This window comes from Aquabacterium sp. A3 (assembly GCF_038069945.1).
In the GTDB taxonomy this organism is placed as follows: Bacteria; Pseudomonadota; Gammaproteobacteria; order Burkholderiales; family Burkholderiaceae_C; genus Aquabacterium.
Genome location: NZ_JBBPEV010000002.1, coordinates 448,503 through 503,190, shown reverse-complemented (window position 1 = coordinate 503,190; position 54,688 = coordinate 448,503). Strand labels below are relative to the sequence as shown.

55 protein-coding genes, 1 tRNA gene and 1 riboswitch (2 of these 57 only partly in view) are annotated in these 54,688 nt (G+C 64.5%); of the genes, 24 read left to right on the top strand and 32 right to left on the bottom strand.

Annotation, left to right across the window (positions count from 1 at the left end):
* The 3 genes in view from WNB94_RS11520 to WNB94_RS11510 are tightly spaced (at most 43 nt apart) and all read left to right on the top strand, a layout consistent with a single transcriptional unit that may run on beyond the window.
* On the top strand, positions 1 to 99 hold the 3' end of the coding sequence (locus WNB94_RS11520) for a pilus assembly PilX family protein (RefSeq protein ID WP_341390533.1). Its footprint begins 408 nt before the window's first position; the window shows 99 of its 507 coding nt (coding positions 409–507); its start codon lies beyond the left edge, outside the window; its stop codon occupies positions 97 to 99.
* 43 nt (positions 100 to 142) lie between these two features.
* Complete coding sequence (locus WNB94_RS11515) at positions 143 to 3,889, top strand: pilus assembly protein (protein WP_341390532.1); 3,747 nt, start codon at positions 143 to 145, stop codon at positions 3,887 to 3,889.
* 28 nt (positions 3,890 to 3,917) lie between these two features.
* Entirely contained in the window at positions 3,918 to 4,361 is a 444-nt protein-coding gene (locus WNB94_RS11510; RefSeq protein ID WP_341390531.1) for a type IV pilin protein, read from the top strand.
* 18 nt (positions 4,362 to 4,379) lie between these two features.
* Here WNB94_RS11510 and nrdR read toward each other — a convergent pair whose 3' ends face one another.
* From nrdR to WNB94_RS11495, 3 genes are all read right to left on the bottom strand, one after another.
* Positions 4,380 to 4,847 (bottom strand): transcriptional regulator NrdR, encoded by a 468-nt coding sequence (gene nrdR, locus WNB94_RS11505; protein ID WP_341390530.1) that lies wholly within the window; start codon positions 4,845 to 4,847, stop codon positions 4,380 to 4,382.
* 7 nt (positions 4,848 to 4,854) lie between these two features.
* On the bottom strand, positions 4,855 to 6,117 hold the full coding sequence (gene glyA, locus WNB94_RS11500) for a serine hydroxymethyltransferase (protein ID WP_341390529.1): 1,263 nt from the start codon (positions 6,115 to 6,117) through the stop codon (positions 4,855 to 4,857).
* A 72-nt stretch (positions 6,118 to 6,189) separates the two neighbouring features.
* A riboswitch (ZMP/ZTP riboswitch) is annotated at positions 6,190 to 6,326 on the bottom strand.
* Positions 6,327 to 6,353: 27 nt separating this feature from the next.
* Complete coding sequence (locus WNB94_RS11495) at positions 6,354 to 7,319, bottom strand: transglycosylase SLT domain-containing protein (RefSeq protein ID WP_341390528.1); 966 nt, start codon at positions 7,317 to 7,319, stop codon at positions 6,354 to 6,356.
* A 251-nt stretch (positions 7,320 to 7,570) separates the two neighbouring features.
* Between WNB94_RS11495 and WNB94_RS11490 the strand changes: the two genes are divergently transcribed.
* A complete protein-coding gene (locus WNB94_RS11490) occupies positions 7,571 to 9,166 on the top strand; it encodes a UbiD family decarboxylase (RefSeq protein ID WP_341390527.1) in 1,596 nt (531 codons plus the stop codon).
* Positions 9,167 to 9,375: 209 nt separating this feature from the next.
* Positions 9,376 to 9,948: a peptide-methionine (S)-S-oxide reductase MsrA gene (gene msrA / locus WNB94_RS11485; protein WP_341390526.1), complete on the top strand. Its 573-nt coding sequence runs from the start codon at positions 9,376 to 9,378 to the stop codon at positions 9,946 to 9,948.
* On the opposite strand, the gene pdxH is transcribed toward msrA, so the two are convergent.
* Positions 9,929 to 10,579 (bottom strand): pyridoxamine 5'-phosphate oxidase, encoded by a 651-nt coding sequence (pdxH, locus tag WNB94_RS11480; protein ID WP_341390525.1) that lies wholly within the window; start codon positions 10,577 to 10,579, stop codon positions 9,929 to 9,931. The genes msrA and pdxH overlap by 20 nt on opposite strands.
* 135 nt (positions 10,580 to 10,714) lie before the next feature.
* Here pdxH and WNB94_RS11475 point away from each other — a divergent pair, with 135 nt between their 5' ends.
* On the top strand, positions 10,715 to 11,260 hold the full coding sequence (locus tag WNB94_RS11475; RefSeq protein WP_341390524.1) for an NTP transferase domain-containing protein: 546 nt from the start codon (positions 10,715 to 10,717) through the stop codon (positions 11,258 to 11,260).
* A 71-nt stretch (positions 11,261 to 11,331) separates the two neighbouring features.
* On the opposite strand, the gene WNB94_RS11470 is transcribed toward WNB94_RS11475, so the two are convergent.
* The 8 genes from WNB94_RS11470 to tyrS all read right to left on the bottom strand — a co-directional run bounded on the left by WNB94_RS11470 (position 11,332) and on the right by tyrS (position 19,673).
* Positions 11,332 to 12,003 carry a hypothetical protein gene (locus tag WNB94_RS11470; protein WP_341390523.1) on the bottom strand — a complete coding sequence of 224 codons (672 nt, stop codon included), beginning with the start codon at positions 12,001 to 12,003 and terminating at the stop codon, positions 11,332 to 11,334.
* Between the two features lie 269 nt (positions 12,004 to 12,272).
* Complete coding sequence (locus tag WNB94_RS11465) at positions 12,273 to 12,944, bottom strand: hypothetical protein (protein ID WP_341390522.1); 672 nt, start codon at positions 12,942 to 12,944, stop codon at positions 12,273 to 12,275.
* A gap of 271 nt (positions 12,945 to 13,215) precedes the next feature.
* Positions 13,216 to 13,845: an outer membrane beta-barrel protein gene (locus tag WNB94_RS11460; RefSeq protein ID WP_341390521.1), complete on the bottom strand. Its 630-nt coding sequence runs from the start codon at positions 13,843 to 13,845 to the stop codon at positions 13,216 to 13,218.
* Positions 13,846 to 13,871: 26 nt separating this feature from the next.
* The gene (locus WNB94_RS11455) at positions 13,872 to 15,086 is read right to left on the bottom strand and encodes an OmpW/AlkL family protein (protein WP_341390520.1); all 1,215 of its coding nucleotides are present in this window, start codon (positions 15,084 to 15,086) and stop codon (positions 13,872 to 13,874) included.
* Between the two features lie 182 nt (positions 15,087 to 15,268).
* A complete protein-coding gene (locus WNB94_RS11450; protein ID WP_341390519.1) occupies positions 15,269 to 16,021 on the bottom strand; it encodes a PEP-CTERM sorting domain-containing protein in 753 nt (250 codons plus the stop codon).
* Between the two features lie 420 nt (positions 16,022 to 16,441).
* Complete coding sequence (locus WNB94_RS11445) at positions 16,442 to 17,194, bottom strand: PEP-CTERM sorting domain-containing protein (protein ID WP_341390518.1); 753 nt, start codon at positions 17,192 to 17,194, stop codon at positions 16,442 to 16,444.
* Positions 17,195 to 17,539: 345 nt separating this feature from the next.
* On the bottom strand, positions 17,540 to 18,316 hold the full coding sequence (locus WNB94_RS11440; protein ID WP_341390517.1) for a PEP-CTERM sorting domain-containing protein: 777 nt from the start codon (positions 18,314 to 18,316) through the stop codon (positions 17,540 to 17,542).
* A gap of 85 nt (positions 18,317 to 18,401) precedes the next feature.
* The gene (gene tyrS, locus WNB94_RS11435; RefSeq protein ID WP_341390516.1) at positions 18,402 to 19,673 is read right to left on the bottom strand and encodes a tyrosine--tRNA ligase; all 1,272 of its coding nucleotides are present in this window, start codon (positions 19,671 to 19,673) and stop codon (positions 18,402 to 18,404) included.
* A gap of 155 nt (positions 19,674 to 19,828) precedes the next feature.
* Between tyrS and WNB94_RS11430 the strand changes: the two genes are divergently transcribed.
* Entirely contained in the window at positions 19,829 to 21,232 is a 1,404-nt protein-coding gene (locus tag WNB94_RS11430) for a M23 family metallopeptidase (RefSeq protein ID WP_445819059.1), read from the top strand.
* Positions 21,229 to 22,377 carry an anhydro-N-acetylmuramic acid kinase gene (locus WNB94_RS11425; RefSeq protein ID WP_341390514.1) on the top strand — a complete coding sequence of 383 codons (1,149 nt, stop codon included), beginning with the start codon at positions 21,229 to 21,231 and terminating at the stop codon, positions 22,375 to 22,377. The genes WNB94_RS11430 and WNB94_RS11425 overlap by 4 nt, the downstream gene beginning before the upstream one ends.
* A 42-nt stretch (positions 22,378 to 22,419) precedes the next feature.
* Here WNB94_RS11425 and erpA read toward each other — a convergent pair whose 3' ends face one another.
* The 6 genes from erpA to rplM all read right to left on the bottom strand — a co-directional run bounded on the left by erpA (position 22,420) and on the right by rplM (position 26,127).
* Positions 22,420 to 22,794, bottom strand: a complete 375-nt coding sequence (erpA, locus tag WNB94_RS11420; RefSeq protein WP_341390513.1) for an iron-sulfur cluster insertion protein ErpA — start codon at positions 22,792 to 22,794, stop codon at positions 22,420 to 22,422.
* Between the two features lie 34 nt (positions 22,795 to 22,828).
* The gene (locus WNB94_RS11415; protein WP_341390512.1) at positions 22,829 to 23,293 is read right to left on the bottom strand and encodes a bactofilin family protein; all 465 of its coding nucleotides are present in this window, start codon (positions 23,291 to 23,293) and stop codon (positions 22,829 to 22,831) included.
* Positions 23,294 to 23,401: 108 nt separating this feature from the next.
* A complete protein-coding gene (locus tag WNB94_RS11410) occupies positions 23,402 to 24,076 on the bottom strand; it encodes a DUF6776 family protein (protein ID WP_341390511.1) in 675 nt (224 codons plus the stop codon).
* Positions 24,077 to 24,123: 47 nt separating this feature from the next.
* Positions 24,124 to 25,161 (bottom strand): N-acetyl-gamma-glutamyl-phosphate reductase, encoded by a 1,038-nt coding sequence (gene argC, locus WNB94_RS11405; protein ID WP_341390510.1) that lies wholly within the window; start codon positions 25,159 to 25,161, stop codon positions 24,124 to 24,126.
* Between the two features lie 133 nt (positions 25,162 to 25,294).
* Entirely contained in the window at positions 25,295 to 25,687 is a 393-nt protein-coding gene (gene rpsI / locus WNB94_RS11400) for a 30S ribosomal protein S9 (RefSeq protein ID WP_341390509.1), read from the bottom strand.
* Between the two features lie 11 nt (positions 25,688 to 25,698).
* Positions 25,699 to 26,127 carry a 50S ribosomal protein L13 gene (gene rplM, locus WNB94_RS11395; RefSeq protein WP_341390508.1) on the bottom strand — a complete coding sequence of 143 codons (429 nt, stop codon included), beginning with the start codon at positions 26,125 to 26,127 and terminating at the stop codon, positions 25,699 to 25,701.
* 366 nt (positions 26,128 to 26,493) lie between these two features.
* On the opposite strand from rplM, the gene WNB94_RS11390 reads away from it, so the two are divergent.
* The gene (locus WNB94_RS11390; RefSeq protein ID WP_341390507.1) at positions 26,494 to 27,189 is read left to right on the top strand and encodes a GNAT family N-acetyltransferase; all 696 of its coding nucleotides are present in this window, start codon (positions 26,494 to 26,496) and stop codon (positions 27,187 to 27,189) included.
* 119 nt (positions 27,190 to 27,308) lie between these two features.
* On the top strand, positions 27,309 to 28,055 hold the full coding sequence (locus WNB94_RS11385) for a DUF2726 domain-containing protein (RefSeq protein WP_341390506.1): 747 nt from the start codon (positions 27,309 to 27,311) through the stop codon (positions 28,053 to 28,055).
* A gap of 35 nt (positions 28,056 to 28,090) precedes the next feature.
* Here the strand turns inward: WNB94_RS11385 and htpG are convergent, their stop codons facing one another.
* Positions 28,091 to 29,989: a molecular chaperone HtpG gene (htpG, locus tag WNB94_RS11380; protein ID WP_341390505.1), complete on the bottom strand. Its 1,899-nt coding sequence runs from the start codon at positions 29,987 to 29,989 to the stop codon at positions 28,091 to 28,093.
* A 149-nt stretch (positions 29,990 to 30,138) separates the two neighbouring features.
* Between htpG and WNB94_RS11375 the strand changes: the two genes are divergently transcribed.
* Positions 30,139 to 30,215, top strand: a tRNA-Met gene (locus WNB94_RS11375).
* Positions 30,216 to 30,674: 459 nt separating this feature from the next.
* Positions 30,675 to 31,268, top strand: coding sequence for a hypothetical protein (locus WNB94_RS11370; protein WP_341390504.1), 594 nt, complete (start codon positions 30,675 to 30,677; stop codon positions 31,266 to 31,268).
* A gap of 20 nt (positions 31,269 to 31,288) precedes the next feature.
* Here WNB94_RS11370 and WNB94_RS11365 read toward each other — a convergent pair whose 3' ends face one another.
* The 10 genes from WNB94_RS11365 to WNB94_RS11320 form a co-directional block, all read right to left on the bottom strand.
* Positions 31,289 to 32,266, bottom strand: a complete 978-nt coding sequence (locus tag WNB94_RS11365) for a tyrosine-type recombinase/integrase (protein ID WP_341390503.1) — start codon at positions 32,264 to 32,266, stop codon at positions 31,289 to 31,291.
* A 2-nt stretch (positions 32,267 to 32,268) separates the two neighbouring features.
* Positions 32,269 to 32,520 (bottom strand): DUF4224 domain-containing protein, encoded by a 252-nt coding sequence (locus tag WNB94_RS11360; protein ID WP_341390502.1) that lies wholly within the window; start codon positions 32,518 to 32,520, stop codon positions 32,269 to 32,271.
* Between the two features lie 126 nt (positions 32,521 to 32,646).
* Positions 32,647 to 32,883 carry a hypothetical protein gene (locus tag WNB94_RS11355; RefSeq protein WP_341390501.1) on the bottom strand — a complete coding sequence of 79 codons (237 nt, stop codon included), beginning with the start codon at positions 32,881 to 32,883 and terminating at the stop codon, positions 32,647 to 32,649.
* Entirely contained in the window at positions 32,880 to 33,416 is a 537-nt protein-coding gene (locus WNB94_RS11350; protein ID WP_341390500.1) for a hypothetical protein, read from the bottom strand. The genes WNB94_RS11355 and WNB94_RS11350 overlap by 4 nt, the downstream gene beginning before the upstream one ends.
* A complete protein-coding gene (locus tag WNB94_RS11345; protein ID WP_341390499.1) occupies positions 33,413 to 35,086 on the bottom strand; it encodes a replication endonuclease in 1,674 nt (557 codons plus the stop codon). The genes WNB94_RS11350 and WNB94_RS11345 overlap by 4 nt, the downstream gene beginning before the upstream one ends.
* Before the next feature lie 9 nt (positions 35,087 to 35,095).
* The gene (locus tag WNB94_RS11340; protein ID WP_341390498.1) at positions 35,096 to 35,389 is read right to left on the bottom strand and encodes a hypothetical protein; all 294 of its coding nucleotides are present in this window, start codon (positions 35,387 to 35,389) and stop codon (positions 35,096 to 35,098) included.
* Between the two features lie 110 nt (positions 35,390 to 35,499).
* Complete coding sequence (locus WNB94_RS11335; protein ID WP_341390497.1) at positions 35,500 to 36,315, bottom strand: helix-turn-helix domain-containing protein; 816 nt, start codon at positions 36,313 to 36,315, stop codon at positions 35,500 to 35,502.
* A gap of 16 nt (positions 36,316 to 36,331) precedes the next feature.
* Positions 36,332 to 36,892 carry a helix-turn-helix domain-containing protein gene (locus WNB94_RS11330; protein WP_341390496.1) on the bottom strand — a complete coding sequence of 187 codons (561 nt, stop codon included), beginning with the start codon at positions 36,890 to 36,892 and terminating at the stop codon, positions 36,332 to 36,334.
* Positions 36,893 to 37,274: 382 nt separating this feature from the next.
* Positions 37,275 to 38,663, bottom strand: coding sequence for a type II toxin-antitoxin system HipA family toxin (locus tag WNB94_RS11325; RefSeq protein ID WP_341390495.1), 1,389 nt, complete (start codon positions 38,661 to 38,663; stop codon positions 37,275 to 37,277).
* Complete coding sequence (locus WNB94_RS11320; RefSeq protein WP_341390494.1) at positions 38,663 to 39,004, bottom strand: helix-turn-helix domain-containing protein; 342 nt, start codon at positions 39,002 to 39,004, stop codon at positions 38,663 to 38,665. Before WNB94_RS11320 ends, WNB94_RS11325 begins: the two co-directional genes overlap by 1 nt.
* 235 nt (positions 39,005 to 39,239) lie before the next feature.
* On the opposite strand from WNB94_RS11320, the gene WNB94_RS11315 reads away from it, so the two are divergent.
* The 3 genes from WNB94_RS11315 to WNB94_RS11305 are packed head-to-tail and all read left to right on the top strand — an operon-like array spanning position 39,240 to position 41,353.
* Positions 39,240 to 40,130: an SDR family oxidoreductase gene (locus tag WNB94_RS11315; RefSeq protein WP_341390493.1), complete on the top strand. Its 891-nt coding sequence runs from the start codon at positions 39,240 to 39,242 to the stop codon at positions 40,128 to 40,130.
* Positions 40,131 to 40,190: 60 nt separating this feature from the next.
* The gene (locus tag WNB94_RS11310; protein ID WP_341390492.1) at positions 40,191 to 40,640 is read left to right on the top strand and encodes a CidA/LrgA family protein; all 450 of its coding nucleotides are present in this window, start codon (positions 40,191 to 40,193) and stop codon (positions 40,638 to 40,640) included.
* Entirely contained in the window at positions 40,637 to 41,353 is a 717-nt protein-coding gene (locus WNB94_RS11305) for an LrgB family protein (RefSeq protein ID WP_341390491.1), read from the top strand. Before WNB94_RS11310 ends, WNB94_RS11305 begins: the two co-directional genes overlap by 4 nt.
* On the opposite strand, the gene WNB94_RS11300 is transcribed toward WNB94_RS11305, so the two are convergent.
* Complete coding sequence (locus WNB94_RS11300; RefSeq protein WP_341390490.1) at positions 41,340 to 42,878, bottom strand: methyl-accepting chemotaxis protein; 1,539 nt, start codon at positions 42,876 to 42,878, stop codon at positions 41,340 to 41,342. The genes WNB94_RS11305 and WNB94_RS11300 overlap by 14 nt on opposite strands.
* Before the next feature lie 128 nt (positions 42,879 to 43,006).
* Between WNB94_RS11300 and WNB94_RS11295 the strand changes: the two genes are divergently transcribed.
* The 3 genes from WNB94_RS11295 (at position 43,007) to WNB94_RS11285 (ending at position 46,413) form a co-directional block, all read left to right on the top strand.
* Positions 43,007 to 44,065 carry an AraC family transcriptional regulator gene (locus WNB94_RS11295; protein ID WP_341390489.1) on the top strand — a complete coding sequence of 353 codons (1,059 nt, stop codon included), beginning with the start codon at positions 43,007 to 43,009 and terminating at the stop codon, positions 44,063 to 44,065.
* A gap of 92 nt (positions 44,066 to 44,157) precedes the next feature.
* Positions 44,158 to 45,261, top strand: a complete 1,104-nt coding sequence (locus WNB94_RS11290) for a fatty acid desaturase (protein WP_341390488.1) — start codon at positions 44,158 to 44,160, stop codon at positions 45,259 to 45,261.
* Between the two features lie 114 nt (positions 45,262 to 45,375).
* Positions 45,376 to 46,413, top strand: a complete 1,038-nt coding sequence (locus WNB94_RS11285) for a Fe(3+) ABC transporter substrate-binding protein (protein ID WP_341390487.1) — start codon at positions 45,376 to 45,378, stop codon at positions 46,411 to 46,413.
* A gap of 28 nt (positions 46,414 to 46,441) precedes the next feature.
* Here the strand turns inward: WNB94_RS11285 and WNB94_RS11280 are convergent, their stop codons facing one another.
* The gene (locus WNB94_RS11280; protein WP_341390578.1) at positions 46,442 to 48,076 is read right to left on the bottom strand and encodes an ABC transporter permease; all 1,635 of its coding nucleotides are present in this window, start codon (positions 48,074 to 48,076) and stop codon (positions 46,442 to 46,444) included.
* A 115-nt stretch (positions 48,077 to 48,191) separates the two neighbouring features.
* On the opposite strand from WNB94_RS11280, the gene WNB94_RS11275 reads away from it, so the two are divergent.
* Both WNB94_RS11275 and murU read left to right on the top strand, forming a co-directional pair.
* Positions 48,192 to 49,310 (top strand): ABC transporter ATP-binding protein, encoded by a 1,119-nt coding sequence (locus WNB94_RS11275; RefSeq protein ID WP_445819058.1) that lies wholly within the window; start codon positions 48,192 to 48,194, stop codon positions 49,308 to 49,310.
* A gap of 5 nt (positions 49,311 to 49,315) precedes the next feature.
* The gene (gene murU, locus WNB94_RS11270) at positions 49,316 to 50,092 is read left to right on the top strand and encodes an N-acetylmuramate alpha-1-phosphate uridylyltransferase MurU (RefSeq protein WP_341390486.1); all 777 of its coding nucleotides are present in this window, start codon (positions 49,316 to 49,318) and stop codon (positions 50,090 to 50,092) included.
* Position 50,093: 1 nt separating this feature from the next.
* Here murU and WNB94_RS11265 read toward each other — a convergent pair whose 3' ends face one another.
* Positions 50,094 to 51,044 (bottom strand): oxygenase MpaB family protein, encoded by a 951-nt coding sequence (locus tag WNB94_RS11265; RefSeq protein ID WP_341390485.1) that lies wholly within the window; start codon positions 51,042 to 51,044, stop codon positions 50,094 to 50,096.
* 88 nt (positions 51,045 to 51,132) lie between these two features.
* Here WNB94_RS11265 and WNB94_RS11260 point away from each other — a divergent pair, with 88 nt between their 5' ends.
* The 4 genes from WNB94_RS11260 to WNB94_RS11245 form a co-directional block, all read left to right on the top strand.
* Positions 51,133 to 51,744: a TetR/AcrR family transcriptional regulator gene (locus tag WNB94_RS11260; RefSeq protein WP_341390484.1), complete on the top strand. Its 612-nt coding sequence runs from the start codon at positions 51,133 to 51,135 to the stop codon at positions 51,742 to 51,744.
* 61 nt (positions 51,745 to 51,805) lie between these two features.
* The gene (locus WNB94_RS11255; protein ID WP_341390483.1) at positions 51,806 to 52,258 is read left to right on the top strand and encodes a hypothetical protein; all 453 of its coding nucleotides are present in this window, start codon (positions 51,806 to 51,808) and stop codon (positions 52,256 to 52,258) included.
* Positions 52,255 to 53,634 (top strand): tRNA (N6-isopentenyl adenosine(37)-C2)-methylthiotransferase MiaB, encoded by a 1,380-nt coding sequence (gene miaB, locus WNB94_RS11250; RefSeq protein ID WP_341390482.1) that lies wholly within the window; start codon positions 52,255 to 52,257, stop codon positions 53,632 to 53,634. The genes WNB94_RS11255 and miaB overlap by 4 nt, the downstream gene beginning before the upstream one ends.
* Before the next feature lie 89 nt (positions 53,635 to 53,723).
* Positions 53,724 to 54,688, top strand: partial view of an HD-GYP domain-containing protein gene (locus WNB94_RS11245; protein ID WP_341390481.1) — the 5' portion only. The gene runs 151 nt beyond the window's last position; only the first 965 of its 1,116 coding nucleotides appear in the window; the start codon lies at positions 53,724 to 53,726; the stop codon falls past the right edge of the window.

Here is a 54,688-nt window from a genome sequence, read left to right as displayed (position 1 = left end):
TCGCGTGGCTTCAGCCCCGACTACGAGGTCGATGCCAGCACGGGCCACACCCTGCGTGGCGCCGTGGTCTGGCTTCAGTCCACCATCCGTCTGAAATGACGCTGCGCCGCCAGGCGCAGCACAGCCCACACAGGAGAGCCCCATGCCACACACCCTGGTCGTCATGGACCGCGCCAACCACACGAGTCCGTGGCTGCGGGTCATGGTCGCACTGCTGAGCGGCCTGCCGGGCTTGGCCGGGGCCACACTCGCGCTGGCCCAACAGCCCTTGTTGGGTGCGGCGGGCAGCATGCCCAAGCCCAACCTGATGCTGACGGTCGACACCTCGGCCTCGATGGCTTACCGCCACATGCCTGAATGGGTGGCGAACGTGAACGGCAAGACACTGACGGTGTACCCCGGTGGCGTGAACCACGTGCACCCGGGCGAAGGCAAGCCCGGCTCGCCCGCATCGGCCATGCCCGCCTACATCGGCAGCGAGTACCTGAACCCCGAGGTGCTGCGCGAGCAGGTCTATGCCCGCTCACCTTTCGTCAACACCATCTACTACGACCCCCGCGTTCGTTACCGGCCCTGGGCGGCTGGCGTGTCCGACACGGGACAAACGCTTCGGTACGCCAGTGCGGTGTTCACCAAAGCGTACATCGACCCTCTGAAACAAGGCGCAACCGACACGGCGGTCGATTTGTCGGCCGCGGTCAGCTACGAGATGAACCCGCTGTGCCCTTTTGACGCCCCATGCCACGATCAAAAAACAACCCGGCTTCAACACCCGGCGATCGTCTACATGCTGGAGCCCGCCTCGGCCGATCCGACTCAGATCGGCCACTTCAAGCGCTATGACATTTTTTCGGCGAGCGCCACCCAGAACGGCCCGCACTTTCCGGGGCGATCGACCTACCCGGAACGCACAGAGTGCGCCCTGGATCACTGCACCAGCGCGCAGGAGCAGCAAAACTACGCCAACTGGTTTGTGTATTACCGAACCCGGATGCTGACCACCCAAGCGGCTTTGTCCGAGGCCTTTCACAACATGGACGACCTTTTGCGGGTGGGGTGGACCACCCTGCGCCACGCCAAATACAACCGCTGGACCCAAAACAAAATACCCATCATTGAAGGCGTCAAGGACCTGACGCCCGAGCATCGCCGCCACCTCGTCGACACCATCCAGAACACCAACGATTCGGGGCACTTCGTCAGCGCCAACACCACCGAGTTGCGCGTGGCCATGGAGCAGGTCGGACAGTACTTCTCCAGCGCGCAGGCCTTCAGCCCCTGGGAGAACACCCCCGCGCCGCTGACCTCCACCGAGCCGGCCAGCGGCCAGGGATCGATCTGCCGCCGGTCGTACAACATGCTGACCACCGATGGCTACTACAACGACCTGATCGACGAATTCAAGGATGTGGCGTGGCCGGGCGACGTCGACAGCGACCAGCCGGCCTTCGAGAACTACACCCGCACCCACCCCTACCAGGACAGAGCCTCCGGCCCGGGCTACGCCAACACCCTGGCCGACTTTGCGCTGAAGTACTGGGCCACCGATCTCTCCACCCTCAGCGACGGCGTGCGGCCCAAGGGGCATGACCCGGCCACATGGCAGCACCTCAGCCAGTACACCGTGGGCCTGGGGGTGTCAGGCACCCTGCAGGCCGACAAGGACACGCTGGCCAGGCTCGCCAACGGCACCCTGGCGTGGCCCGACCCGGACAAGGGCAACGCCCAAAAAATCGACGACCTGTGGCATGCCGCCATCAACTCCAGGGGCGCCTACTACAACGTGCGCACCGCCGCCGATCTGGAGCGGGCGGTGAGGACCATGGTCAACGATGCCACAGGGCAGAGCCTGCGCGAGGCGGGCGTGACCACCGCCGCCACCGCCTTGCAGAGCGACAACCTCAAATTCGTGCCCGAGTACGACAGCGGCCTGTGGACGGGCAACCTGCACGCCTACCGGCTCAATGCCTCAGGGCAACTGGTGTCGCCAGACGATGACACCATGACCGACGAGGCCCGCGCGCTGTGGAGCGCAGCCGAGCTCCTGCCGGCCGCTGCACTCCGTCAGGTGCTGACCACAGCGGACGATGGCCACAGCCTGATCCCGTTTCGGTGGGACGCCCCCGACCCCAACAGTGGCACCGAGTCACCCTCGCCGTCTTTCGCCGCGGCCATGGGATCGATTCAACCGGCCTCGCCAGCGCTGGTGAACTACCTGCGGGGCGACCAAAGCCAGGAAGGCAGCGAAGACGGACAGTTTCGCAAACGCACCTCCGTGCTCGCCGACATCGTCAACAGCACCCCGGTGCTGGCCCACGACAAGCTGGACATGGGTTACGGCACCACCGATGGTTACGATCAGTTCCGGTCCGACAAAGCCGGGCGCGATGATCCGCTGCTGTTCGTGGGTGGCAACGGCGGCATGTTGCATGCCTTCAGCGCCGCGACCGGCGTTGAGCGCTTCGCCTTCGTGCCGCGCGGGGTCTTGCCGCACCTCTACCGCCTGGCCGAGCCGGGCTACGCCAAAAATGCCGCGGCACACCGCTACTTTGTGGACGGCCCGCTGACCGAGGCAGACGTACAGATCGACGACGCATGGCAGCACCTGCTGATCGGCAGCCTGGGCGCCGGCGGCAAGGGCCTGTTCGCCTTGCGGCTGCCACTGGAAGGGGCAGAGCCCAGCCTGCTGTGGGACCTCACCGGCGGCGACGGCGACACCGGCGCATCGCCAACGTCGGTATCGGCATCGGCATCGATACCGGCCTCGGCCTACATCGGCCACATCCTGTCGCGCGCCGAGGCTGGCCGGCTGCCCAACGGGCAATGGGTGGTCGTGGTGGGCAACGGCATCAACAGCAGCATCGATCGGGCGGCCTTGCTCGTGATCGACGTGGCCAGCGGCGCGGTCAGCGCCATCCCGGTCGGACCCAGCGCAGACAACGGGCTGACCGGGGTTGCCGTGGTGCGCAACGCCAACCGCGACATCGTGGCCCTGTATGGCGGTGACCTGCAGGGCCATCTGTGGCGCTTCGAGTACAGCGCCGACGATGAGTCGCTGAAGGTCGGTCACGGTGGACGCCCGCTGTTCAAGGCGGGCACCCTGGACCAGGTGCAGCCGATCACGGCCGCCCCGGTGGTCACGCGCCACGATGCGCATCAGATGGTGTTGTTCGGCACCGGCCGGCTGCTCACCGAGGCCGACCGACAAACCACCCAGGTACAAGCCTTTTACGGCGTGCTGGACACCGTGCCCGCAGAGCAGCCCAGCGCAGACCTGGTGCCGCCCGGCGACGCCGTGGTGCCCCGCAGCGCCTTGGTGACGCAAACCATCTCGTCGTTCACCAACAGCGCCACCTCCACGTCGCCCTACACCTTCTTGTCCGTCAGCAACCATCCGCAAACCGCCGACAGCCAGGGGTGGGCACTGGAGTTGATCATCCCCCCCGTGGCCGGCAACGACCAGGTCGACACCCCCAGGGTGATCTACGAGCCCGTCCTGACCGGTGATTTTGTGCTGATCACAGCCATCTCCCCCTCGCCGGATGCCCTGGAGTGCGAACTGGCCGAGGGCCGCGCCTACGACTTCCTGCTGCCCGCCCTGACCGGCGCGCAGTACGACAAACCCGTGTTCGACACCAGCGGCGACGGCGAGGTCACCGACGTCGGCGACAGGAATGCAGCGGGTGTGGTGACCAGGGCGCCAGGCCGGCGCGCCATCCTCACGGGTGAGCGCGACAGCGGCTCTGGCCGGCGCAAATTGTCCATCCAGCATGGCCAGGGCGGCCTGGGCGCGGCCGACTGGCGGCTGCGGGACGCCTCGGTCATCCTTGACCGGGTCTGGCAGCGCATCCAGCCCCCGCCCGACCGCACACCGCCCCCCACCGACTGACGCCCACGCCATGACATCCACACCCCCCATGAGATCCGCGTCTCACGCCCAGGGCTTCACCCTCGTCGAGCTGATGATCGTGGTGGTCATTGTGGCCATCCTGGCGGCGGTGGCCTACCCGTCTTACAGCCAGCACGTGCAGCGTTCACGCCGGGCCGAGGCGCACAGCGCACTGCTGCAGGCCGCGCAGTTCATGCAGCGCTTTTATGCGGCGCACAACCGCTATGACATCGAGCTGGACGGCAGCACCGCCGTGGCGCTGCCAGACGGCTTGCAACGGGTGCCTGCTTCAGGCACCACCAGCTACGACATCGCACTGGACGCCGACGCGCTGGCCGCCGGCGCCTACACCCTGGTGGCCACGCCAACCGGCCCGCAGACCGGGGATGCCTGCGGCAGCCTCACGCTCACCCACACGGGCGCTCAAGGCATCACGGGCACACAGGCCACGGCGGTTGAATGCTGGCGCTGATGGGTGCTTGCCCGGCGCTTACTCGCCGTCACGCGCCTTCTTGCCACTTTCCTTGATGGCGGCCACGAACTCGCTGACGTCATCGAAGCTGCGGTACACCGAGGCAAAGCGCACATAGGCCACCTTGTCGAGCTTGCGCAGCTCTTTCATGACCCACTCACCCAGTTGGGTGGATGGCACTTCCTTGTCACCTGACTGGCGCAGGCGCGCCTCGATGGCCTCGATGGCCTGCTCCAGCGACTCTGCCGGCACAGGGCGCTTACGCAAGGCCAGCATCAGCGACGATTTGAGCTTGCTGCGCTCGTAATCGGTGCGCCGGCCATCGCGCTTGACGATGGCCGGCAGTTCGATTTCCGCGCGCTCATAGGTGGTGAAGCGCTTGTCGCAGCTGCCGCATTTGCGCCGGCGACGGACACTGTCTCCCTCGTCCGAATCCCGGGTTTCAATGACCTGGGTATCGGGGTGGGCGCAAAACGGGCAGCGCATTGAGCGATCAGCCTGCCTTGCCGGAGTACACCGGGAACTGACGCGTCAGGGCCGACACCTGCTCGCGCACGCGGGCGATGGTGGCCTCGTCATGCGGGTTGTCCAGCACGTCGGCGATCAGGTTGCCCACGGCCACGGCCTGCTCTTCCTTGAAGCCTCGGGTGGTCATGGCGGGCGAGCCCAGGCGGATGCCGCTGGTCACCATCGGCTTTTGCGGGTCGTTGGGGATGCCGTTCTTGTTGCAGGTGATGTGCGCCGCGCCCAGGATGGCCTCGGCTTCCTTGCCGGTCAGGTTCTTGGGACGCAGGTCCACCAGCATCACGTGGCTCTCGGTGCGGCCGGACACGATGCGCAGGCCACGCTTGGTGAGCGTCTCGGCCAAGGCCGCGGCGTTCTTCACCACCTGTTGCTGGTAGGCCTTGAACTCGGGGCTCAGCGCTTCCTTGAAAGCCACGGCCTTGCCGGCGATCACGTGCATCAGCGGGCCACCCTGGATGCCCGGGAAGATGGCCGAGTTGATCTTCTTGGCGATGTCTTCGTTGTTGCTCAGCACGATGCCGCCACGGGGGCCACGCAGGCTCTTGTGGGTGGTGCTGGTGACCACATCAGCGTGCGGCACGGGGTTGGGGTAGACGCCTGCGGCGATCAGGCCCGCGTAGTGGGCCATGTCCACCATGAAGTAGGCGCCCACCTCTTTGGCGATCTTGGCAAAGCGCTCGAAGTCGATGCGCAGAGCAAACGCCGAGGCGCCGGCGATGATCAGCTTCGGCTTGTGCTCACGCGCCAGGGCTTCCATCTTGTCGTAGTCGATGTCTTCCTGCTCGTTCAAGCCGTAAGACACCACCTTGAACCACTTGCCCGACATGTTCAGTTGCATGCCGTGGGTCAGGTGGCCGCCTTCGGCCAGGCTCATGCCCATGATGGTGTCGCCGGGCTGCAGCAGCGCGAAGAACACCGACTGGTTGGCTTGCGAGCCCGAGTTGGCCTGCACGTTGGCGAAGTTGGCGCCGAACAGCTGCTTCAAGCGGTCAATGGCCAGTTGCTCGACCACGTCGACGTGTTCGCAACCACCGTAGTAGCGCTTGCCAGGATAGCCCTCGGCGTACTTGTTGGTCAGCTGGGAGCCCTGGGCTTCCATGACGGCCGGCGAGGTGTAGTTCTCGGAGGCGATCAGCTCGATGTGCTCTTCCTGGCGCTGGTTCTCGGCCTGAACGGCGGCGAACAGCTCGGGATCGACGTTGGCAAGGGTGTGCGTGGCGCGGTCAAACATGAGGTGGCAGTCCTCTTCAAGAGAAGTTGATACCCAACCTGCTGCCACACCTCGGGTGTGAACAACCGGCATGAGGGCTGCCCAGGCGAACGGCGGAACAGCCAACGACGGTACAACCGCCGTGGCTGGTCACGCTCCCCAGTGGTGCACCACCTGAGGGTCTGAGGCTTGCGCCCACAGACCCGGTATCGCCAGTCGCGTGACGGGGCGGATTGTAGCGGTTTGCGGCGCCCGTGTCAGGCGGCGGCCACGCGCTCGGGGCGGGCAGGAGACGCCGGCAGCGGCGAGGCTGGCGCGGCCTGGGGTGCCTCGGCAGGCATGGGGGCGGACGTGGCCGATGCGGGCACCAGCACATCCGGTCCCGCCACATCCGCTTCGGGGCTGGCCGTGGTGGTGGGCGCCGGGGTGTACATCAGCACGCCACGGGGCAAGGGGGCATTCAGCGCCACCTTGGTGCCAGAAGCCACCTGGCGCAGGTAGGCCTGCTCGGCCAGCACCTTGGCCACATAACCACGGTCATGGGGCAGGTTGGCGGCCCCCACGTAGTACTTCAGCCCACCCTCCACGCTGCCGGCGCGGCGGATGCAGTCTTTCAAGACCTGAACACCCACTCGCAGGTTCGTCAAGGGATCGAAAGCGGCGTGCATGCCGCCAAAAGCCTCGTACTTGTCATGGTGCACGCGGGTCATCACCTGCATCAGGCCCTGCGCCCCCACCTGACTTTGAGCGAAGGGGTTGAATCCCGACTCGATGGACATGACGGCCAGCACCAGGGTGGGCTCTACGCCCATGCGCTGCCCCACGTGCCACGCCTCCTGCACCAGGCGGGCCACCGGCTCTGGCGCCACGCTGTAGCGCCGTGCGATCCACAGCGTCAGCTTGGCCTGCTGTGCACTGAGTTCAGACACCGGTGCGGCCGTGGCACGCTGGATGGCCTCGGGCTCGGCCATGGCCATGAGCACCGCTTCGGGCTCGACCTCGGCCGCCGCCACGCGGGCGTTGGCACGGTCCATCAACCAGGTCAGCGCGCGGTCTTCGGCCTGATGACGCCACTGTGGGCTGCCCACCAGCAACGCGATCACCACGGCACCACACAGGCCCAACAGCGCCAGCGAGTTGTGACTCACCACACGCACACCTTCCACCACATCGCTCAGCGCCGTCGCCAGGCGCGAAGCGCCTTGTCGTCCATGCTCTGCCATGTTGCTCCTTTCGTTCACCGCGCGCATCCAGACCCGGGCATGACGCCACCGTGGACACCACCTCGCGGTGATAATGGGCCGCCCCGGATGGGGTGGAGGCCCGTACGCGCGCCCCCAAGAGGCACGCCTGGTTCCCGACTTCGGAACCCGAATGACCTGGGGTTAACACGGCCCAGGTCGGATCGGGGCGGATTCTAGGCACCCTGGTAATAACCAGTCAAGCATAAAGAATCAACTCTTTATACACATAAATGCAATACAAAGACCTGCGCGACTTCGTACAAGGCCTGGAACGCCAGGGCGAATTGCGGCGATTGTCACAAAATGTATCAACCCGCCTGGAGATGACGGCCCTGTGCGATCGCGTCTTGCGGGCCGGTGGGCCAGCGATCTGGTTTGAAAAACCCGTGAATAAACACGGTGCCGTGCACACCACGCCCGTGCTGGCCAACCTGTTCGGCACCCCGCGTCGGGTGGCGCTGGGCATGGGGGCCGATGACGTCAGCGAACTGCGTGACATCGGCCGTGTGCTGGCCAGCCTCAAAGAACCCGAGCCCCCGCGTGGCCTGAAAGATGCCGGCAAGCTGCTGCAGATGGCCAAGGCCCTGTGGGACATGAAGCCCAGCACCAGCCGCAGCACCGCCTGCCAGCAGGTCAAACTGCAGGGCAGCGAGGTGGACCTGACCCAACTGCCCATCCAGCACTGCTGGCCGGACGACGCCGCCCCCTTGCTGACCTGGGGCTTGGTCGTCACCCGGGGACCGCAAGGCGTGCCCCACCCGCGACGCCGCCAGAACCTGGGCATCTACCGGCAACAACTGATCGGCAAGAAGCAGCTCATCATGCGGTGGCTGGCCCACCGGGGCGGCGCGCTGGATTTCCGTGAGTTTGCGCTGGCCAACCCGGGCCAGCCTTTTCCCATTGCCGTGGCCCTGGGTGCTGACCCGGCCACCATCCTGGGCGCCGTCACACCCGTGCCAGACTCGTTGAGTGAATACCAGTTTGCCGGCCTGCTGCGCGGCAGCCGCACCGAGGTGGTGGACACGGGTGTGGGCGAAGGCGACGCCCGCCTGCAGGTGCCGGCCAGCGCCGAGTTCGTGCTGGAAGGGCACATCCCCACCGCCCCTGCTGGCTACCAAGGCGAAAGCGAGCACGGCGTGCCCCTGATGGAGCGTGGTGGTTACCTGCACGCGCTGGAGGGTCCCTTTGGCGACCACACCGGCTATTACAACGAGCAGGACTGGTTCCCGGTGTTCGAGGTGAACCGCATCACCCACCGAAACAACCCGATCTACCACTCCACCTACACCGGCAAACCACCTGATGAGCCCGCCGTGCTGGGCGTGGCACTCAATGAAGTCTTCGTGCCCATCCTGCAAAAGCAGTTTCCGGAGATCGTCGACTTCTACCTGCCACCCGAGGGTTGCAGCTACCGCATGGCCATCATCAGCATGAAGAAGGCCTACCCAGGGCACAGCAAGCGGCTGATGTTCGGGCTGTGGAGCTTCTTGCGCCAGTTCATGTACACCAAGTTCATCGTGGTCGTGGACGACGACGTGAACATCCGCGATTGGCAGGAAGTGATCTGGGCCATCACCACCCGCATGGACCCGGTGCGCGACACCACCCTGGTGGACAACACGCCCATCGACTACCTGGACTTTGCCTCGCCCGTGAGCGGGCTGGGCGGCAAGATGGGGCTGGACGCCACCAACAAGTGGCCCGGAGAAACCAGCCGCGAATGGGGACGCACCATCACCATGCCCCAGTCGGTCAACGACAGGGTGGACTCGTTGGTGGCCTCGATCATGGCGTCGCCGGGGGCACCCTCTGGCGGCACGCGCTGAGTCAGGGCCTTGCTTACAAATTAGCGCTTGCGTGGCCCCCGGAATCGACTTAATCTTGATACACCTGCTGGATGCAGGTACACCAACTGGCCGCAGTCGCTGCGGCCGGGAAGCTGGCAGACCATCCTCTCTGCTGCTTCCTGGGGCGGCACCGCCCGCCCAACCCCCGGCTTCGCCCGGGGGTTTTTGTTTGGGCCTAGCATGCAGGCATGAGCGCGCACACCCCCACCCCTGCCCTGCCTTTGCAAAACGCCACCTTGGCCGGCGGTTGTTTCTGGTGCCTTGAAGCGGTGTTTCTGGGCCTCAAAGGCGTGCGCGCCGTGGAGCCCGGCTACAGCAACGGCCAGCACCCCCTGCCCACCTACGAACGGGTGTGCGGCGGAGACACCGGGCACGCCGAAGTGGTTCGCCTGAGTTTTGACCCGAGCGAGCTCAGCTACACCGAACTGCTGGCGGTGTTTTTCAAAATACACGACCCCACCACACCGAACCGCCAGGGACACGATGTGGGCACCCAGTACAGGTCGGGCATCTACACACACAGCGAAGAACAGGCGCGTGAGGCCCGCGCCGTGATCGAAGCGCTCACGCGCTCAGGGGCCTACGACCGCCCCATCGTCACGGACGTGGCACCCGTGAGCAACTACCACACGGCCGAAGCCGAGCACCACCGCTATTTCGAGCGTCACCCCTATCAGGGCTACTGCGCCATGGTGGTGGCCCCCAAGGTAGAGGCTTTCCGGCATGCCTTCGCCCACCTCGTCAAGGGGCCAGGCGCCTGAGTTGCCATGCTCCCTCGGCGCTCGCCTCAAACACCAGGCGATCATGCAGACGCGAGGCGCGACCTTGCCAGAACTCCCAATACGCTGGGGCCAGACGGTAACCACCCCATTGCGCGGGCCGCACAGGATCTTCCCCCTGACGCGCCTGCTCTTGTGCCCAAGTCGCCTCCAGCTCCGCCCGAGAGGCAATGACCTGGCTTTGCGGCGACGCCCACGCACCAATTCGCGACCCCAATGGGCGGGTGCGGTAATAGGCGTCCGACTCGGCCGGATCGAGCTTGGCCACCGAGCCCTCCACACGCACCACCCGCTCCAGCTCAGGCCAGAAAAACTGCAGGGCGGCACACGGGTTGGCCTCCAGTTCCTGCCCTTTGCGGCTTTCATAGTTGGTGTACCAGACCAGGCCGCGGGCATCCAGCCCCTTGAGCAGCACCACGCGGGTGGATGGCCGCCCTTGCGCGGACACCGTCGCCAGCGTCATCGCATTGGGCTCCAGCGCCTTGGCGCGCACCGCCTCGTCAAACCACTGCTGAAACTGTTGCAGCGGGTCAGGCGCCACGTGGGTCTCATCCAGCGCCGCCAACTCGTACTGTCGGCGCATCTGCGCCAGATCATGTGATGTCTTGTCCATGATGAAAGTATCGGCCAGATCGATTGCCACCTGAAATGAGCGGGATCAAGCCGTAACGGGGGTTAGCCCGTAAGTGATGGTGCCATGGTGCCATGGGCCAGGCGCGCGCAGACTGAAGTTCAGCTTGTGTGCACCATGTTTGCCCAACCCACCCTCATCGTGATTGCCAGCCCGCTGTGGGCCAGCTCGCCTGCCACCCAGGCGATGTCTGCCTACGACTGGCACCACCTGCAAGACCTGGTGGGGCTGGGCACACAGGTGGGGCTGCCCACGCTGTGCCTGCTGCCGCCGGGGCTCGGCGCGCCCCCGCCCATCGATCTGCCCCCCTCGTGCATGCTGATGAGCGCCCCCGTGGATGGTTCCAGCCTCAGCGGTGCAGGCATTGCGCAGGCGGTGGAAGCCACCGCCCAGAGCGCAGGCTGGCTGCTGCTGCCCATGCAGGGGGCTCTGCCCCGGGCGGCCACGGTGAAAGCCGTCGCAGAGGCCTTGCGGTCTCATCCCATGGCCGCCCCCAGCCATGGTGGCCGACGCGGCCACCCGCTGGGCCTGGGCGCCGAGTTTTACTCAGAACTCATCCGCTTGAAACACCTGCGCGACCTCGATCGCCTGCTGGCCCGATATCCCCACGTTGACATCCAGAGCGAAGCGCCGCTGGCCTGCGCCCAACAACGACACCCATGAAAAAAGGAGCCCCGAGGGGCTCCTTGAAGATCTCACGCCACCGGTGACCAGCACCGGAGCCGACACGCCGCTCAGGGAGCGGGCACGTACAGCTTGGTGGACACAGCCTTCTTGCGGAACTTCACCGCAATGTCTTGCTCCAGGGCACCGAAGCTGATCTGGGGAATCACGGCGTTGGACAGGAACTCATTGACTTCCAGCGCGGCATTGAACTTCTTGAGCATTTCGCTGTCGAGCTTCAGGTTGCTGAGGGTTTCGTCCAGCGTGATGGACAGCGGGAAGCGGTACTTCAGCTTCAGGGGCTGTTCCACGGTGTAGTTGTAGACCACCGCCTGCTTGCTGGTCACGCCGCCCTTGGCGGTGGCATCGGCCAGAACCTGACCCTTTTCGTAGTTGATGGTGAAGTTGGCCAGGGTCAGGGCCTTCTTCACGCCGGCCACCTCACGAGAGAACTCCAGGGCCGAGCCCTTGGCGTCGCCGCTCTTGATCTTCAGGTCCCAGCCGGCCGTCACGCTGGTGATGGGCAGGGCGAACGAATTGGTCGTGCCGGCCACCGGCGTGGCGTTGCCCAGCGCAGTGACCTTGATGCCGAACAGCGCGAAGGCGTTCATCGCGTCGTCAGAGAACACCTGCACCGAATCGGCCACCAGGGCGTTCGTGGGCAGGGTCAGGGCCTGGGCCGAAGTGGCGGCGAACAGGGCCAGTGCGGCCAGAGAGGTGCGGCGAATGGTGGCGATGGTCATGTGAGACTCCTATGACGTTGGGGTTGGGCTGGCGAACTTGCGTTGCCCATGTGCTTATGGTGTCAAAACACGATCCCCCCCCTCCCCCCTTGCCTGAGGGGGATGGGACCCCCTGGGACCCCACCCATAAGGGTTAGTCGCAGTGGAAATATTCCCCCACCCCCTGGTACTAACCCTCGATTTGCCTTGTATTTCCACCATGAAAAAAGCCCGCCGAGGCGGGCTTCTGAAATCAGAGCGCTGAAGGCACTCTGATCGTCGTTCAGAACTCAGGGAGCCGGAACGTAAGGCTTGGTCGAGACGGCCTTGCGGAACTTGATCTTGATGTCTTCGTACAGGGTGCCGAAGTCGATCTCGGGCACGACGGCACGGGCCAGGAACTCATTGACTTCCAGGGCCTGGATCTGGGCCACCAGGGCTTCTTCTGTCAGCTTCAGGGTGCCCAGGGTTTCTTGGGCCGTGATCGTCAGAGGGAACTTGTACTTGATGGCCAGTTCAGACAGCTTGGTGAAGTTGAACAGGGGCATCTTGGGCGTGGTCACGCCACCCTTGGGGGTGGTGTCGGCCAGCACCTGCGAAGCGGTGAAGTCGATCTGGAAGTTGGCCAGGGTCAAGGCCTTCTTCTCGCCGTTGACCATGCGGCTCAGTTCCAGAGCCGAACCGGAGGCAGCGCCACCGGTGATCTCCAGGTTCGAAGCCACCGTGATCGAGGTGATGGGCAGGATGAACGAGTTGGCAGCGTTGGGGTTGACGTAGGCGTTGCCCAGCGGGGTGATCACGACCTGGAACAGGTTCAGGGCGTTGATGGCGTCATCAGAGAACGTCTGAACCGTGTCGGCCTGCAGATAGTTGGTGGCGATGGTCAGTGCCTGGGCCGACGAAGCGGCGAACACGGCGGCGGTGGCCAGAGAAACGGCGCGGATGGTGGCAGCGAAGGTCATGTGGAACTCCTGTTGATTCCTGGGAAAGTTGCTTGCGTTACGGAACCCGTTTGATGCGAGCCCATGGATGTATCGTGCTCGATGGCCCTCTTACCCACCCCCCCGCGAATGTGGGGAGAGCCCCCAGGGTAACCCGAAATTCCTAGGGTTTGCGCCAGCCCTTAGTGGGGCAAAGTTCTCAGGGTTAGCGATATTTTTGACGTTTAACGCCGAGCGTGGCAAAAGAAAAAGGGCCCGAAGGCCCTTGATCGTGGATACGGTGCGACTGGTGTCAGAACGACACGGCGGCGCCGAGGCCGAGCAGCATGGCGTCCTCATTCTCAGTGCCGTCCAGTCGAAAGCGCGTCCAATCCAAACCGGCTGTCAGCTTGATCCCCTGCCCCAGCAAGTAGTCAGCCGACATGCCCAGATAGGGTTGTACGCTGGACTTGGTTACGCTGCCCATGCGCGCGCCGTCGACCACGTATTCACCTGTCGCCGTCATGTAAGCCACCCCTAATTTGGGCGTGAGCGTCAACCTTTGACCGAGAGGGAACGAGGCCCCCAACGATGCAACCAGTCCATTGACACCCAAGGTCACCGACGCAGGTACATTGGCCACCACCGGACCAGATCCGCCATTTACCGTGATCTCGGTTCTACCGTTGTAGCGCCCTTTTGCGAAGCGCATGGCCGCCACTTCAACAACATCGACACCGCCACCACCCAGTTTCAGCAACGGCTTTTCGAGTTTGGTCCCCGCAAAAAGCTTGAAACCAAAACCATTGTTATCGCAACTGACGCCAGGCAGGCAAGAAACATCAACACGGGTGAGAGCGGCCACCGCGCCGACATACCCCTGGGCAAAAGCGGCAGGTGACAAAACGCTGAGGAGTGCAAGGCCGAATAACTTGTTAGTCATAGAAATGTCCTGTCAGAAGACTCAAATCAGAATCGACGTCCCACGCTCAGCATGAAAAGCGTGTTATCCAGTCTCGTGCTCTGTTTGCGCACAAAAGTACCATGGCTACAGTTGTTGTTGCCATACTTGGCTTTTGCCAAATCGCACATCAAGGCGGTGAGCGGCTGGACTGGCTGTCCAGGCACGTAACCATCCGGTGGGTTCGCGCCGGCGAACTCAGGCCTGCTACCCAGCGAGTTAAGGGAGTCGATCGCAATGTCAATCGCGGGGCCGTAGTCGCTGGTCACAGCAGATTCAGAGGTAATGCGGGTTTCCCTGGTAATCAAGGTGGCTTCAGTTTTATACCGCAGCTTGCCCACATTCAGGCTGATGTGCCAGTCCTCATCGAGTTGCCCCATCACACCAAAAAATGGGCCAACGCCAAACGAGTTCTTGATGGACACGGTGGTGTCTCCACCCTGATACGAGTTCAAGGTGGGTGTCGCCCGGACGTCAAAGAAAATGGCGTAAGAAGCACCCAACCCAACGAACGGCCTGATGCGCGACTTCTCGTTCCCAAAATAGTGGCCCAACATCACAGTGGGCGGCAGCAACTTCAGATTGATGATCTCCTTGCCATTCAAGGAGCCCCTGCCTTCGCCATACACCGATGCTTTCAAGGGTGCGGCCAACAAAAATGCTTCAAGGACCCAAGCCTTCTGAGCATCGAGAAAATAGCCTACGCTGATGGCCGGCGTGCCAATGGAAGCATCTGAACGGGCCTTGACACCACACGGCGTGCCCAGGCCATTAAGCAACTGGGGGCAATTTTGAGACTCTGCGTCCAGCGCAAGAGCGTTGTCAGGCGACTGGAAAAAACCAAAATCCCCGGTGAGTGCGCCACTGGCAAAGTTGTAAAACGTGGCCGGCACCGTCACACCACTGTCAGTGCGAGCGCCAACAGGCCCAACACCAGTGTTGAACATCGACGTGTATGGGGTGGTCGCATTCGAGCTCAGATAGTTCAGAATGTCGTTGGCCCCAACCACGGGACCCGTCACGTCGTAAGCATCGCCTGAAGTCGTCTTGACATTGGCATGCACATAGTTCAACCGCATGAACGCCCGCTCGCGCAACGAGGGCTCGATCTTCGAGAAAAGCCCGTCCAGGCGATCAGACGCGACCGCAGAGGGCACGGCGCATGCCGCCGCCGCGACGAGGGCCAGGCTGCGCATGGCGCCCGACCAGTTGATGTTCTTCATGCTGTCTCCTATGGAAGGCCCGGTGGGATGGCGACGGGTTGGCACAGCGCCAGTTTCTGTGCAATGGATCACACTGGCATCATTCGGTAAAAAAAAACCGCTCAGCATGATACTGAGCGGTCGTGTTGAAACAGAGTGGGGCAAACCCCGCTCTGTCTCGATCACGCCTCAGGCGTGAAAGCTCACTTGGCGGCGCGGCGACGAGCCAGGGCCAGACCCACCAGACCCAGACCCATCAGGGCGTAGGTGGAGGGCTCAGGAACGGCGGTCACGGTGATCGACGAAGCGATGCTACCGAAGTCAGCCGAAGCGGCTTGCAGGGACACCGAACCCAGGAACTGCAGGGCCAGAGCGTTGGAGATCTGGGTGAATGCAGCCGAGTCCAGAGCCAGGGTGCTCAGCGAAGTCAGGGCGGTGCCTTCTTGGAAGGTGGTGTCGCCAGTGACAGCGCCGATGGTGAACAGCTTGCCGTAGTAGTTCACGGAAGCGCCAGCGGTGCTTTGGCCCACGATGGTGCCGAAGATTTCGTTGGTGACCAGGTTCACTTCCAGGTTACCGACTTCAACCCAGCCGCCACCGGACACGCCAGGCACGTTGCCAGCCACTTGACGGGCGCCGCCAGCGGTGAACACCTTGGTCACTTGGTTGGTGGCGTCGTCGTATTCCAGCGAGGTGATGGGTGCGCCAACGGTGATGTTGGTGTACGCGCCAGGACCGCCGGTGATGCTGGAAGTGGCGCCACCGAAGGCTTCAGCGGTCACGCTGCCCACGTTCAGGGCGTTGCGCAGGTTTTCGCTGAAGGTCAGGGCACCAGAGCCCTCCATGATGAAACCGGAGCTGGGGTCGTTGGCGTCGATGGTCACCAGGGCGGCGCTGGCGGCACCAGCGGCCACGAAAGCGGCAGCAGCGACGATGCTCTTGATCGCAAATTTCATTTCTATCTCCACTTGAAAGCGGCCCTTTGAATCTGTTGCTGTAACAGGCATCCGCGTACTCCTGTTCCAACCCAGATGCACCTTGGCACCTGTTGTCGTAAGCATAGGGCCCGCATCGCATTAAACACAACCTCTCGTTCCCCCTAGGCATGTGCGTTCTGCATCAGGAAAGCACCAATTTCGGGCGATACCCCCCTCGTTCAGGTGTGGGGGTTACCCCCTGGGCTCAGCGCGCGTCCCCTGGGAACGCACCCGCCAACCGTCGCCAGACCGCCAAAAAACGAAGGGGCAAGACACGGACACCCTGAAGGATTTGTCACACTCTGTTGCACCTTGCTGGCGCACATCCAGGCAAGTACAGCACCAAAAGAAAAAGCGGGGCAAGCCCCGCTCGTGAACATCACGCCGCAGCGTGAAAAATCACTTGGCTGCGCGGCGACGCGCCACAGCCACGGCCAGCAGGCCGGCGCCCACCAGGGCGTAGGTGGAGGGCTCAGGCACGGCCGTCACGGTGATCGTGGAGGCGATGTTGCCGAAATCGGCCGAGGCCGCTTGCAGAGACACCGTACCTAGGAACTGCAGCGCCAAGGCGGTTTGAATCTGCGTGAAGGCCACGCCATCCAGCGCCAGGGTGGTCAGTGCCGTGTTGGCGGTGCCCACCTGGAAGGCGGTGTCGCCCGTGACGGCACCGATCGAAAAGATCTTGCCCGAGTAGTTCACGGCAGCGCCAGCGGTGCTTTGGCCCACGATGGTACCGAAGATCTCCTTGGTGACCAGATCAACCTCGAGGTTGCCCACTTCCACCCAGCCGCCGCCAGAAACGCCGGGCACGTTGGAAGCCACCTGACGGGCACCACCCGAGGTGAACACCTTCACCACCTCGTTGGTGGCGTCGTCGTACACCAGCGACGTCACGGGCGCGCCGATTTCGATGTTGGTGTAAGCACCCGGCGCACCAGTGATGGCCGAGGTTGCCGCGCCAAAGGCATCAGCGGTCACGCTGCCCACGTTCAGGGCGTTGCGCAGGTTTTCGCTGAAGGTCAGGGCGCCAGAGCCCTCCATGATGTAGCCGGAGCTGGGGTCGTTGGCGTTGATGGTCACCAGGGCAGCGCTGGCCGCGCCGGCCGCCACGAAGGCCGCGGCAGCGACCAGGCTCTTGATTGCAAATTGCATGTCTTTCTCCACTCGATTGACAGCGGGTCTTTTGTAGGGGGAGGTGAATCAGGCGCCCGCATCTTCCTGTCCACCCCGCACGAGCCCATTGCAACCCGGGGTTGCAGGCTCGAATCCGGTATTAACCCCCAACTTCAGGAATCTCTTTTGCAACAGGCGTAACACGCGCAAGCGTTCGTTTCTCGATGGCCTGAAGTGCAACGCATGGGCAGCATTTGTGCGCTATTTCACAAACAGTTTCCTCATGCGGCGCAAGCGGAATATCGAAACCCATTGGGGTGAATTCAGAGCGCCAATAAAAATGGCGGGTAAACCCGCCATTTTTATTCATACCTTAGGCTGTTATCAGGCCTTGACTTGCCGACGCCTCGCCGCAGCCAACCCCACCAGCCCAAGCCCCATCAGCGCGTAGGTGGAGGGCTCAGGGATCGATGGCACCGGGGGGGGGGGGGTGAGTATCAGATTGGAGATGGCCGACTCGATGGTACCGAAATCACTGGATGCCGCCTGCAAGGACACGCTGCCCAGGAATTGCAAGGCCAAAGCGTTGGAGATCTGGGTGAAAGCCGCCGAGTCCAGCGCCAGCGTGCTCAGTGTCGTGAAACCAGTGCTGGCTGGCGATGGCAGGGTCGTGTCGCCTGTGACCGATCCGATGGTGAACAGCTTGCCGTAGTAGTTCACGGACGCACCAGCATCGCTTTGACCCACGATGGTGCCGAAAATTTCACTGGTGAGCAGATCAACTTCCAGGTTGCCGACTTCCACCCAGCCGCCACCCGACACGCCAGGCACATTGCCAGCCACCTGTCGTGCGCCCCCCGACGTGAAGACCTTGGTCACCTGGTTGGTGGTGTCGTCGTACACCAGCGAGGTGACAGGTGCCGACACGGCGATGTTGGTGTAAGCGCCCGGCGCGCCGGTGATGGCCGAGGTGGCGTCACCAAAGGCCTCTGCCGTGACGGCACCCACGTTCAGGGCGTTGCGCAGATTTTCGCTGAAGGTGAGCGTGCCAGCGCCGTCGATCAAGCCATCATTGGCATTGATCGTGACCAGCGCGGCGCTGGCCGAACCGGCGGCCACCAAGGCGGCAGCGGCGACCACAGTAGCGGTGAAATGTTTCATGGTGCAGTACTCCACTGGTTGATTGAATGGTGGGACGTTAAGTGAAAGCACAAGCACCCCGCATCCGGGATCACCCGCAGGCTGTTCAGCCCTGCGCCCCTGACAGCGTCACCTTCGCAAACTTGCGCTTGCCCACCTGCACCACATACACCCCGGCGCCCAGTTTCAGCGACTTGTCGCTGACCGCGTCGCCCGCGATCTTCACGCCACCCTGCTCGATCAGGCGGTTGGCCTCGCTGGCCGAAGGCGCCAGCCCGGCCTGACGCAGCAGCGCGGCCACGCCCAGCCCGGCGCCGTCGGCCGGCAGGCTCAGGGCCACCTCGGGGATGTCGTCTGGCACGCCGCCCCGGGCCCGGTTGTTGAAATCATCCAGCGCCGACACGGCTGCACCCGCCCCGTGGAAACGCGCCACGATCTCTTGCGCCAGCATCACCTTGGCATCGCGCGGGTTACGCCCCGAGGTGCACTCAGCCTTCAGCGCCTCGATCTCGGCCATGGCCTTGAAGCTCAGCAGGGTGAAGTACTGCCACATCAGGTCGTCACTGATGCTCATGAGCTTGCCGAACATCTGGTTGGGCGCTTCACTGATGCCCACGTAGTTGTTCTTGGACTTGCTCATCTTGTCCACGCCGTCCAGGCCCACCAGCAGCGGCATGGTCAGGATGCATTGCGGCTCCTGCCCGTACTCGGCCTGCAGGTGGCGCCCCATCAGCAGGTTGAACTTCTGGTCGGTGCCGCCCAGCTCCAGGTCAGACTTGAGCGCCACCGAGTCATAGCCCTGCATCAGCGGATACAAAAACTCGTGCACGCTGATGGACGTGCCCGCATGAAAACGATCATGAAAGTCGTTGCGCTCCATCATCCGGGCCACGGTGTAGCGGCTGGCCAGTTGGATCATGCCGCGCGCGCCCAAGGCGTCACACCACTCGCTGTTGTAGCGGATCTCGGTTTTGTCGGGGTTGAGCACCAGGCTGGCCTGCTTGTAGTAGGTCTCGGCATTGGCCTTGACCTGCTCGGGCGTCAGCGGTGGGCGGGTGGTGTTGCGGCCTGACGGGTCACCGATCAGCGAGGTGAAGTCGCCGATCAAGAAGATGACCTGGTGGCCGATATCCTGGAGGTGGCGCAGCTTGTTGAGCACCACGGTGTGCCCCAGGTGGATGTCGGGGGCGGTGGGGTCCAGGCCCAGCTTGATGCGCAGCGGCGTGCCGGTGGCTTCAGATCGGGCCAGCTTGCGCACCCACTCGGCCTCGGGCAGCAACTCTTCCACGCCGCGCCGGGTGATGGCCAGGGCCTCCTGGACCCGGTCGGTGATGGGGTGTTGAGGCTGGACTTCAGGGGCTTTTTCGGATGGCAACATGGGTGACCCGTCTGTGACAATCAATCACCCCCAGTAGGGGGTGGTCGCTATATACTTGACCGATTGGGCTCGCGCAGGCATTGATTTTGCGTGCGAGTGGGTTGCAGATTTTAAGGGGCGCTGGCGCACAGACCGCCGCCTCCGGTGTTGATGGGGTGCATGTTTTGACCGATTCCAAGTTGTTCCGAGCGCTGCTGACCCTGCAGCAAGCCACCCACCGCCACCCTCACCGCCTCAGTGCCGCCGTCCTTGTGTTGTTGGGCGGATCCGCCGTTACCGCCTTCGGTGTGGCGCCCCTGGCGTCTTCACCCACCCTGCCCCCCATCACGGCCCTGAGCACCCCGATCGAATCGCCCTGGCTGCCCGATCAACTCAAGGCCCTGGACGACACCGGGTTGCTGCTGCACCGCACCGACGTCACACGCCACAGCGACACGGTGGACACCGTCTTGCAGCGCCTGGGCGTTGACGACCCCACGGCGGCGCAGTTCATCCGCAACGACCCGGTGGCCGGCACCCTGCTCCAAGGCCGCACCGGCAAGTCGGTGACGGCCGAGGCGCAAGATGGCCAACTCAAGCGCCTGGTGGTTCGTGGCCCTGCGGACAGCACCAGCGACTTCGACACCCACTTCGTGCGCATCACGGTGGAGCGCATCGACGACGCCCAAGGGGTGCGCTACGAAGCCCAACGCGAACTGGTGCCGCTGCAAACCATCGAGCGCACGGCGTCGGGCACCATCCGGTCGTCGCTGTTTGCCGCCGCCGATGCGGCGGGCGTGCCCGATGGCGTCACCAACCAGGTGGCCGAAATCTTCGGCACCGACATCGACTTCCGCCGCGAACTGCGGGTGGGCGATGCCTTCAGCGTGCTGTATGAGTCCTACCTGGCCGACGGCGAGCCGGTGACCTGGTCGGGCAGCGCCGGGCGGGTGCTGGCGGCTCGGTTCATCAACCAGGGCAAGGTGCATGACGCCGTGTGGTTCCAGGAGGCCGGCCGCAAGGGCGCCTACTTCGACCTGACGGGCACCAGCAAGACCCGCGCGTTCCTGGCGTCCCCCCTGGCGTTCTCGCGTGTGACCTCCGGTTTCGCCATGCGCTTCCACCCGATCCACAAAACCTGGCGTGCACACCTAGGGGTGGACTACGGCGCGCCCACGGGCACGCCGGTGCGTTCGGTGGGCGATGGATCGGTGAGTTTTGCGGGCTGGCAAAACGGCTACGGCAACGTGGTGCAGGTGCAGCACTCTGGCAACCGCATGACCGTGTACGCACACCTGAGCCGCATCGACGTGCGCCGGGGCCAAAAGATCGACCAGGGCACGCGCATTGGCGCCGTGGGTGCCACCGGCTGGGCCACCGGCCCTCACCTGCACTTCGAGTTCAAGGTGGCTGGCAAGCACGTGGACCCGATGAAGATTGCCCGTGCCGCCGAAACCTTGCAGCTGTCGCCCCAGGCGCTGGCCACGTTCCGGCAAACGGCACTGGTGACCGCTCAGCGACTGGATTCGGCCAACGACCGCCAGACCGCCGGGCTGCGCACCGCCCCTCGTTTTGAATGAGCCTGGCCGCGACGTCCGGGGCCGATGACGGCCTGTACATCGGGCTCATGTCAGGCACCTCGCTGGACGGCGTGGACGGCGTGCTGCTGCGGGGCCCCTCGCCGCAGTGGATGACCTTGGGGCACGCCCACCGCCCATTTCCCCATGAGTTGCGCCAGGAGTTGCTGGCCCTGAACACCCCGGGCGACAACGAACTGCACCGCAGCGCCGTGGCCGCCCAGGGCCTGGCCGAGGTCTATGCCGAGGTGGTGCACGCCCTGCTCGCTGCTGCGCAGGTGTCGCCATCAGACGTCCGTGCCATCGGCGCACACGGCCAGACCGTGCGACACCGGCCCGACCTGGGCTACACCTGGCAGATCAACGCCCCCGCCACGCTGGCAGAACACACAGGCATCGCCGTGGTGGCCGATTTCCGCAGCCGCGATGTGGCCGCCGGTGGTCAGGGCGCCCCCCTGGTGCCGGCCTTCCACCAGGCCATCTTCGGGCGTGAAGATCGCTCGGTGGTGGTGCTGAACGTGGGGGGCATGGCCAACCTGAGCATCCTGCGGCCCGGGTTACCCCCTCTGGGCTTTGACTGCGGGCCCGGCAACTGCCTGCTCGACATGTGGTGCGAGTGGCAAACCGGCCACGCCTTCGATGCCAATGGCGAGTGGGGCGCGGCAGGCCATGTGCGCGAAGACTGGCTGGCCGATGCCCTGAGCGAGCCCTATTTCAAACTGCCGCCCCCCAAAAGCACCGGCCGCGATTTGTTCAACGCCGACTGGCTCAATCAGTGGCTGGGACCACACGGCCTGACCGATGGCCCTGTCAGCGATGGGCAAATGGCGCGCGACGTTCAGGCCACGCTGTGCGAGTTGACGGCCCGGTCAGCGGCGCTGGCCATCCATGACCATGCACCCGACGCGGTCGAAGTGGTGGTGTGTGGTGGGGGCGCGCTCAATGGCGACCTGTTGCGGCGCCTGGGCGAGCAACTGCCCGGCGTGCGCGTGGGGCGCTCGGACGCCCACGGACTGGACGTGATGCAGGTGGAGGCGGCCGCCTTCGCCTGGCTGGCATGGTGCCACCTCAGCGCCCAGGCAGGCAACGTGGCCGGGGTCACCGGCGCACGCGGCGCGCGTGTGCTGGGGGCGCTGTATCCGGCCTGAGGGCCCAGCGCCGCCCTGGTTCGATCAGACCGACAAGACCAATCAGACCGAAAAGCTCGAGCCACAACCACAGGTGGTGGTGGCGTTGGGATTGCGGATCACGAACTGCGCGCCTTCCAGATCGTCCTTGTAGTCGATCTCGGCACCGATCAGGTACTGCAGGCTCATGGCGTCGATCAGCAGCGTGACACCGTTCTTGCTCATCGGGGTGTCGTCTTCGTTCTGGATTTCATCGAAGGTGAAACCGTACTGGAACCCCGAGCAGCCCCCACCTTGCACGAACACACGCAGCTTCAGGTCGGGGTTGCCTTCTTCGGCCACCAGCTCGGCCACCTTGGCGGCGGCGGCGTCGGTGAAGACGATGGGGGCGGGGATGTCCTCGTTGAACGAGGGGGTGGCTTCAGCAAGGGCGCTCATGGTGCTCTCCGGGGGATCAAATGAATTCAGTGGGTCAGGACGCTGCGCGCTCATTGCCTGAGGTGTTGCCGCTGCCTGCGACGCCGCCCGTGCCCGGCCCCGAGCCCGGCACCGAGGTGGCCGCCAGCTTGAGCGCGGGTTTGTCGTCGGCCTTCAGGGGGCGCAATTCGCCGTCGATCGTGGCACCCTGGTGCATTTCCAGGGACTCGTAGTGCACATCACCCACGATGCGGGCCTTGGGCTGCAACTCCAGCAGGTCTTCAGCGCGCACCGGACCTTCCACTGCGCCGTTGATGATGACATGACCGGCCCTGACCTTGCCACGGATACGGGCTTTCTCGCTGATGACCAGCAGCGTGCGGCCATCGCCCACCGCGGTCACATTGCCCTGCACCTCACCGTCGATGCGCAAACCATCGGTGAAGCGCACTTCACCGCTGAGCACCGTGCCTTCACCGATCAGGGTTCGCAGCGGCGGACTTTTTTTCCAGCCAAACATCCATCACTCCTTGGCGGCATCACGCCGCAGCAGACCCTCGATTGTGCCCAAACGCGAGGCGTTCGGGGACCAGCATGTAAGGGGCTGAAACCACACTCATCCCGTCGATCACGGCCGCACCACCTGCGTGGCCCGCGCATGGCCACTGGCGTCCAGCACCCGCACCTGCACCTGGCGCAACTGAACGTCTGCCGGATAGGACAAGACGCCCTCCAGCCGGCGATGTTGCCTGAAGCGCAGCGGCTGAGACACCATCTCGGCCCCCTCGGCAGACCATGGCTGCCCCTGGCGTGTGCCAGTGGCCTGAAGGCGCAGCTCGCCGCTGAACTCTGGCGCCGACCGGCCGCCTGGCTGCATGAGCAAGAGCTGGTAGCGCAACTGCCCGGGCACCACCCGCTCGAATTGCACGCCCCGGATGGCCACGCCCGACGAGGCCGATGGCAGCAAACGCTCGAAAAATCCCAGATCGTCCTTGAGCGCCTGGTTTTCGGCCTCCAGGGCCTTGACCTGCTCGATGAGCCGCGCCTGGGTGACGCGTTCGGTCTTCAGCAGGCTGTCGGCGGTGTTGGCGATCGACTGCGCGCGATCACGGTCTCGGCGGGCGGCCTCCAGCTGGGCCTGGGTGGCTGCGAGCTGCTCGCCCAACTGCCGGGCACCGCCATCCAGACCGGCCAGCCCTCGGCCCACCTCGAACGCCCACAAGGCCAAGGCCCCCGAAAAGCCCAGCACGATGGCCACCAGCGCCCAGCGCACCGGCCAGGGCAGGTGGCTGCGAACGGCCATCCGCGGCGAGCTGATCGACAGCCGCCGGCGCAACAGGCGCCAACGCATCAGGGCAGCACGGGCACGCCGGTCAGGCCGAGGTGCTCGTCAAGACCACACATCAGGTTCATGCACTGCACGGCCTGGCCTGAGGCGCCCTTGGTGAGGTTGTCTTCCACCACCAGCACCATGACGGTGTCGGGCAGCGGGCGGTGCACGGCGATGCGCACCGTGTTGGAGGCGCGCACGCTGCGCGTTTCGGGCGCGCTGCCCGCTGGCAACACATCCACAAAACGTTCGCCGCGGTAGGTGTCTTCAAACACCTTTTGCAGGTCGGCGGCCTGACCGGCGCTGTTCAGGCGCGCGTACAAGGTGGAGTGGATGCCACGGATGATGGGCAGCAGGTGCGGCACAAACAGGCAGTGCACGCTGGCGTCGCCGGCGATGGCGCGCAGCTGCTGGTTGATCTCGGGGCCATGGCGGTGGCCCTTGACGCCGTAGGCCTTGAAGTTGTCAGAGGCCTCGGCATGCAGGGTGTGCACCTCGGCCTTGCGGCCGGCACCCGAAATGCCCGAGGCGCAGTTGGCGATCAGGCCGGTGGTCTCGATCAGCTTGTGGCGCAGCAAAGGCGCATAACCCAACTGCACCGACGTGGGGTAGCAGCCCGGGTTGCCGATGACGCGGGCACGCCGGATGGCATCGCGGTTGAGCTCGGGCAGGCCGTAGACGGCCTCATCGAGGATGTCCGGGCAGGTGTGGGCCATGCCGTACCACTGCTCGAACTCGGCCGTGTCCTTCAGGCGGAAGTCGGCGGCCAGGTCGATCACCTTCACGCCGGCATCCAGCAACTCGCGCGCCTGGGCCATGGCCACACCATGCGGGGTGGCAAAGAACACCACATCGCATTCGGTCAGCCTGGCGTCATCCGGCGTGACGAAGGCCAGGTTCACATGACCACGCAGGCTGGGGTACATGTCGGCCACGGGCAGACCAGCCTCTTTGCGAGAGGTGATGGCCTTGAGCTCCACCTGAGGATGTTGCGACAACAGGCGCAACAACTCCACCCCGGTGTAACCGGTGCCACCAACGATGCCGACCTTGATCATCCAGCGGTCCTTTCAATCTGCGGAAGGCGCCATTGTAGGAAAACAAATGGCGCCAGAAAGACAAACCCGCCCGGGGCGGTTGCCAGGGGCGGGTTGGGCAGGCCGGCCATGGGGCCAACCTGGGGCGCATCGATCAGCGCTTGCTGAACTGCTTACGACGACGAGCGCCGTGCAGACCGACCTTCTTACGCTCGACTTCGCGGGCGTCGCGGGTCACGTAACCAGCGCGGCTCAGTTCGGGCTTCAGGGCAGCGTCGAAATCGATCAGGGCGCGGGTCAGGCCGTGGCGCACAGCACCAGCTTGACCAGATTCACCACCACCGTGCACGTTGACCTTGATGTCAAAGGCTTCACCGTTGTTGGTCAGCATCAGGGGCTGCTTGACGATCATGATCGAGGTCTGACGACCGAAATACTGATCGACGGGCTTGCCGTTGACGATGATCTGGCCAGTGCCCTTCTTGATGAAGACACGGGCCACGGAGGACTTGCGACGGCCGGTGCCGTAGTTCCAGTTACCGATCATGTGACCGCTCCTCAGATTTCCAGGGCCTTGGGCTGCTGTGCAGTGTGCGGATGCTCACCGCCTGCATAGACCTTCAGCTTCTTGATCATGGCGTAGCCCAGGGGGCCCTTGGGCAGCATGCCCTTGACAGCCTTCTCGATGGCGCGGCCAGGGTGCTTGGCCTGCATGTCCTTGAAGCGGGTCGCGTAGATGCCGCCAGGAAAGCCAGAGTGGCGATAGTAGATCTTGTCGTTGGCCTTGGTGCCCGTGACACGGATCTTGTCGGCGTTGACGATGATGATGAAATCACCGGTGTCCACGTGAGGCGTGTAAATGGCCTTGTGCTTGCCGCGCAGACGGAGTGCCACTTCGCTGGCGACACGTCCGAGCACCTTGTCGGTGGCGTCAATCACAAACCACTCGTGCTTCACTTCGGCCGGCTTGGCGCTGAAGGTCTTCATGAGATTTCCTAAGAATGAAACTGGTTGACTGCCCTCATTGGCACCACTTCTGATTCGTCAGCCGCTTGTCTGAACAACATGGTTGAACAAGACAAGCCGCCGCGCTGGTGGCCTCGCAAAAGGCGCGACTGCATGAATGCATCTTTCCCGGCAACCATTTCGGGAAAGCCTGCCACTCTAGCACATCACCAGGACAGCCACAAGCAGGCCATGCACCGAGCACGAAGTGTGCAGCATTGCGCATGATGGCCGACACAGGTCAAAGGCTGATGCCCTTGGCGCTTGCGGGCCTGGCCCCGATCTCGTACATTAGTGTTTACCCCAAGGATTCTTTCGCGACACAACCGCGACCGAACGGGATCTGCGATGACCACCGTCAAGCCCCCACCCCCTCCTGCACTGGACCGCTTTGGACTGAAGTCGCCAAAGGGCTCCTTGCCCCACCCGGCCGAGCACGCCTGGGTGCCCATCCGCGATCTGCACGCCCGGCACCGGCGCCGCATACTGGACCACCTGCTTCAACTGGATGAACGGGACCGGTACCTGCGCTTTGGCTCGCAGGTGAGCCACGAACAGATGGCCAAGTACGTGGCCTCGATCGACTTCAAGCGCGACGAGGTGTTTGGCGTGTTCAACCGCAAGCTGCACCTGGTGGCCATGGCCCACCTGGCGGCCATGCCCGGCAAAGGCCCGCACGGTGATTCGTCGCGCGGCCGCGCCATGGAGTTTGGCGTGTCGGTGCTGCCTTCGGCGCGCGGCAAGGGCCTGGGCATGCTGCTGTTCAAGCACGCGATCATGCATGCGCGCAACCAGCACGCCAGCCACCTGATGATCCACGCCCTGAGCGAAAACGCCCCGATGCTGCGCATCGCGACCAAGGCGGGTGCCACGGTAGAGCGCGACGGCCCCGATGCCGAAGCCTGGCTGAAGCTGCCGCCCGACACGGTGGGCACCCACCTGGACAGCTCGCTGCAGTCGCTCGCCGCCGAGCTGATCTACCGGGTGAAGTACCGGGCGATGCACGTGTCGGACTGGGTGCGCTTGCTCGTGGCGTCCGCCTGAGGCCAGCCCCTTCAGTCCACACCCAGCGCGCACACCCATGCGGGGGATGGCGCAAGACGGCGCTGTCTTCTTCACGTGAAGTTATGTAACATCCCCGCTTGTAACAGGGATGAAGTCACATGGATCTGGACGGCATTTGGTGGGTGTTCCCGCCCGCCGCCGCGCTGCTGGGCGTGGCTTGGGGCTGGTGGTGGCGTGGCCGCCGGGACCAGCGCGCCCGCCGGCAATGGCCTGCCCGCTGGAACCTTCACGCCCGCCCCCTGTTCAATGCCCAAGAGCGCGCCCTGCACCGCGAACTCAAGGCGGCCCTGCCTCAGCACATCGTGCTGGCCAAGGTCAGCCTCTTGCGGTTTTGTCAGCCCCACCTGCCTGAAGAGGCCAAGCTCTGGTACGAGCGCCTGACCGGGCTGCACGTGTCCTTGCTGGTGTGCCACCCGAACGGCTCGGTGATCTCGGCGATCGATTTTGAACAAGGCGGCAGCCAGCGCCCTCACAGCGGCCAGCGTTTCAAAGAGGCGGTGCTGGACGCCTGTCGCATCCGCTACCTGCGCTGCCGGGCTGGTCAGTGGCCGCACCAGGCCTTGCTGGCCACCTGGGCGTTGGGGCAGTCCACCGGTGCGATCCAGCCTGGCGCTGGCGCGCCTGCCCATCAGGCACCCGACCCACTGCACGACGCTGGCGACCAACTGGCGCGCAAGCTCAAGGAGCGTCGCGCCGAGCGCGCGGCGCGATGGGCCGAATCGGGCTTTGCCACCGACTCTTTCTTTGCCTTTGATCAGCGTGGGGACTCAGGCCCCACCCCGCTGGCCGACCTCAACGACCTGGACGAATACGGTCATCCGCGTCAACAGCCACAGCGGGCCTGAGCCCGCCGTGCCCCGGTCTGGCCACATCACAGACGTCACACGGCGGCGGTCGTCAGCAAGGCATTGACACGACGCACATAAGCGGCCGGATCGTCCAGCTGCCCGCCTTCGGCCAACAGCGCCTGGTCGAACAGGATGTGGGCCAGTTCGTCAAAGTGCTCGCTGGCTTCCAGCTTCTTCACCAGGGCATGCTCGGGGTTGACCTCCAGGATGGGCTGGACCTCGGGCGCAGACTGGCCGGCCTGCTTGAGCAGGCGCGCCAGGTGGGCGCTCATGTCGCCCGACTCGGTCACCAGGCAGGCGGGTGAATCCACCAGACGGGTGGTCACACGCACGTCCTTGGCGCGCTCGCCCAGCGCGGTCTTCAGGCGCTCCAGCACCGGCTTGAAGGTGGTCGCGGCTTCTTCGGCTTTCTTCTTTTCTTCTTCGTCCTGCAGCTGGCCCAGATCGACCGCGCCCTTGGTGACGTTTTGCAGCGGCTTGCCATCGAAGTCGTGCAGATGCGAGAGCAGCCATTCGTCCACGCGGTCGGTCAGCAGCAGCACCTCGATGCCCTTCTTCTTGAAGAGCTCCAGCTGCGGGCTGTTCTTGGCGGCGGCCAGGCTGTCGGCCGTGATCACGTAGATGGCCTCTTGGCCCTCCTTCATGCGGGCCACGTAATCGGCCAGCGACACGCTGGGCTCGCCGGATTCGTCGTGCGTGGACGCAAAGCGCAGCAGCTTGCTCAGGCGCTCGCGGTTGGCAAAGTCTTCGCCCACGCCCTCTTTCAGCACGGCACCGAACTCTTTCCAGAAGGCGGCGTACTGTTCGCGCTTGACCTGGTCTTCGTGGTTGGCCAGGTCTTCCAGCATGGACAACACGCGCTTGGTGCAGCCCTCGCGGATGGCCTTCACATCACGGCTTTCCTGCAGGATCTCGCGGCTGACGTTCAGCGGCAAGTCGGCCGAATCGACCACGCCCTTCACGAAGCGCAGGTAGTTGGGCAGCAGGGCCTCGGCGTCGTCCATGATGAAGACGCGCTTCACATACAACTTCAGGCCGCCCTTCTTGTCGCGGTTCCAGAGGTCGTAGGGCGCGTTCTTGGGGATGTAGAGCAGCTGGGTGTACTCGCTGCGGCCTTCGACCCGGTTGTGGGTGTGGGCCAGAGGCGCCTCGTGGTCGTGGCTGATCTGCTTGTAGAACTCGTGGTACTGCTCTTCGGTGATGTCGCTCTTGCTGCGCGTCCACAGGGCGGCGGCCTGGTTGACGGTTTCCCACTCGTCTTTGAGCTCGTACTCACCCTTCTCCTGGCTCCATTCTTCCTTCTGCATGAGGATGGGCAGCGAGATGTGGTCGGAGTACTTGGCGATGATGCCGCGCAGCTTCCAGCGGGCCAGGAAATCGTCTTCGCCTTCGCGCAGGTGCAGGATGATGTCGGTGCCCCGGGTGGGCTTGCTGATGGCCTCCACCTCAAAGTCGCCGGTGCCTTCGCTGGTCCAGCGCACGCCTTCGTCGGCGCCCAAGCCCGCACGGCGGGATTCGACCGTGATCTTGTCGGCCACGATGTAGCCGCTGTAGAAGCCCACACCAAACTGCCCGATCAGCTGGGCATCGCGGGCCTGATCGCCCGACAGGCGTCCCATGAATTCCTTGGTGCCCGACTTGGCGATGGTGCCCAGGTGGTCGATGGCCTCTTGCGCGCTCATGCCAATGCCGTTGTCGCGGATGGTGAGCGTGCGGGCGGCCTTGTCGATGAGGATGCGCACCTCGAGGTTGGGCGCGTCTTCGTACAGGCCGCTGTTGTCCAGCGCCTCGAAGCGCAGCTTGTCGCAGGCGTCTGAGGCGTTGGAGATCAGCTCGCGCAGGAAGATCTCTTTGTTGGAGTACAGCGAGTGGGTGACCAGGTGCAGCAGCTGCTTGACCTCGGCCTGGAAGGAATGGGTGGTCTTGTCCATGGCTGTTCTTGTGTTGACGGTTCAAAGAAGAAACGGTGCAGTCCATCTGGGGGCAGCCCAGAAGATTTCAAGGGTCGTGCATGCACGCCACAGCCCAGGCGCCCTGCTTGCCAAAGCCCGGAAATTCGTTGTATGATCTTGGTCTTGATGGCGCTTTAGCTCAGCCGGTTAGAGCGACGGAATCATAATCCGCAGGTCCGGGGTTCGAATCCCTGAAGCGCCACCAGTATCCATAGGCCTCGCCCGCTGTTTTCAGTGCGCGAGGCCTTTCTACAATTCGGGCTTCGTTCTACAAAACAGCCGGTCTTGATGGCGCGGGGTGAGTTGTAGCGGCACGCCAGGCAGCCGCCGCGAACATGCTGGCCAGGACCGCCACCGCCCCGGGTTTGACACATCGAGGCCACGGCCGCCGACATCCGGGCGCGGCCAGGGCCGCACCCACCACGCTGAGCATCTATCCCGCAACCCAAGGGCAAAGAGGACGCGAAACATGGGAAGTCAACGAGCACGGCGGCAACGGTTCTTTGCCGAGCATCCCTACTGCTGTTTTTGTGGCGGGACGACACCCGCCATTGAAATAGATCACATACCCGCCAGGCACCTCTTTCGCAACAGGCAGTGGCCCGAAGGTTACGAGTTCCCCGCATGCCATGACTGCAACAGAGCATCCGCGCTTGATGAGCTCGTGCTGGGAATGCTCGTGCGCATTAGAGTCAACCACGCCGCCTCAGATACTGACCGCAAAGAACTGGAAGAGTGCTTTAAAAAACTGAACGCCCGCCGCCCGGAGTGGGTTCAAGCAATGCGCGGCCTCAGTCGCAACCAAACACGCAAGCTACTCAGCGAGCAACGACTTCCAAGAGTTTCGCCAGACGGCCGCGAAGTCTATGCGGTTGAAATGCCAGCCGAGTTCGCAGACGCAGCTAATAGGTATGCCGCGAAGCTAGCGCACGCTCTGTACTACAAGGTAACAGGCAGGTCTGTACCGGCAGGCTGTGCGGTCAGTGCAAAAGCATTTACGAACGCGGAATGGCAATCGCCAAACTTCCCTTTAGAACACACACGGATTCTCGACAATCAACCCACCCTAAGCAGATCGGGCGTTGACCTCTCTGACCAGTTTCACTACCGATATGCGGTTGTTGAGCCCCCAAACTGCGCGGGATTCCTTGTGCACTTTGGTGAAGGCTTGGCGATGGTCATGACCGTGTTTGAAGACCGCGCCGCTTACGAGCTTCGTAAAGCAGAACGGGCCAGTGCCAATCAATCACCCAACTGATAGAGGTCGGCCCGAGATGATCAGCGAAGCGGCCTGACCCGCATTCCCACCCGCTGCCTCACGTAGTGCTCAGTCATCTCCCGCCGCTTATGCCCCAGCAACACCTGGGAGTGCGACAAGTCGCCCGCATCGGTGGCAGCCTTGGCCCGGATGTCGCGGAACTGGAATGACACCCCGGCCGCATCACGGGCCTTGGTGAACCGCGAGCGCAGACCATCGGCGCGCAAGGGGCGCCCGTCATCGTCTTGGATCAGGAAGGCGCTGTAGCGCTCCCGTGGACGGGCGTTGATCCGCTGGATCAACTCGGCCAGTTCCCCCACCACCTCAATCGCGCGCTTGGCGCCGGTCTTGTTCTGCACGATCCACAGTGCCCCATCGTGGATGTCGGCCCGCTTGATCTTCAACACGTCGGCGGGCCGCTGGCCAGTCAGCAAGGCCAGATCCATCGCGTCTTGCAAGGTGGGGTGGGCCTTGGCCCACACAGCCTTGTATTCGGAATCCGTCACGTACCGGTCCCGGCCGTTCTCCCTGAAAGCCTTGACGCCCATGCAGGGGTTTGGAGCATCGGTGTAACCCCACTCACGCGCCCGGTTGAACAAGTGGCTCAACAGCGCCTTTTCTCGGTTGGCCCGAGCTTTGGCGGCTTGCCCACGCTTGTCCATGTACGTTCGTACGTGGTGCGGCTTGATGTGGTCGATCTGAACCCGGTTGAACACCGCGCGCAGCCGGTCCAGTTCCTTGAGGTTGTCCTTCTGGGTGCGGGGCGCCTTGGTGGGGATCACCTCACGCTCATAGCGTAGGGCCACCGCCTCAAAGGTTTTCACCGTGGGGTCGATCTTGTCTCCCTCCAGCCTGGCCCAGGCCAACAGCGCCAAGGCCCGGTCAGCACCCAGGGAGGTCCACTTGCGTGGCGTCGTGGTGGTGACGTGGTAGTAGTACCGCCCCTTCTTGGTCATCCCCTTGGGCAAGTCGCGGTGGGTGGTTCGTGTGCGGCCCATGATCACATCCGGTCAAGGGCTGAAAAATCCGGTTCGACCACCTGGGCAAACTGGTGCAACTGGTCGGTTGAACCGGTTTTCCCCCTGGGCAACCCCATTCGATCAAGGAAATACTCACGGCTCACCCGTGGTTGCATGCTTCGGGTGAGCACATAGCGCCAGCGGTTTTTCTCCAGCCACTTGGCGTGGCCGGCCGAGGTCTTGAAACCGGTCAGCTCGGTCAGTTCCTCGGCGGTCAAAAAGAGATCAGACATGTTCTGTTGCGCGTCTTGGTGGAGCCCGCCCGATCCAGTCCCCCCTGAAGGACCGGGCCCCTGTTCTTGCACGGCGCCGGGGAATCGCTATGCTTGCGCCTGGTGATTCCCTTCGCCCGCCCCGCATCACGTTGCAACCGGTGATGCGGGGCTTTTGTTTTTGTGGATGGCCAGCACCCGCATGCGCAAGCGAAAGCGCCGGTTATCCGGCCGACATCGGGCCTGCTGCTGCAGCCGCTTGGCGTAGGCCTGAATGCGCAACGCGTTGTGTTTCGAGGTGAAGACACTGATCAAGCGAAAGCCGCCCGAGGTCTGCAACTTGGGCACCCTGGTGGTGTCCTTCTTCCATGCTCCGCGTTTCATGCTGCGCTCCTTTTGCGTTGGACAAAGTGGTGGTAGCTGGTGGGCCGCTTGCAGACCCGCTCGCGGATCAAACCGACCTCACCCGAACCGGCTGCACGCCGGTTGCGGCCATGCGCATCGGGCACCGTCTGGCGCTTCTTGAGGCACATGCGCACGGGATGAGTGCCAGCAGGCAACGGCAGGACAACGGCCTCGGCAGGGTCATTGGCTGCGCCAAAGCTACCGATTCGCCCCATGCGTGCGAGCTGCGTCCTCAGTTCCCGGATGGTCTGCGCCTGGCAGCGGTTCATGGCGAAGTGCAGTTGCGCCTCGTTGTAGAGGTCTGCATCTGTCCACTGCATGCCCCATCGGGTCAGCCAGAACAAGGCCAACATCACCGGCCGGGGCGCCTCATTGGCGGCAATCCAGCGGCGCACGGTGCGTTCGTCAACCCCCAAGGCGGCAGCCAGTGCGGCAGGCTTGGGGCTGAAGATGTCATGCAGCACCACATCCAGTGGCGGCATGTTCTTGGGCAATCGATGCAACAGGCTCATGCTGCCCTCCCCTTCATGGCCAAGGCATCCATGCGGAGCCAGGCGCGCTGCCTCAACTCGGCAGCAGAAGCCCCGTATCCAGCGGCCTCCAGGGCTTGCGCCGAGGCCATCCAGGCCCGTGTTTTGGTGTCGTGGTGCACCGGTTTGGCCAGTCGCTCGGCCCGTGTCTGTTGGCCATCCTCCGGGCCCGTAAAAATCCCTTTGAAATCAATGCTTGCGGAGTTATTGAATCGAGTCCAAGGGTGGGAGAGGACCGGCGCTGCAGCATCGCCATGCGTGCGCTCTTGCTTGCGCGGTGCGATGCGCCAGGCGTCTTGTCGGGTCACCAACTCCAGCACGCCCGCCAGGTCTTCGCCTTGAACCTTCAGGCCGGTGATGGAGCGCGTGATTTCATCGGCATACCGGCCGCTGGGGCGCTCGCTGTAGGCCACGCGGAAGCGCAAGCCGTGCACCTGGCAGGCTTGCAGCCACGCGGCGTAGTCATTGGCCTTGGTGGCCTCATGTGCTGCCTTCAGCCCTGCTGATGGCAAGCACTCAGCATCCAGCCGATAGAGCTCACGGGTGGGGGTGATGGAGGGGACGCCGAAGAACTGAAACTGCCGAACGCCCCAGGTGCGCGCCCACGCGACGATGCGGCGTGAGGCATCTTTGCCCGCCATGCCGCTTTCGTCGTCTTGGCCCACGCCCTCGCCGTCGATGCTCTTGGACACGTACTTGGCGACATAACCCACGGCGCTGCCCTTCTCGGGGTCGATGCGTTCGACTGTGAAGCGGCGCTCTTGTGCGCCTGGCTCATTGGGGCTGTCGGCCAAGGCATAGGCACGCATCACGCTGGTGAAGGTTTCGACCTGCTGTGCAGGCAGGAAGGCCAGGACGTGCCAATGAGGGCATGCATCGTGGTGAGGCTCAACCACACGCAAGCCGTAAGGCGTGATGCCCTGATGAGCCAGTACGCGCATGGCCTTGTTCCACAAGCGCCCCATGTAGGCCTGGGCTTGCCTGGGACTGGTGCCTTCATAGGCCTCATTCGCTGCACCCGTGCTGAAGTGACGGGGATGCATGCGGCTGGGGCAAGTGATGGTCAGAAACAGCGCCTCATGGCCACGGGTATTGGCGGTGGCCTCAATGCCTTTGATGCGGGCCATCATCGCTTTGCGCCGGTTGCTGGGGTTGGCCAAGCTGGCGTCCACCACGTCTTGCAGCGGCAGAACCTCGCCCGTGGTTTGGTTGACCAGATCAAGGGATGACAGCAGGCCCGCCATGTAAGTCTTGTTGCGCTCAAAGCGGCGCATGGCCTTGTCTGAGACATACCGGCCCGCCTGGCGATGCACAGCCCCTTTGCGGATCTGGTGCAGTTCAACGTCACGGAATCGGGACCGAAGCGCACGGCGCCACCAGGCAGGATCGGTCATCCGGTTGAACCATTGCTGCGCCCCTGCCTTGTTGGGATGGCGGACGCCGTAGCCCTGCGCCATGCGGTGCAAGGTCTTGAGCACCAGTTCATCGCGCGGGCCGATCTGAAGCCAGGATGAGGCCGCCAGGCGACGGACGGAAGCGGCTGCACGTTCGGCCGCGGCCCTCACTTCATCGTCTGCCAGGTCATACGCGGCAGCCCTTTGAGCCAGGGCGACCGGTTGCATGGAGAAGGTCTTGATGGAATCGATCGACATGGCGCACCCTCAGTGAAGTTCACGGTAGGGACGCAGGTGCACACGCACGCCGGTCACGTCGATGAGGTCTTGGCCCACGGCCTCGGCCATTTCATCGTTCAAGCGCATGGCGCACTCTGGCGATGGGCTCAACTTGAACTTGGCGGCGCTCAGGTCAACAGACTTGAGATACCCGCCGTAATCTGGCAGCCACAAGACGCAGACCTGAGGCGGGAGCTTGTGGGTTTTCTTGGCGCTGGTTTCGTCAACGAGATCCAGCAATGGCGCGGCCCATGCGGCAGCGCTGCTTGTGATGCAAGGCATGGTTGTTTCCCTTCAATGGAAGGCCGGCCCGGTTGCAGCGGGCTTTTGGCTTCGATCTGTTTGCACATGGCCTGTGCGCGCACTCTCACGAGGCGCGCTTTGGCAAGCACTCAGCCAAAGATGGCGGACATGAGGCTCTGAGCAGGCTTGCGCGCCTTGAGGCGGTCCCGGGCCTGCAAATCACCACCAGCAGCGAGGTACACGTCCGCCTGGCCACGATGCAGCAAGTCCGCCTGCGTGCGCGGGTTCTGGCTGCCATCGACGACTTCCTTGGCAGGCTTGCCGCCCACATCTCGGCCGAAGAGCCTGGCAAACAACAACCCGTTGGCTGCCAAGAGCTTGAGCACTTCGCCGTGCTGAGCCTCGCTCTTGTCGCTGAAGCCTTCCCAGAGCCCTTTGCTCAACGGCTGATTGAGCAAGTCCAAGGCCTTTTCTTCGTTCAGCTCGATGAGGTCCAGCACATGGCCCATTTCAGGCTCAGGGAGCGAAATGCGCATGTGATGCACCGTGGCTTTCGACGGTTTGCCAGCGACACCCGCCTGATCCTCATCAGGATCAGAAACCACCCCTTGAGGGAACACGAGTCCCGCCTTCTTGGCCTTGGCACCGGGTTCGGGAGAGTCTTCGAACTTGTACCCGCTGCGCTCGAAGAAAGCGCGCAGGTCGTTCAGGAAGTCGGTGTCCGGGATGAAGTTCCCGGCCTCAAACCGCTTGATCTTGTGAAGCGGCAAGCCGCTTTCTTCAGCGGCCTTGGCCTGGGGCCAACCAAAATAGTTGCGCGCAGCGCGCGCCTGGTCCGATGTGATCGGAAGATCGTCAAAGTTGATGCGTGACATGTTCAGCCCTTTCGTTGCAGTCGGTGCAACGATCCGTTGCACCACAGGGCGAACTGTACATCCTGAAATTCTTCGTTGCAAGCCATGCAACGAGAAATTGCAAAGACTACTTCGACGATTTGCGCTTTTGGAGGCGTTCCCTCAGTTCATCGGCTACATCCAAGAGCCTTTGGTTTGCCTCATCTTGCAGACCATGGTCAAACTTTTTGTTCCAGCCGCGCTGAAGATCTAGGGCAATCGCCATCAAAGATGCGAAGTGGTTGTGGTGAAGCGTCCCGAACACATAGGCCATCCACGCATAGCCTTCAGCGTCGCTACGTGCACGGCCCCCTGTGCGCTTTTCATCATTCAACGGGTGAAATGGCTGCTCATCACCGTAGATCAGGAAGTTAGGTGTTACGCGCAGCGCCTCGCACAACAGGCGAAGCTCCCTCGGTGAGGGGCGATTCGTCCCGGCCTCGTACAGAGACACAACGGCCCTGGATATCCCTTTGTTCTCGGGATCAAGCCCCTTTGTCAGGTCTGCAAGCTCCCCCTGGGTCAATCGCTTATCCTCCCGCGCTGCCTGGATGCGTGCGCCCAGTTCTTCCTCTGGCTTTTCGTTGAACCGGCCTGGTTGAACAGGCTCAGCCGCGCGGCTTTCTTCCGTCAGCCGATCCATGAACATGGCTTCCTCCGCGAGAGCATCAAGCCTCTCGGATGCCTTGCTCGACTTGGAGCCTTGACCCTTCTTCGACCGCGTTGCCATGTACCTAACCCTTTCTGGCGCCCAAGGATACACGTGCCACCGAATGTGCAACCAATCTACAAAGTGACAGTGTTCCCCGACTCCTGCTAGGGAACGAACGTTACGAGACACACCCAAAGCGAGACGCCATTCACTGCTAAGTCATTGACTCACAAGGGGAAAGTACAAGAATCATAATCCGCAGGTCCGGGGTTCGAATCCCTGAAGCGCCACCAGTATCCATAGGCCTCGCCCGCTGTTTCAGTGCGCGAGGCCTTTCTACAATTCGGGCTTCGTTCTACAAAACAGCCGGTCTTGATGTTCAGCCTGGTTGCCGTCGGCCACGGATTTCAGCTTCGAGCGCGGGTGAGGCCATCTCGCTGATGTCCCGGAATGCATGGGTGAGCTGGTCGATGAGCCGGCCGTCGGCCCCGAGCTCTTCGAAGCACGTCTTCCATTGCCGCACCTCGCCCCAGACACGGCGCATGATGCCCACGGCCGTCGGGCGCTGCGGCACGAAGGCGGCATGGTGGCTCAAGGCGTTGTCCAAGGTGGCAAGCTTGCCGTGCTCCCCCACGCCCAGGTGGAGCCGACGCTCGCCGGCCAAGACGGGCCTCGGCACCACGTCGTACAGGGGGCTGAGCACCCACCCACCCCGTTGCGGGTCGCGCACGAAGCCGTGATTGCGCAGGTGGTCGTCGTCGTTGGAGACGAAGATGTTGAGCACCATGCGCGCGAAAAGCTCTTCGGTGTTGGCCCGCACCGCCATGGGATGGACGTATCGACGGATGGCTCGCCCCAGATCGGCGTAGGCCTTGTCAGGCGATTCGAGCTCGCTGCAAGCCACCAGCGTGAGACCGCTGACAAAAGGGAGGCGCCCCTCCACCCGACCGCCGCCGGGCCGCGTGTCGTGAAGCGCACCTTCGGGCAAGGACTCGCCCGCGTGGGCCCAGTAGCGATCAAACCGCCGGATGAGCATGACCGGTCGGCCGCCCACATCGAGGTAGCGCACCTCGGGCACGGTCAGGCCACAGCGGCGGGCCAGCTCCAAGGTGCAGGTCTCGGCCCGCGCGACGTCGAAGGTGTCGCCCCTGGCGGGAAACTTGGCCAGCCAGAGCGCGCCGTCGTCGTCACGAACAGCGGCTTTGGGCCGTGCACCGCCAGCCGATGGCCCAGCGCCCAGGAAGCTCTCAAGGCTGGCCGGCACGGGCGCGCCGTGGTCAACCGCCTCCGCGGCCTGCAGCACGTACTGCAGCGAGTGCATGTCGCTGGCAGATGGCGAATCGAGGCTCGTGCGTGCCTCCCGCACGTCCAGTGCCCCCACCCGGTCGCCCCCGGCGTGTAGCAGGTACTGCACCTCCAGCAGGCTGTTGGCCGGCGCCTTCAGGCGCGCCTCGATGACCCGGCGTCCCCAGGCGTCGGGGGCGGCGTCGCGAAGGCCACCGAATTCACCCAATCCGTTGACCGGGAAAAGCACCTTGCCTTTGATGCCCTGCCGGTCTCCAAAAGCCAGGCTGACCGGGTCCAGCTCGAAGGACTCCGGACGCTCGAGGTAGCCTGTGCCGTAGGCGAACTCGCTGGCGAGCTCGCGGTCTTGCACGCTCGCACCGTCGGTTTCCGTCAGACCCAGGATGCCGCAGGGCACGAACCGGTGCCCGTCGGCTTGACCGATGTGGCTGAAAACGTAGACCTCTGATTTCTTGCGCGCCATCAGAAGTCCAGACGGTCCAGTTCGGCCTTGGTCAAGGTGCGGACACGCTGGGTAGCCTCACGCACAGACAGGGCTTGCAGAGACGGGTCGTCTTCCTTCAGCAGCGACAAAAGGCTCACGCCAGGCGCAATCGCCTCCAGGTACCTCAGGATTTGAGCCTGGGTGCGGCCGAGGTCTCCCTTTTCAAGCAACACGGCCGTGGAGCGGGAAAGCCCCGCCCGGGTGGCGGCGTCCACTTGCCGAATCCGTCGGGCCATTCGCAGGCGTGCCAGCTTCTCACCGAGCTGGCGGGCCTCGTTCAGGCGCTCTGGGGTCATCAGGGGGTGTTCGTTGCGCTTCATGGCTGCAATCTCAGTCTCAAACAATTTAAGGACCGCTATTACAGACATTTTATTGTGTAACCCATCACACATCAAGTATGCAATCACAGTCACTATTGATTTTGTGCATGTGATTGCAGACATTTGCTGCCGACTCAGCAGATGTTGGTGATGCTCCGAAGGGCTTGGCGCTTTCAACCATTGAACCCCCGGCACGCAAGCCTTACAGTGCTTGATCTTCATCACGGAGCACCGCATGCAACGCAAGACAGCCTTGGTCACCGGCGGCAGTGCCGGCATTGGCAAAGAAACCGTGAAGGCCCTGGTGGCCCAAGGCTATGAGGTGCTGATCGCGGCGCGTGACGCGCGCAAGGGGCTGGCGCTGGTCGCTCAGCTGCGGCGCGACACGCCGGGGGCCCAGGTGGATTTCATCGCCTGCGACCTGTCTGAGTTTGGGCAGGTGGTGGCCCTGGCTCAGGCCGTGCAGGCGCGCTGGACGCAACTGGACGCGCTGGTGCTGAACGCGGGCCTGTTCACGCCGCAGTTGCGCTGCAATTCGGCGGGCTACGAGTTCATGTTCGCCACCACGCACCTGGGCCATTTCTTGTTGACGCACCACCTGTTGCCGCTGGTGCTGGCCGCGCCTGATGCCCGCGTGGTGGTGACGAGCTCGGTGGCGCACTGGATGGGCGGAGGCTTCGACTTCGACAGCCTGCGCAGCCCGTCGACGCGATCACTGCTGATGCTGGTGCCGTTCAGGGCCTATGGGCGCTCCAAGCTGGCCAACCTGCTGTTCGTGCGCGAACTGGCGCGCCGAGTGGGAGGCACCTCGGTGAAGGTCAACGCCTTCCACCCCGGCCCGGTGAACACCGAGATCTGGCGCGACACGCCCAGCCTGTTCAACACCCTGATCCGGCCTGGCCTGATCTCGGAGGCGGCGGGGGCCCGCACGCAGATCCAGTTGGTCACGGCGCCCGGCCTGCGCGAGAGTGGTGGCTATTGGGCGCGTGGCAAGCTGGACTACAGCAGCCCGGCCAGTCGCAACCGTGCCCTGGCAGCCCAGCTGTGGCAGTACAGCGAGCAGGCGCTGGGCATCACCAGGTTCGGGCAGCCTGCCGATGACACGGGGCTGCAGCAAAGCGCCTGAATGCGGGGGCTGAGCCGGCTTGCGGCATGATGTCGGCCTGAGTTTGTTCATGCCCGCCTGATGTCATCTGTATCTGAACCCCTGACCGACCGCCAACGCTGGGCACAACGCGCCCAATGGCTGGTGCAGGTGCTGGGTTTTGTGGGGCTGTGGGCGGCCGCCGATGTGCTGGTGCGGCGCTTTGGCTGGCCCGTGCCCAGCAGTGTGGTGGGCCTGCTGGCCTTGACCACGGTGCTCTTGCTGGGCTGGCTGCCCACGCGCCACATCGAGCGAGGTGCGCGCTGGTTGCTGGGCGACATGTTGCTGTTTTTCATTCCGCCACTGATGGCGCTGGTTCGCCACGAAGAGCTGTTTGGCTGGCTGGGGCTGAAGCTGGCCCTGGCCGTGGGCCTGGGCACCCTGTTCGTGATGGGGGGCGTGGGCTGGGTGGTGGAGCGCGTGACGCGTTGGGAAGATGGCCTGCCTCACCGGGCCCGAGGTGCCGCCAGCACCGAAAGGCCCACCCCATGAGCCTGGAAACGTCGGCACTGGTGCAGGCCCAGGCGCTGGGCTGGCTGGCCCTGACGCTGTTGCTGTTTTATGGCGCCCGCCGCCTGCATCAGCGCGTTCCGCGCCTGTGGCTGTCGCCCATCATCCTGACACCCACGGTGCTGATTGCGGCGCTGCTGCTCACCTCCACACCATATGAGGTGTATGCGCTGCACACGCGGTGGCTCACGTGGATGCTGGGGCCGGCCACGGTGGCTTTCGCCTTCCCGATCTACCAGCAGCGTGGCTTGATCAGGCGCTACCCCATCACGCTGGCGGCGGGGGTGCTGACCGGCGTGGTCTTGGGGGTGGGCAGCTCATGGGGGCTGGCCTGGGTGCTGAGCCTGCCCGACGAGGTGATGCGCAGCATCCTGCCTCGATCGGTGTCCTCACCGTTTGCCATGCCGGTGGCCACCACGCTGGGCGTCGAGCCCGAACTGGCCGTGATGTGCGTGCTGGTGACGGGCGTGTTCGGGATGCTGGTGGGTCAGGGCTGGCTGCTGTGGCTGAAGGTGCGACACAGCGTGGCCGTGGGCTCGGCTTTTGGCGCGGCCACCCATGGGGTGGGCACGGCCAAGGCCTGGCAGATCGGCGCCCAGGAAGGCGCCGTCTCCAGCCTGACGATGATCTTCTCAGGCATCGCGCTGGTGCTGCTCGCACCGGCGCTGGCCTGGATGCTGCTCAGGTGGTCTTGAACACGCTGACGGCGCCCACCAGGGCCTGGGCCTGATTGCGCAGGCTGGCCGCGGCCGCCGCGCTTTCTTCCACCAGGGCGGCGTTTTGCTGGGTGACCTGGTCCATCTGCGAGACGGCATCGCCCACCTGCGATACGCCAGAGCTTTGCTCGGCGCTCGATGAGGCGATCTCGCCCATGATGTCGGTGACGCGGCGGATGGCGCCCACGACGTCGTCCATGGTGCTGCCCGCGCGGTCGGCCAGGGCGGTGCCCGCCTCCACCCGCTCGACGCTCGCGGTGATCAGGGCCTTGATCTCTTTGGCCGCCTCGGCGCTGCGTTGTGCCAGGGTGCGCACCTCGCCGGCCACCACGGCAAAACCGCGCCCTTGTTCGCCCGCGCGCGCGGCCTCCACCGCGGCGTTCAAGGCCAGGATGTTGGTCTGGAAGGCAATGCCGTCGATGACGGCGATGATGTCGGCGATCTTGCGGCTGGACTCGTGGATGTCCTTCATGGTGCCCACCACCTGGGCCACCACCTCGCCGCCCAGAGAGGCCACGTCGGAGGCATTCTTGGCCAGTTGGTCGGCGTGCTGGGCGTTCTCGGCATTGAGGCGCACGGTCGAGCCCAGCTCTTCCATGGTGGAGGCGGTTTGCTGCAAGGCCGAGGCCTGCTCTTCGGTGCGCTGGCTGAGATCGGCATTGCCGCTGGCGATCTGCGAGGCGCCCGTGGCGATGGAATCGCTGCTGCTGCGCACCTTGCTCACCAGCTCGGACAGGCTGCCGGCCATGCGGCTCATGGCCCGCAAGAGGTCGCCGAACTCATCGCCACGGCGCGCATCCAGGCGCACGCTCAAGTCACCTGCGGCCACTTGCTCGGCCAGGGTCACGGCTTCACGCAAGGGCGCGGTGATGGAGCGGGTCAAGCCGACCGACAGCACCAGGGCCAGCACCAGGGCCGCCACGCCGGCCACGCCCATCACCCACAGTGCCGACTGGTAGGCCGCATGGGCGTGCTGGCCAGCCGCATCACCCCCCTCATGATTGAGCGTGACCAAGGCCATCAGGGTGTCAGAGGCCGCCAGAAACGCCGTGCGCGACTCACCATCCAGCAAGGCGCGGGCCTCTTCATTCTGGTTCTGTCTGGAGGCGGTGATCATGCGCTCGTGCAGGTCCATGTAGCGCTTCCAGGTGCTGGCAAACTGGTCGTACAGCGCCCGCTCCTGCGGGCTGCTGATGAGCTTGACGTATTGCGCCTCATCGCTGGCCAGGCGCTTGGCGATGTCGGCCATTTCTTGCTCGGCGCGCGCCATGTCGGCGTCTGTGGTGCTGACGACATGACGGAATTCCGAAATGCGGAAGTCACTGGTCAAGGTGTTCATCTTGTTGACCAGCTCGACGCTGGGCAACCAGTTCTCGGCCAAGTCGGTGGACGCCTGCTGCATGACCACCATGCGCTGGATGGCCAACCCCATCACCATCAGCAGCAGCAAGCCAAGCGCGGCAAAACTGAGGGACAAACGCACAGAAACTCGCAATGACGACATGATGTCTCCAGGGCCCCCGGGGCCACACAACGACGAAGTAGTACAGAGGGCAAACGCACTCTCGTCCGGTTATCGGTCAAACCGACGACAATCTGTAGCCCTGCCCCTGCCCCCCCACGCGACACCGCATGCCCCACCGCTCGGCCCTGCGCCTGCAGATTCCAGCCACGTACGGCCTGTCACTGCTCAAGCTGATGCAAGAGCGGGGACACGCCGCCGAGGTCTTGCTGGCCGACAGCCAGCTCAGCCTGACGCAGCTGCAAGACACCAAGGGACTGATCGACGCCTGGCAGTACGCCACTTTGCTGAACAAGGCGATCACCCTGGATGGCGACCATGGGCTGGCCTACGAGCTGGGGTTGCGCAGCCAGGTGACCAAGCACGGGTTCGTGGGCTTTGGCCTGATCAGCTGCGGCACGCTGCGCGAAGCCATCGCTTTTGCAGAGCGGTATTTCCAGGCGCGGGTACCGGTGTTTCGCAGCAGCCTGTCGGTGCAGGGCGATCAGGTGGTGGTGGCGCTGCAGGAAACCATTCCCTTCGGGCCCCGTCGCCACTTCATCATGGACCTGGTGGCCGTGGAGTTGTGCAGCCTGTTTGCCAAGGTGCTGGACAGCGACCCCGAACGACAAGGCTGGCTCAGCGAAATCTGGGTGCCCCACAGCGAACCGCTGGCCTACGCGCGCTACCAGACACGCATCCCACCCTTTCGGTTCGGGCAGGGCCAGCCGGGCGATCCCGTCCAGATCCGGTTTCCTGCCCGCATGCTCGACGAGCCCATCGCCACGGCCGACCCGGTCAGCGTGCAACTGGCCATCGAGCGCCTGGAGCAAGAGCTGGCCCGACAGGCACAAGACCACAGCACCACCACCCAGGTGCTGGCGTTGCTGGTGTGCCGTGAGCAGCGCTACCCGGAAGTGACCGACATGGCGCAGGCCTTGCACCTGTCGGAGCGCACGCTGAAACGACGCCTGCAGGCCGAGGGCACCTCGTACCAGCGCCTGCTGGACCAGGTGCGGCAGCGCGACGCCATGAAGCTGCTGGGCAACCCGGCCTTGCCCATCGCGCAGGTGGCCGAGGCCGTTGGATACGCCGATCCGGCCAATTTTGCGCGCGCCTTCGCCAAGTGGACGGGTGATTCGCCACGCGACTGGCGAGCCCGACACCTGCGCCAGCCTGGCCCAAAATGACAAGTATTCGGCCCGATTGCCCCTCACGCGGTGGGGGCCGGCCTCGGTAATCTGTCGTCCATCGTTGACGGACATCAGATCCGAGGAGACCCATGAGCAAAAACCGCAAGCCTGCGCCTGCGCGCATGACCGATGCCCAGAAAGCCGAACACATCCGCAAGGTGGTGCTCGATGCGGGCATCGCGCTGCGTGCGCGCCACCCCTGGCTGCGCCATCAGAACACCATCGGCGTCACCATCCTGGTGGCGTCGCTGCTGGGCATGGTCGGCAGCGGCTGGCTGTATGTCGAGGGTGTCATCCCCTGGTGGGTGTGCGTGCCGGTCACGGCCATCTTTGCCTCGTTCATCCACGAGCTGGAGCACGACCTCATCCACCACATGTACTTCCGCGACCGGCCCTGGGCCAACAACCTGATGCTGCTGCTGGGCTGGCTGGCCCGCGCCAGCACGGTGAGCCCCTTTGTGCGCCGCAACCTGCACCTGCACCACCACAAGTTCTCGGGCACCAAGTCGGATCTGGAAGAGCGCGGCATCACCAACGGCGTGCGCTGGGGCCTGCGCCGCCTGCTGATGACGGGCGACAACATGCTGGCCGTCATCCTGCGTCCCGTCGAGATGATCGGGGCCACGCGCGCCTACATCAAGGCCCAGCAGCCAGCCTCGAAGGCCGAGGCCCTGCGCATGGGCCGGGTGCAAGCCCGTGCCTATTGGCCGATCGGCAACCTGTATTACCTGGCCTTCCATTCGTGGGTGGTGTTGCACGCCGTGCAATGGGCCGCACCGCTGCTGGGCGTGGACATCGACTGGCCGCAGTGGATGCCCCAGCTCATGGCCGGGCTGGACATCTTCGGGGTGGTCTATGCCCTGCCCTGCCTGCTGCGCACCTTCTGCCTGCACTTCATCAGCTCCAACATGCACTACTACGGCGACGTGGAAGCCCGCAACGTGATGCAGCAATGCCAGGTGCTCAACCCCTGGTGGTTGTGGCCGATGCAGCTGTTTTGCTTCAACTTTGGCAGCACCCATGCCATCCACCACTTCGCCGTGAAAGAGCCCTTCTACATCCGCCAGTGGAACGCCGGCATCGCCCATCAGGTGATGCGCGAAATGGGCGTGCGCTTCAATGACTTCGGCACCTTTGTCCGGGCCAACCGTTTTCATCACCACCCGGCCCCAGCCGGTGCCGCAATGCCCTGATCTACATCAGGGGTAACAATAATCGTTCTTGTTATCGTGTACGCTTGCGCCCGGTCGCTCCGGCCCACACGCCGGGGCGGCCTCATGGACCACACCGACACGCAAGGACGATGCATGGCACGCTCACTGACCCGCTGGACCTCCCTGACCCTGATTGCACTGGCCGCCCAGGCCGCCACGCTGGGCGCCGCCCACGCCGATGACAAGGTGCTGAACATTTACTCGGCCCGCCACTACCAGACGGATGAGGCCTTGTACGAGAACTTCACCAAGCAGACCGGCATCAAGATCAACCGCCTGGACGGCAAAGAAGACGAGTTGCTGGAGCGCATCAAGAATGAGGGCGCCCGCTCGCCGGCCGACATCCTCATCACCGTGGACGCCGCGCGCCTTGAAATGGCCGACCAGGCAGGCATCTTCCAGCCCATTGCATCGAAGGTGCTGGAGCAACGCATCCCGGCCAACCTGCGCACCCCGAACTGGATTGCGTTTTCGACCCGCGCCCGGGTGATCGCCTACAACAAGCGCGACGTGAAGGCCGAATGGGTGCAAACCTACGGCGACCTGGCCAACCCGCGCCTGAAAGACCAGGTGTGCGTGCGCTCGGGCGCCCACCCCTACAACCTGTCGCTGGGGGCGGCCGTGATCTCGCACGAAGGCCCGCAGCAGGCGGAAGCCTGGGCCCGTGGCCTGGTGCAGAACTTTGCGCGCGCACCCAAGGGTGGCGACACCGACCAGTTGCGCGCCGTGGCCGCCGGCGAGTGTGGCGTGACCATCTCCAACAGCTACTACCTGGCCCGGCTGATGCGCTCCACCAAGCCCGAAGACCGCAAGGTGGTGGAGTCACTGGGCATCGTGTGGCCCAACCAGGCCACCTGGGGCACGCACATCAACGTCTCTGGCGCCGGCATCATCAAGACGGCGCCCAACCGCGAAGCGGCCATCAAGTTCATGGAGTACCTGGCCAGCGACCAGGCCCAGGGCTACTTTGCCAATGGCAACAACGAGTGGCCGGCCGTGCCCAGCGTGAAGGTGGACAACCCTGCCTTGAAGGCCATGGGCAGCTTCAAGCCCGACACGCTCAACGTGGGCGAACTGGCCAAGAACGCGGCCCAGGCCCAGCGCGTGTTCGACCGCGCCGGCTGGCGCTGAGCCAGGCGCCTCAGGCGCCTCAGGCGCTTCAGGTGCTGCCCGAGCCGGCCGACGAGCGCCGGCTTCGGGCAATCTGCCGGCTGATCACCACCAGCGGCAGCAAGCCCACCACCACGATGGCCAGCGCGGCGGTGGACGCCTCGGCCAGCCGCTCGTCAGACGCCAGCACATAGGCCTGGGTGGCCAGGGTGTCGAAGTTGAATGGCCTCATCACCAAGGTGGCGGGCAGCTCTTTCATGGTGTCGATGAACACCAGCAGCGCCGCTGTGAGCACGCTGCCGCGCAACAAAGGCACGTGCACACGGCGCAAGGTCTGCCCGGCATTCAGGCCCAGGCTGCGGGCGGCGTGGTCCATGTTGGGCGTGACCTTGGCCAGACCGGCGTCGATGGACTGCACCGCCGGGGTCAGAAAACGCACCACACAGGCGTACACCAGGCCGGCGATGCCCCCCGTGAGCACCAGCCCCCCCTGCCAGCCCACCGAGGTTTCCAGCCAGCCGGTGATCACCTGGTCCACCCGCGTGACCGGGATCAGCACCCCGACCGCGATCACGGTGCCAGGCAAGGCATAGCCCAGGCCGCCCACCCGGTGCATGAGGCGCACCAACCAGCCCGGATTGAGCCGCGCGGCATAGGCCAGCAGCACCGCCAGCAACACGGCAAAAAACGCCGTCAGGCCCGACACCAGCACGCTGTTGCGCCCCAGCTCGATGAAACGCGATCCGAACTGGGCATCGCCCTCGGTGAGGGCCATGTGCAGCAGCACCCCGGCCGGCAAGAGAAAACCCAGCGTCAAGGGAATCAGGCAGGCCACCAGCGCCAACACCCCGGGCCCCAAGGGCAGGCGCCTGGCCATGAAGGCCGAACGGCGCAAGGTGGTGTCATGAAACCGCGCGCGCCCGCGCGACAGGCGCTCAAACATCAGCACCAACAGCACAAAACCCAACAAGGCCGACGCCAACTGGGCCGCCGCCACCCGATCGCCCAGCGAAAACCACGCCCGGTAGATGCCGGTGGTGAAGGTTTGCACCCCAAAGTAAGACACGGCACCAAAGTCGGCCAGGGTTTCCATCAGCGCCAGGGCCACGCCGCCCGCGATGGCCGGCCGCGCCAGCGGCAGCGACACCCGCCAGAAGCTGCCCCAGGGGCCCAGCCCCAGCGAGCGCCCCACCTCCAGCATGCCGCCGGCGCGCTCCAGAAACGCCGTGCGGGCCAGCATGTACACATAGGGGTACAGCACGAACGAAAACAACAGCACCGCCCCACCCAGCGAGCGCACATCCGGAAACCAGTAATCGCCCCGCCGCCACCCGAAGGCCTCGCGCAGCGCGGTTTGCACCGGCCCCACGAACTGCAGCAGGTCGGTGTAGGTGTAGGCCATCACGTAGGCCGGCACGGCCAGCGGCAGCACCAGGGCCCACTCCATCGCGGCCCGGCCCGGAAAATCATGCCGGGTGACCAGCCAGGCGGCCCCCACCCCCATGCTCGCCGTGCCCAAGGCCACGCCCAGACACAACCACAAGGTGGACCACAGGTACTCCGGCAGCACCGTGGAGGCCAGGTGGGCCCAGGTGTCGCTGGTGCCCTCCAGGAACAACTGCCCCACCACCGCCAAGATGGGCAAGAGCACCGCGGCGCCCACGCCCATGGCCAGCACGGCCATCCATGACAGCCGCCGCGCCCCAAAGGGCGACGAGAAAAATTGGGCAACAGAAGGCAATGCAGCAACCATGATGATTGAGAATTATGATCGTTTATCCTGATGTCGTCTTTGCCTCATGCCCGCCACCACCGATCACGCCCACGCGCCAGCGCCGCCCCAAGGCAAGCCCTGGCTGGCCGTCGAGCACCTGACGATGCAGTACGGCGCCCGGCAGGTGGTGTCTGACCTGTCGTTTGCCCTGCCCCAGGGCGCCATCGCCTGCCTGCTGGGCCCGTCCGGGTGCGGCAAAACCACGGTGCTGCGCGCGCTGGCCGGCTTCGAGCCGGTGGCGGCCGGTCGCATTTCGCTGGACGGCCAGACCCTCAGCGCCCCAGGACGTCTGCTGCCGCCCGAACGCCGCCGCATCGGCATGGTGTTCCAGGACTACGCCTTGTTTCCCCACCTCACCGTGGCGCAAAACGTGGGCTTTGGCCTGCGCCAGCACCCCCAGCCCGACGAGCGCGTGCAAGAAATGCTGGGCATCGTGGGCCTGGGCCGCTCGGGCCACCGGTTTCCGCACGAACTGTCGGGCGGGCAGCAACAGCGCGTGGCCCTGGCCCGCGCCCTGGCCCCCCAGCCCAGCGTGCTGCTGATGGACGAGCCGTTTTCCAACCTGGACGTGTCACTGCGCGAGCGCCTGGCCGCCGAGGTGCGCGACATCCTCAAAGCCACCCACACCACCGCCGTGATGGTGACCCACGACCAGGCCGAGGCCTTTGCCATGGCCGACGTGGTGGGCGTGCTGGCCGACGGCCACCTGCAGCAATGGGACACGGCCTACGCGCTGTACCACCGCCCCGCCAACCGCCGGGTAGCCAACTTTGTGGGGCAAGGCGCCTTTTTGCCGGCCGTGGTCAGTGGCCCGCGACAACTGACGCTGCAGATCGACGGCGTGGCCGAATCCGACCGCAGCTTCAACACTGATACCCCCTTGCCATTCGGCCCCGACACGGCCGTGGACGTGCTGCTGCGCCCCGACGACGTGGTGCACGACGACCACAGCCACCTGCAGGCCCGCGTGGTGCACAAGGCGTTCAGGGGGGCCGACTTCTTGTACACCCTGGCCCTGCCCGACGGCAGCGAAGTGCTCTCGCTGGTGCCCTCGCACCACAACCACGCTTTGGGAGAATCGGTGGGCATCCAGCTCGATCTCAGCCACATCGTGGCCTTCGAGCGCCTCACCGAAACCACCTGAGCCCCATGACCGCCGCCACCAACCTGCCCGCCCTGATCCTGGCCGCCGGACGCGGCGAGCGCATGCGCCCGCTGACCGACACCTGCCCCAAGCCCTTGCTGGCTGTGCAGGGCAAGCCTCTCATCGTGTGGCACCTGGAGGCCCTGGCCCGCGATGGCGTGCGCGACGTGGTCATCAACACCGCCCACCTCGAAGAACAATTCGAGCCCGCACTGGGCGATGGCCGCCAGTGGGGCCTGCGCATCCGCTATTCGCACGAACGGGCCGACCACGGCGCCGCACTGGAAACCGCTGGCGGCATCGCCAAGGCCCTGCCGCTGCTGGCCCAGGCCCCGGGCGGCGAGCAAGCCTTCTGGGTGCTGGCAGGCGATGTGTTTGTGCCGGGGTTCAGGTTTGATGCACAAGCTGCGCGGGATTTTGCAGCCCCCCAGGGCGCCGCCCGCGACGACCTGGCCCACGACCTCGCCCACCTGTGGATGGTGCCCAACCCGCCCCACGTGCCCCAGGGCGACTTTGCGCTGGACGCGCAAGGCAGACTGCACCACAAGCACGCCGCGCCCCCCGGCACGCCCACCGCCACCTACTCCACCATCGGCCTGTACCGACCCGCCATGGTGGCTGGCATCACGCCCGGCACCGCCGCCGCCCTGCGCCCCTGCTTTGACCGCGCGCTGGACCAGGGCCGCCTGGGCGGGCGGCTGTACACCGGGCCCTGGACGGATGTGGGCACGCCCGAGCGGTTGGCGGGGTTGAATGCGGCCCAATCGGTGCCGCCACACTGATTCAAACCACCCGCGCCCGCACCTGCTCTCGAGCCACACGCCGCCCCACCTTGGCCGTGGGCAGGTAGCGCCACTCTGTGGGCATCACCGCAAAGGCCACCCGCACCCCGGCCGCAAACACACGCAACAGCGCCTGATCGGCCCGGCTCCAGCGCATGCCCAGCTTCTGGCGCAGCACCGGCGGCAGGGTGCCCCGGCCCAGCCACTGAGAAAATCGGTTCACCAGCGGGTCCAGCAGCCACCACACCGGGCGGGGAATCGACTCAAACGGCCGGGGCGTGCGCCCCATGTGGATGGCATGGTGGGTGATGGGCGTGGGCTGCAGCGTGGGCAGCATCTCGTTCCAGTAGCGCTCGAAGCTGGCGTAATCGGGCGGCACGGGGCGCATCGATACCCCGTAGCGGCTGTACCAGGTGATGGACTCGCGGTACAGCCGCTCTTTCTGGGCCGGGGTGAAGGGGGTGTCGAACACGGCCCGCGCAGCGATCACGCCCTCCACAAAGGTGGCGTGCGTCCAGAAATAGATGTCAGGGTGCAGTGAATGGTAGGCTCGGCCATCGCTGAGCCGGCCTTTGATCTGAACGTGGAAGTCGCGCACCTGGCGCCCCACCTCGTCGGGTTGGGGGTCGTAGATCACGCCCATGATGGGCGGGATGGAGCGCAGCAGCCGGTTCCACGGGTTCTTCAAAAAGACCTCGCCAGAGTGTTCTTCCAGCGCGCGGCTGACGGCCGGGTGCATGTTCTGGATCAGGCCCACCCGAAAGATCACCAGCAGGCCGCGCAAATCCCCCGCGCATTCCCACAGCAACGACCCCGGCCCGATGGGCAGGGCCTGGCGCATCAAGGCCTGCCGGCGGTCCTGCGCCGCGGGCTCGTCAGGCTCCAGCGCCTCAGGGGGCAACGGGGCGGCGGCACTGGCCTGACGGGCGGCATGGCTGACGGGGCACGGCATGAACAGTCTCCTGGGGTGTCGGTGATTGAACGATAATGCAAACAAATGTTCGCATTCAATTCGCAATCTGCCACGACCGGACGACGCCATGCGCAAAGCCCCCCAGCAAGAACGCTCTCAGTTCATGGTGACCACCATCCTGGAGGCCACCGCCCGCGTGTTTGACCGCCGGGGCATGGCCTTGACCACGCGCGATGTGGCCGAAGAGGCCGGCGTGAGCGTGGGCTCGCTCTACCAGTACTTCAAGAACAAGGAAGAACTGCTGTCGGCCCTGGTGGACCAACTCGGGCAGGCCGTGGCCGACATCGCCATGCGCGACATCGCCACCCGCCTCAGCCTGGATGCGCGCGAGTTTTACCGGCACATGCTGACCGCCATCGTGCAACTGGTGGCCCAAAACCCGGGCTATCAGGCGGTGGCGCGGCACTGGCATGAGCTGCGCTCGGTAAACGCGGTGCACGTGGCCGAGCAGCACCTGATGGAGGCCGCCCGCCTCTACCTGCTGCAGCACCACGACGAGTACCAACCCAAAGACCTGCCCGTGAGCCTGTTCATCAGCTACAACAGCACGGTGTACACGCTGGTGCGTTACTTCAGCCTGCAGCACCCGCCCTTCAGCATCGAGCGGCTGATCGACGAGCTCACCCACATGATGGGGGCCTACATGGATCATCACCGCAAGCCGGCCGCCAAAGGGTAAACTCGGCGCCTTCTTCCACAGCCCCTGGATCTACACCATGCACCGCTGTTCACGGAAGGTCATGGCGCAAGTCTGTGCCATCGGCCTGCTGCTGGGCGCCGCCCCGGCCTTCAGCCAGACCACCAGCACCACCGCCACCAGCGAAGACGGCCAGCTCACGGTCACCGACACCCGCACCGAGGTGCCCACCGACCTGCGGCCCACGCGCCAGCTGTCGCTGCAGTCATTGCGTGGTCGCGCAGCCTTCGGCCAGCCGCCCGAGCTCCGCATCGACGGCGAGGCCATGCGCCTGGCGCCCGGCGCGCGCATCCGCGATGAGCAAAACCTGCTGGTGCTGTCGGGGCAACTGGTGGGCCGCAGCCTGGCCATCAACTACACCACCGACGCCTACGGCCTGGTGAAAGACGTGTGGCTGCTGCGCGCCGACGAGCTCGATCGCCAATGGCCCCGCACGCGCGAAGAAGCCACCACCTGGCGCTTTGACCCCCTGCAGAACACCTGGATCAAACCATGAGCTCCGACACCGCACAAAAAAAGGTCTACATCAAGACCTATGGCTGCCAGATGAACGAGTACGACTCGGACAAGATGTCCGACGTCATGAACGCGGCCAAGGGCTACGTGCCCACCAACGACCCCGAAGAAGCCGACCTCATCCTCTTCAACACCTGCTCCATCCGCGAAAAGGCGCAAGAGAAAGTCTTCAGTGACCTGGGCCGCGTCAAGCACCTGAAAGACAAGGGCGTGATGATCGGCGTGGGCGGCTGTGTGGCCAGCCAGGAAGGCGCGGCCATCATCGAGCGTGCGCCTTATGTGGACGTGGTCTTCGGCCCGCAAACCCTGCACCGCCTGCCCGCCATGCTGGAGCAGCGCCAGCAGCAAAAGCGCCCGCAGGTGGACATCAGCTTCCCCGAGATCGAGAAGTTCGACCACCTGCCCCCACCGCGCAAGGAAGGCGCCTCGGCCTTCGTGTCGATCATGGAAGGCTGCTCGAAGTACTGCAGCTACTGTGTGGTGCCCTACACCCGTGGTGAAGAGGTCTCGCGCCCGTTCGATGACGTGCTGACCGAGGTGGCCGACCTGGCCGACCAGGGCGTGAAAGAAGTGACCTTGCTGGGCCAGAACGTCAACGGCTATCGGGGCAAGATGGGCCAGGGTTTGAATGGCGCCGCAGAGATCGCCGACTTCGCCATGCTGCTGGAGTACGTGGCCGAGATCCCTGGCATCGAGCGCATCCGCTTCACCACCAGCCACCCCAACGAGTTCAGCCAGCGCCTGATCGACGTCTACGGCAAGACGAACAAGCTCGTGAACCACGTGCACCTGCCCGTGCAGCACGGCTCCGACCGCATCCTGATGGCCATGAAGCGGGGCTACACCGTGCTCGAATACAAGAGCACCATCCGAAAGCTGCGCGCCGTGCGCCCCGACATCCGCCTGTCCACCGACTTCATCGTGGGCTTTCCCGGCGAGACGGACGAAGACTTCGACAAGCTCATGAAGCTGGCCACCGACATCGAGTTCGACGCCTCCTTCAGCTTCATCTTCAGCGCCCGCCCGGGCACCCCGGCCGCATCCTTGCAGGACGACACCCCGCACGAGGTCAAGCTCAAGCGCCTGCAAACCCTGCAGGCCTACCTCGAGGGCAACGTGCAGCGCTACAGCCAGATGCTGGTGGGCACGACGCAGAAGATCCTGGTGGAAGGCCCCAGCCGCAAGGACCCGTCCGAGCTGATGGGCCGCACCGAGTGCAACCGCATCGTCAACTTCGCCGCCGGCCCCACCCAAGCCCTGCGCGAGCGCCTGGTGGGCCAGTTGATCGACGTGAACATCACCCAGGCCTACCCGCACTCGCTGCGGGCCGAGCTACCGCTGCGCGACGCCGCCTGAAAACTGCGCCACGCAGCGCCCTGTATTCGGGGTTTCGGACAAACACCATGGATTGACACTCGCGGTGGACCCACTGCGCATGTCACACCATGAAATTCTTGAGACTGAGCCCCGACCAGGTCCAGGCGGGGCAAGCCCTGGCCTGGAACGTCTACAACGAACACCAGCAATTGCTGCTGCACAAAGGCTATGTGCTGCAAACCCCCGATCAGGTGCGGGCCTTGATCGAGCGCGGCGTGTTCATCGATCAGGACGACTTTGCACAGCATCAACGCCAACGTGCGCAGGCACAGCGGGCGCAGAACGCCGTGGCACTGTGGCACGACGTGCATCGGCGGCTGGAACAACTGCTGCAGCATGCAGAGGCCATGAGCCCTCAGGCCTTTCGTGACGACCTGCAAGCGTGTGCACATGGCATCAACCATGGCATTGAGCGCCAACGCGATGCCAGTCTGTTTGAACTGCTGCACGCAGACGATCCCGACGGCTACACCGTCAGGCACGCCATGCAGACCGCGTTCGTGGCCAGCCTCGTTGGCCAAGGTCTGGGTTGGTCTGCCGCCGATCGCGACACCCTGACCCATGCGGCGCTCACCATGAACCTGGGCATGTCACGGCTTCAAAGCGAGTTGTGTGGTCAGTCGCTGCCACTCAACCCGCAGCAGCGCGATGCAGTCACCCACCATGCCGACCGCAGCTGCCAGCAACTGGAGGCCAAAGGGGTGACCGACAAAGACTGGTTGCAGGCCGTGGCCCAGCACCATGTGACGCCCAACGGCGGCCCCTTGCCGGCGAACCACGCTCAACTCAGTGAACAGGCCTGCATGCTGCACTACACGGACGTGTACCTGGCCAAGATCAGTGCCCGCGCTTACCGGCCGGCCATGACCGCCCATGCGGCTGCACGCAGCCTGTTCATGCAGGCCGATGGCCAGCGCAACCCCTATGTGTCGGCCCTGATCAAGGAGCTGGGCGTGTACCCACCCGGCTCGTGCGTGCGCCTGGCCAATGGCGAGGTGGGCGTGGTGGTGCGCCGTGGTGAGGCGGCCCACCT

Excerpts from the sequence above, each read along its gene's own strand:
- WNB94_RS11515 (WP_341390532.1), top strand. The coding sequence starts at position 143 with ATGCCACACACCCTGGTCGTCATGGACCGCGCCAACCACACGAGTCCG.
- WNB94_RS11510 (WP_341390531.1), top strand. The coding sequence starts at position 3,918 with ATGAGATCCGCGTCTCACGCCCAGGGCTTCACCCTCGTCGAGCTGATG.
- nrdR (WP_341390530.1), bottom strand. The coding sequence starts at position 4,847 with ATGCGCTGCCCGTTTTGCGCCCACCCCGATACCCAGGTCATTGAAACC.
- glyA (WP_341390529.1), bottom strand. The coding sequence starts at position 6,117 with ATGTTTGACCGCGCCACGCACACCCTTGCCAACGTCGATCCCGAGCTG.
- WNB94_RS11495 (WP_341390528.1), bottom strand. The coding sequence starts at position 7,319 with ATGGCAGAGCATGGACGACAAGGCGCTTCGCGCCTGGCGACGGCGCTG.
- WNB94_RS11490 (WP_341390527.1), top strand. The coding sequence starts at position 7,571 with ATGCAATACAAAGACCTGCGCGACTTCGTACAAGGCCTGGAACGCCAG.
- msrA (WP_341390526.1), top strand. The coding sequence starts at position 9,376 with ATGAGCGCGCACACCCCCACCCCTGCCCTGCCTTTGCAAAACGCCACC.
- pdxH (WP_341390525.1), bottom strand. The coding sequence starts at position 10,579 with ATGGACAAGACATCACATGATCTGGCGCAGATGCGCCGACAGTACGAG.
- WNB94_RS11475 (WP_341390524.1), top strand. The coding sequence starts at position 10,715 with ATGTTTGCCCAACCCACCCTCATCGTGATTGCCAGCCCGCTGTGGGCC.
- WNB94_RS11470 (WP_341390523.1), bottom strand. The coding sequence starts at position 12,003 with ATGACCATCGCCACCATTCGCCGCACCTCTCTGGCCGCACTGGCCCTG.
- WNB94_RS11465 (WP_341390522.1), bottom strand. The coding sequence starts at position 12,944 with ATGACCTTCGCTGCCACCATCCGCGCCGTTTCTCTGGCCACCGCCGCC.
- WNB94_RS11460 (WP_341390521.1), bottom strand. The coding sequence starts at position 13,845 with ATGACTAACAAGTTATTCGGCCTTGCACTCCTCAGCGTTTTGTCACCT.
- WNB94_RS11455 (WP_341390520.1), bottom strand. The coding sequence starts at position 15,086 with ATGAAGAACATCAACTGGTCGGGCGCCATGCGCAGCCTGGCCCTCGTC.
- WNB94_RS11450 (WP_341390519.1), bottom strand. The coding sequence starts at position 16,021 with ATGAAATTTGCGATCAAGAGCATCGTCGCTGCTGCCGCTTTCGTGGCC.
- WNB94_RS11445 (WP_341390518.1), bottom strand. The coding sequence starts at position 17,194 with ATGCAATTTGCAATCAAGAGCCTGGTCGCTGCCGCGGCCTTCGTGGCG.
- WNB94_RS11440 (WP_341390517.1), bottom strand. The coding sequence starts at position 18,316 with ATGAAACATTTCACCGCTACTGTGGTCGCCGCTGCCGCCTTGGTGGCC.
- tyrS (WP_341390516.1), bottom strand. The coding sequence starts at position 19,673 with ATGTTGCCATCCGAAAAAGCCCCTGAAGTCCAGCCTCAACACCCCATC.
- WNB94_RS11425 (WP_341390514.1), top strand. The coding sequence starts at position 21,229 with ATGAGCCTGGCCGCGACGTCCGGGGCCGATGACGGCCTGTACATCGGG.
- erpA (WP_341390513.1), bottom strand. The coding sequence starts at position 22,794 with ATGAGCGCCCTTGCTGAAGCCACCCCCTCGTTCAACGAGGACATCCCC.
- WNB94_RS11415 (WP_341390512.1), bottom strand. The coding sequence starts at position 23,293 with ATGTTTGGCTGGAAAAAAAGTCCGCCGCTGCGAACCCTGATCGGTGAA.
- WNB94_RS11410 (WP_341390511.1), bottom strand. The coding sequence starts at position 24,076 with ATGGCCGTTCGCAGCCACCTGCCCTGGCCGGTGCGCTGGGCGCTGGTG.
- argC (WP_341390510.1), bottom strand. The coding sequence starts at position 25,161 with ATGATCAAGGTCGGCATCGTTGGTGGCACCGGTTACACCGGGGTGGAG.
- rpsI (WP_341390509.1), bottom strand. The coding sequence starts at position 25,687 with ATGATCGGTAACTGGAACTACGGCACCGGCCGTCGCAAGTCCTCCGTG.
- rplM (WP_341390508.1), bottom strand. The coding sequence starts at position 26,127 with ATGAAGACCTTCAGCGCCAAGCCGGCCGAAGTGAAGCACGAGTGGTTT.
- WNB94_RS11390 (WP_341390507.1), top strand. The coding sequence starts at position 26,494 with ATGACCACCGTCAAGCCCCCACCCCCTCCTGCACTGGACCGCTTTGGA.
- WNB94_RS11385 (WP_341390506.1), top strand. The coding sequence starts at position 27,309 with ATGGATCTGGACGGCATTTGGTGGGTGTTCCCGCCCGCCGCCGCGCTG.
- htpG (WP_341390505.1), bottom strand. The coding sequence starts at position 29,989 with ATGGACAAGACCACCCATTCCTTCCAGGCCGAGGTCAAGCAGCTGCTG.
- WNB94_RS11365 (WP_341390503.1), bottom strand. The coding sequence starts at position 32,266 with ATGGGCCGCACACGAACCACCCACCGCGACTTGCCCAAGGGGATGACC.
- WNB94_RS11360 (WP_341390502.1), bottom strand. The coding sequence starts at position 32,520 with ATGTCTGATCTCTTTTTGACCGCCGAGGAACTGACCGAGCTGACCGGT.
- WNB94_RS11355 (WP_341390501.1), bottom strand. The coding sequence starts at position 32,883 with ATGAAACGCGGAGCATGGAAGAAGGACACCACCAGGGTGCCCAAGTTG.
- WNB94_RS11350 (WP_341390500.1), bottom strand. The coding sequence starts at position 33,416 with ATGAGCCTGTTGCATCGATTGCCCAAGAACATGCCGCCACTGGATGTG.
- WNB94_RS11345 (WP_341390499.1), bottom strand. The coding sequence starts at position 35,086 with ATGTCGATCGATTCCATCAAGACCTTCTCCATGCAACCGGTCGCCCTG.
- WNB94_RS11340 (WP_341390498.1), bottom strand. The coding sequence starts at position 35,389 with ATGCCTTGCATCACAAGCAGCGCTGCCGCATGGGCCGCGCCATTGCTG.
- WNB94_RS11330 (WP_341390496.1), bottom strand. The coding sequence starts at position 36,892 with ATGTTCATGGATCGGCTGACGGAAGAAAGCCGCGCGGCTGAGCCTGTT.
- WNB94_RS11325 (WP_341390495.1), bottom strand. The coding sequence starts at position 38,663 with ATGGCGCGCAAGAAATCAGAGGTCTACGTTTTCAGCCACATCGGTCAA.
- WNB94_RS11320 (WP_341390494.1), bottom strand. The coding sequence starts at position 39,004 with ATGAAGCGCAACGAACACCCCCTGATGACCCCAGAGCGCCTGAACGAG.
- WNB94_RS11315 (WP_341390493.1), top strand. The coding sequence starts at position 39,240 with ATGCAACGCAAGACAGCCTTGGTCACCGGCGGCAGTGCCGGCATTGGC.
- WNB94_RS11310 (WP_341390492.1), top strand. The coding sequence starts at position 40,191 with ATGTCATCTGTATCTGAACCCCTGACCGACCGCCAACGCTGGGCACAA.
- WNB94_RS11305 (WP_341390491.1), top strand. The coding sequence starts at position 40,637 with ATGAGCCTGGAAACGTCGGCACTGGTGCAGGCCCAGGCGCTGGGCTGG.
- WNB94_RS11300 (WP_341390490.1), bottom strand. The coding sequence starts at position 42,878 with ATGTCGTCATTGCGAGTTTCTGTGCGTTTGTCCCTCAGTTTTGCCGCG.
- WNB94_RS11295 (WP_341390489.1), top strand. The coding sequence starts at position 43,007 with ATGCCCCACCGCTCGGCCCTGCGCCTGCAGATTCCAGCCACGTACGGC.
- WNB94_RS11290 (WP_341390488.1), top strand. The coding sequence starts at position 44,158 with ATGAGCAAAAACCGCAAGCCTGCGCCTGCGCGCATGACCGATGCCCAG.
- WNB94_RS11285 (WP_341390487.1), top strand. The coding sequence starts at position 45,376 with ATGGCACGCTCACTGACCCGCTGGACCTCCCTGACCCTGATTGCACTG.
- WNB94_RS11280 (WP_341390578.1), bottom strand. The coding sequence starts at position 48,076 with ATGGCCGTGCTGGCCATGGGCGTGGGCGCCGCGGTGCTCTTGCCCATC.
- WNB94_RS11275 (WP_445819058.1), top strand. The coding sequence starts at position 48,192 with ATGCCCGCCACCACCGATCACGCCCACGCGCCAGCGCCGCCCCAAGGC.
- murU (WP_341390486.1), top strand. The coding sequence starts at position 49,316 with ATGACCGCCGCCACCAACCTGCCCGCCCTGATCCTGGCCGCCGGACGC.
- WNB94_RS11265 (WP_341390485.1), bottom strand. The coding sequence starts at position 51,044 with ATGCCGTGCCCCGTCAGCCATGCCGCCCGTCAGGCCAGTGCCGCCGCC.
- WNB94_RS11260 (WP_341390484.1), top strand. The coding sequence starts at position 51,133 with ATGCGCAAAGCCCCCCAGCAAGAACGCTCTCAGTTCATGGTGACCACC.
- WNB94_RS11255 (WP_341390483.1), top strand. The coding sequence starts at position 51,806 with ATGGCGCAAGTCTGTGCCATCGGCCTGCTGCTGGGCGCCGCCCCGGCC.
- miaB (WP_341390482.1), top strand. The coding sequence starts at position 52,255 with ATGAGCTCCGACACCGCACAAAAAAAGGTCTACATCAAGACCTATGGC.